The 57,671-nt window shown below is 65.3% G+C and carries 48 protein-coding genes and 2 tRNA genes (2 of these 50 running past the window's edge); 13 read left to right on the top strand and 37 right to left on the bottom strand.

The features are described 5' to 3' along the window. The 13 genes from rpoC to ACQR10_RS12275 all read right to left on the bottom strand — a co-directional run. A protein-coding gene (gene rpoC, locus ACQR10_RS12335; protein ID WP_315800976.1) for a DNA-directed RNA polymerase subunit beta' crosses the window boundary here: on the bottom strand, positions 1-2,888 show its 5' portion. 1,312 nt of this gene lie to the left of the window's left edge; the window shows 2,888 of its 4,200 coding nt (coding positions 1-2,888); it begins with the start codon at positions 2,886-2,888; its stop codon lies off the left edge, out of view. Positions 2,889-3,019: 131 nt separating this feature from the next. Next, entirely contained in the window at positions 3,020-7,138 is a 4,119-nt protein-coding gene (rpoB, locus tag ACQR10_RS12330; protein ID WP_315800977.1) for a DNA-directed RNA polymerase subunit beta, read from the bottom strand. Positions 7,139-7,686: 548 nt separating this feature from the next. Continuing rightward, positions 7,687-8,064 (bottom strand): 50S ribosomal protein L7/L12, encoded by a 378-nt coding sequence (gene rplL, locus ACQR10_RS12325; RefSeq protein WP_172108050.1) that lies wholly within the window; start codon positions 8,062-8,064, stop codon positions 7,687-7,689. A 60-nt stretch (positions 8,065-8,124) separates the two neighbouring features. Beyond that, positions 8,125-8,643 carry a 50S ribosomal protein L10 gene (gene rplJ / locus ACQR10_RS12320; protein ID WP_316216038.1) on the bottom strand — a complete coding sequence of 173 codons (519 nt, stop codon included), beginning with the start codon at positions 8,641-8,643 and terminating at the stop codon, positions 8,125-8,127. A gap of 686 nt (positions 8,644-9,329) precedes the next feature. Further along, the gene (locus ACQR10_RS12315; protein WP_315800978.1) at positions 9,330-9,977 is read right to left on the bottom strand and encodes an Isoquinoline 1-oxidoreductase subunit; all 648 of its coding nucleotides are present in this window, start codon (positions 9,975-9,977) and stop codon (positions 9,330-9,332) included. After that, positions 9,974-12,157, bottom strand: coding sequence for a xanthine dehydrogenase family protein molybdopterin-binding subunit (locus ACQR10_RS12310; protein ID WP_316216037.1), 2,184 nt, complete (start codon positions 12,155-12,157; stop codon positions 9,974-9,976). Before ACQR10_RS12310 ends, ACQR10_RS12315 begins: the two co-directional genes overlap by 4 nt. A 2-nt stretch (positions 12,158-12,159) precedes the next feature. Beyond that, positions 12,160-12,624, bottom strand: coding sequence for a (2Fe-2S)-binding protein (locus tag ACQR10_RS12305; protein WP_172130827.1), 465 nt, complete (start codon positions 12,622-12,624; stop codon positions 12,160-12,162). Positions 12,625-12,838: 214 nt separating this feature from the next. Continuing rightward, positions 12,839-13,789, bottom strand: coding sequence for an NAD(P)-dependent oxidoreductase (locus ACQR10_RS12300; protein ID WP_316216036.1), 951 nt, complete (start codon positions 13,787-13,789; stop codon positions 12,839-12,841). Between the two features lie 76 nt (positions 13,790-13,865). Beyond that, the gene (gene rplA / locus ACQR10_RS12295) at positions 13,866-14,558 is read right to left on the bottom strand and encodes a 50S ribosomal protein L1 (RefSeq protein WP_316216035.1); all 693 of its coding nucleotides are present in this window, start codon (positions 14,556-14,558) and stop codon (positions 13,866-13,868) included. Positions 14,559-14,564: 6 nt separating this feature from the next. Further along, the gene (gene rplK / locus ACQR10_RS12290; RefSeq protein ID WP_012045056.1) at positions 14,565-14,993 is read right to left on the bottom strand and encodes a 50S ribosomal protein L11; all 429 of its coding nucleotides are present in this window, start codon (positions 14,991-14,993) and stop codon (positions 14,565-14,567) included. A gap of 383 nt (positions 14,994-15,376) precedes the next feature. Then, the gene (nusG, locus tag ACQR10_RS12285; RefSeq protein WP_009031827.1) at positions 15,377-15,934 is read right to left on the bottom strand and encodes a transcription termination/antitermination protein NusG; all 558 of its coding nucleotides are present in this window, start codon (positions 15,932-15,934) and stop codon (positions 15,377-15,379) included. Further along, positions 15,934-16,125, bottom strand: coding sequence for a preprotein translocase subunit SecE (secE, locus tag ACQR10_RS12280; protein ID WP_315800982.1), 192 nt, complete (start codon positions 16,123-16,125; stop codon positions 15,934-15,936). The genes nusG and secE overlap by 1 nt, the downstream gene beginning before the upstream one ends. Positions 16,126-16,413: 288 nt before the next feature. Further along, on the bottom strand, positions 16,414-18,279 hold the full coding sequence (locus ACQR10_RS12275) for an invasion associated locus B family protein (RefSeq protein ID WP_316177652.1): 1,866 nt from the start codon (positions 18,277-18,279) through the stop codon (positions 16,414-16,416). Positions 18,280-18,638: 359 nt separating this feature from the next. Between ACQR10_RS12275 and ACQR10_RS12270 the strand changes: the two genes are divergently transcribed. Further along, a complete protein-coding gene (locus ACQR10_RS12270; protein ID WP_316216034.1) occupies positions 18,639-19,859 on the top strand; it encodes an ABC transporter substrate-binding protein in 1,221 nt (406 codons plus the stop codon). Positions 19,860-19,948: 89 nt separating this feature from the next. On the opposite strand, the gene ACQR10_RS12265 is transcribed toward ACQR10_RS12270, so the two are convergent. Next, positions 19,949-20,024 (bottom strand) — tRNA-Trp (locus ACQR10_RS12265). 150 nt (positions 20,025-20,174) lie between these two features. Between ACQR10_RS12265 and ACQR10_RS12260 the strand changes: the two genes are divergently transcribed. After that, positions 20,175-21,410, top strand: coding sequence for a serine hydrolase domain-containing protein (locus ACQR10_RS12260; protein ID WP_316216033.1), 1,236 nt, complete (start codon positions 20,175-20,177; stop codon positions 21,408-21,410). A gap of 294 nt (positions 21,411-21,704) precedes the next feature. On the opposite strand, the gene ACQR10_RS12255 is transcribed toward ACQR10_RS12260, so the two are convergent. Next, positions 21,705-22,472, bottom strand: coding sequence for an SDR family NAD(P)-dependent oxidoreductase (locus tag ACQR10_RS12255; RefSeq protein ID WP_315800985.1), 768 nt, complete (start codon positions 22,470-22,472; stop codon positions 21,705-21,707). A 152-nt stretch (positions 22,473-22,624) separates the two neighbouring features. Continuing rightward, on the bottom strand, positions 22,625-23,332 hold the full coding sequence (locus tag ACQR10_RS12250) for a histidine phosphatase family protein (RefSeq protein WP_316177093.1): 708 nt from the start codon (positions 23,330-23,332) through the stop codon (positions 22,625-22,627). 145 nt (positions 23,333-23,477) lie between these two features. Here ACQR10_RS12250 and ACQR10_RS12245 point away from each other — a divergent pair, with 145 nt between their 5' ends. Continuing rightward, on the top strand, positions 23,478-24,263 hold the full coding sequence (locus ACQR10_RS12245) for an SDR family NAD(P)-dependent oxidoreductase (RefSeq protein ID WP_315800987.1): 786 nt from the start codon (positions 23,478-23,480) through the stop codon (positions 24,261-24,263). Positions 24,264-25,196: 933 nt separating this feature from the next. Then, positions 25,197-25,475, top strand: coding sequence for a hypothetical protein (locus ACQR10_RS12240; protein WP_316216032.1), 279 nt, complete (start codon positions 25,197-25,199; stop codon positions 25,473-25,475). 114 nt (positions 25,476-25,589) lie between these two features. On the opposite strand, the gene ACQR10_RS12235 is transcribed toward ACQR10_RS12240, so the two are convergent. Both ACQR10_RS12235 and ACQR10_RS12230 read right to left on the bottom strand, forming a co-directional pair. After that, positions 25,590-26,648 (bottom strand): phosphotransferase family protein, encoded by a 1,059-nt coding sequence (locus ACQR10_RS12235; protein WP_316177090.1) that lies wholly within the window; start codon positions 26,646-26,648, stop codon positions 25,590-25,592. 307 nt (positions 26,649-26,955) lie between these two features. Continuing rightward, positions 26,956-28,191: an acyl-CoA dehydrogenase family protein gene (locus ACQR10_RS12230; protein WP_316177088.1), complete on the bottom strand. Its 1,236-nt coding sequence runs from the start codon at positions 28,189-28,191 to the stop codon at positions 26,956-26,958. A 226-nt stretch (positions 28,192-28,417) separates the two neighbouring features. Here ACQR10_RS12230 and ACQR10_RS12225 point away from each other — a divergent pair, with 226 nt between their 5' ends. Beyond that, positions 28,418-29,086: a TetR/AcrR family transcriptional regulator gene (locus ACQR10_RS12225; RefSeq protein WP_316216031.1), complete on the top strand. Its 669-nt coding sequence runs from the start codon at positions 28,418-28,420 to the stop codon at positions 29,084-29,086. A 33-nt stretch (positions 29,087-29,119) separates the two neighbouring features. After that, positions 29,120-29,365, top strand: coding sequence for a hypothetical protein (locus ACQR10_RS12220; RefSeq protein ID WP_434911966.1), 246 nt, complete (start codon positions 29,120-29,122; stop codon positions 29,363-29,365). A 164-nt stretch (positions 29,366-29,529) separates the two neighbouring features. Here the strand turns inward: ACQR10_RS12220 and ACQR10_RS12215 are convergent, their stop codons facing one another. Next, positions 29,530-30,756, bottom strand: a complete 1,227-nt coding sequence (locus tag ACQR10_RS12215; RefSeq protein WP_316216030.1) for a CaiB/BaiF CoA transferase family protein — start codon at positions 30,754-30,756, stop codon at positions 29,530-29,532. Positions 30,757-31,126: 370 nt separating this feature from the next. Between ACQR10_RS12215 and ACQR10_RS12210 the strand changes: the two genes are divergently transcribed. Continuing rightward, positions 31,127-31,702 carry a hypothetical protein gene (locus ACQR10_RS12210; RefSeq protein WP_316216029.1) on the top strand — a complete coding sequence of 192 codons (576 nt, stop codon included), beginning with the start codon at positions 31,127-31,129 and terminating at the stop codon, positions 31,700-31,702. A 138-nt stretch (positions 31,703-31,840) separates the two neighbouring features. Here ACQR10_RS12210 and ACQR10_RS12205 read toward each other — a convergent pair whose 3' ends face one another. After that, positions 31,841-32,581, bottom strand: coding sequence for an NUDIX hydrolase (locus tag ACQR10_RS12205; RefSeq protein WP_316216028.1), 741 nt, complete (start codon positions 32,579-32,581; stop codon positions 31,841-31,843). Positions 32,582-32,688: 107 nt separating this feature from the next. Between ACQR10_RS12205 and ACQR10_RS12200 the strand changes: the two genes are divergently transcribed. Next, positions 32,689-33,726, top strand: coding sequence for an SPFH domain-containing protein (locus tag ACQR10_RS12200; RefSeq protein ID WP_315800996.1), 1,038 nt, complete (start codon positions 32,689-32,691; stop codon positions 33,724-33,726). Next, positions 33,713-34,642 (top strand): sugar kinase, encoded by a 930-nt coding sequence (locus ACQR10_RS12195; protein WP_316216027.1) that lies wholly within the window; start codon positions 33,713-33,715, stop codon positions 34,640-34,642. Before ACQR10_RS12200 ends, ACQR10_RS12195 begins: the two co-directional genes overlap by 14 nt. Before the next feature lie 85 nt (positions 34,643-34,727). Here the strand turns inward: ACQR10_RS12195 and ACQR10_RS12190 are convergent, their stop codons facing one another. The 5 genes from ACQR10_RS12190 to ACQR10_RS12170 all read right to left on the bottom strand — a co-directional run bounded on the left by ACQR10_RS12190 (position 34,728) and on the right by ACQR10_RS12170 (position 40,113). Next, positions 34,728-36,683, bottom strand: coding sequence for an alpha amylase C-terminal domain-containing protein (locus ACQR10_RS12190; protein ID WP_316216121.1), 1,956 nt, complete (start codon positions 36,681-36,683; stop codon positions 34,728-34,730). A gap of 20 nt (positions 36,684-36,703) precedes the next feature. After that, a complete protein-coding gene (locus ACQR10_RS12185; protein WP_315800998.1) occupies positions 36,704-37,075 on the bottom strand; it encodes a tRNA-binding protein in 372 nt (123 codons plus the stop codon). A 508-nt stretch (positions 37,076-37,583) separates the two neighbouring features. After that, complete coding sequence (locus ACQR10_RS12180; RefSeq protein WP_316216026.1) at positions 37,584-38,576, bottom strand: AraC family transcriptional regulator; 993 nt, start codon at positions 38,574-38,576, stop codon at positions 37,584-37,586. A gap of 155 nt (positions 38,577-38,731) precedes the next feature. Next, a complete protein-coding gene (locus ACQR10_RS12175) occupies positions 38,732-39,706 on the bottom strand; it encodes an AraC family transcriptional regulator (RefSeq protein ID WP_316216025.1) in 975 nt (324 codons plus the stop codon). A gap of 188 nt (positions 39,707-39,894) precedes the next feature. Beyond that, on the bottom strand, positions 39,895-40,113 hold the full coding sequence (locus ACQR10_RS12170; protein ID WP_316216024.1) for a hypothetical protein: 219 nt from the start codon (positions 40,111-40,113) through the stop codon (positions 39,895-39,897). A gap of 329 nt (positions 40,114-40,442) precedes the next feature. Here ACQR10_RS12170 and ACQR10_RS12165 point away from each other — a divergent pair, with 329 nt between their 5' ends. After that, positions 40,443-40,850, top strand: coding sequence for a hypothetical protein (locus ACQR10_RS12165; protein WP_315801002.1), 408 nt, complete (start codon positions 40,443-40,445; stop codon positions 40,848-40,850). Positions 40,851-41,450: 600 nt separating this feature from the next. On the opposite strand, the gene ACQR10_RS12160 is transcribed toward ACQR10_RS12165, so the two are convergent. The 8 genes from ACQR10_RS12160 to ACQR10_RS12125 form a co-directional block, all read right to left on the bottom strand. Continuing rightward, positions 41,451-42,425: an ABC transporter ATP-binding protein gene (locus ACQR10_RS12160; RefSeq protein WP_316216023.1), complete on the bottom strand. Its 975-nt coding sequence runs from the start codon at positions 42,423-42,425 to the stop codon at positions 41,451-41,453. Then, positions 42,422-43,411, bottom strand: a complete 990-nt coding sequence (locus ACQR10_RS12155; protein ID WP_315801004.1) for an ABC transporter ATP-binding protein — start codon at positions 43,409-43,411, stop codon at positions 42,422-42,424. The genes ACQR10_RS12160 and ACQR10_RS12155 overlap by 4 nt, the downstream gene beginning before the upstream one ends. Positions 43,412-43,694: 283 nt before the next feature. Continuing rightward, a complete protein-coding gene (locus tag ACQR10_RS12150) occupies positions 43,695-44,612 on the bottom strand; it encodes an ABC transporter permease (protein WP_315801005.1) in 918 nt (305 codons plus the stop codon). Next, a complete protein-coding gene (locus ACQR10_RS12145) occupies positions 44,609-45,550 on the bottom strand; it encodes an ABC transporter permease (RefSeq protein WP_315801006.1) in 942 nt (313 codons plus the stop codon). Before ACQR10_RS12145 ends, ACQR10_RS12150 begins: the two co-directional genes overlap by 4 nt. Before the next feature lie 12 nt (positions 45,551-45,562). After that, the gene (locus tag ACQR10_RS12140) at positions 45,563-47,164 is read right to left on the bottom strand and encodes an ABC transporter substrate-binding protein (RefSeq protein ID WP_316216022.1); all 1,602 of its coding nucleotides are present in this window, start codon (positions 47,162-47,164) and stop codon (positions 45,563-45,565) included. A gap of 225 nt (positions 47,165-47,389) precedes the next feature. Beyond that, a complete protein-coding gene (locus tag ACQR10_RS12135) occupies positions 47,390-48,346 on the bottom strand; it encodes an N-carbamoyl-D-amino-acid hydrolase (protein WP_316216020.1) in 957 nt (318 codons plus the stop codon). Positions 48,347-48,421: 75 nt separating this feature from the next. After that, positions 48,422-49,951, bottom strand: a complete 1,530-nt coding sequence (locus tag ACQR10_RS12130) for an aldehyde dehydrogenase family protein (RefSeq protein ID WP_315801009.1) — start codon at positions 49,949-49,951, stop codon at positions 48,422-48,424. 10 nt (positions 49,952-49,961) lie between these two features. Further along, positions 49,962-50,843, bottom strand: a complete 882-nt coding sequence (locus ACQR10_RS12125) for an NAD(P)-dependent oxidoreductase (RefSeq protein WP_316216019.1) — start codon at positions 50,841-50,843, stop codon at positions 49,962-49,964. Positions 50,844-50,950: 107 nt separating this feature from the next. On the opposite strand from ACQR10_RS12125, the gene ACQR10_RS12120 reads away from it, so the two are divergent. Both ACQR10_RS12120 and ACQR10_RS12115 read left to right on the top strand, forming a co-directional pair. Then, positions 50,951-51,907: a LysR family transcriptional regulator gene (locus tag ACQR10_RS12120; protein ID WP_316216018.1), complete on the top strand. Its 957-nt coding sequence runs from the start codon at positions 50,951-50,953 to the stop codon at positions 51,905-51,907. 83 nt (positions 51,908-51,990) lie between these two features. Next, positions 51,991-52,314 (top strand): hypothetical protein, encoded by a 324-nt coding sequence (locus tag ACQR10_RS12115; RefSeq protein ID WP_316216017.1) that lies wholly within the window; start codon positions 51,991-51,993, stop codon positions 52,312-52,314. Between the two features lie 137 nt (positions 52,315-52,451). Here ACQR10_RS12115 and ACQR10_RS12110 read toward each other — a convergent pair. The 3 genes from ACQR10_RS12110 to ACQR10_RS12100 all read right to left on the bottom strand — a co-directional run bounded on the left by ACQR10_RS12110 (position 52,452) and on the right by ACQR10_RS12100 (position 54,527). Next, positions 52,452-52,525, bottom strand: a tRNA-Gly gene (locus ACQR10_RS12110). Positions 52,526-52,949: 424 nt separating this feature from the next. Next, complete coding sequence (locus ACQR10_RS12105; protein ID WP_434846301.1) at positions 52,950-53,561, bottom strand: TMEM175 family protein; 612 nt, start codon at positions 53,559-53,561, stop codon at positions 52,950-52,952. 159 nt (positions 53,562-53,720) lie between these two features. Next, on the bottom strand, positions 53,721-54,527 hold the full coding sequence (locus ACQR10_RS12100; RefSeq protein ID WP_316216016.1) for a hypothetical protein: 807 nt from the start codon (positions 54,525-54,527) through the stop codon (positions 53,721-53,723). Positions 54,528-54,899: 372 nt separating this feature from the next. On the opposite strand from ACQR10_RS12100, the gene ACQR10_RS12095 reads away from it, so the two are divergent. After that, positions 54,900-56,801, top strand: coding sequence for an acyltransferase family protein (locus ACQR10_RS12095; protein ID WP_434885703.1), 1,902 nt, complete (start codon positions 54,900-54,902; stop codon positions 56,799-56,801). Here ACQR10_RS12095 and ACQR10_RS12090 read toward each other — a convergent pair. Then, on the bottom strand, positions 56,798-57,671 hold the 3' end of the coding sequence (locus tag ACQR10_RS12090) for an acyltransferase family protein (protein ID WP_316216014.1). The gene runs 1,025 nt beyond the window's last position; only the last 874 of its 1,899 coding nucleotides appear in the window; the start codon falls outside the window, past its right edge — the gene reads right to left on this strand; its stop codon occupies positions 56,798-56,800. The genes ACQR10_RS12095 and ACQR10_RS12090 overlap by 4 nt on opposite strands.

Below are 57,671 nucleotides of genomic sequence, written 5' to 3'. Positions count from 1 at the left end.
TTGCGGGCGATCGCCTTGTTCTTGATGACCACCTTGCCTTCGAAGTTCGATTCCACGAAGGACTGCTCGTTCAGCTGCGCCGCACCACCGATGTGGAACGTGCGCATCGTCAGCTGGGTGCCGGGCTCACCGATCGACTGCGCGGCGATGACGCCGACGGCCTCACCGTGGTTGACCGGCGTACCGCGCGCCAGATCGCGGCCGTAGCACATCTTGCAGATGCCGTTGACCAGCTCGCAGGTCAGCGCCGAGCGGATCTTCACCTCCTGCACGCCAGCCTGCTGGATGGCGTCGATGTGGCTTTCCTCCATCAAGGTGCCAGCCTTGACCAGCACCGCGTTGGTCGCGGGATCGCGCACGTCGTCGCAGGGCACGCGGCCCAGGATGCGCGAGCCGAGCGAGGCCACGACCGTGCCGGCGTCGACGATGGCGCGCATCTTGATGCCGAGATGGGTGCCGCAATCGTCCTGCGTGATGATGCAGTCCTGCGCCACGTCGACCAGACGGCGGGTCAGGTAGCCCGAGTTCGCGGTCTTCAACGCGGTGTCCGCGAGGCCCTTGCGGGCGCCGTGGGTCGAGTTGAAGTACTCGAGAACCGAGAGACCTTCCTTGAAGTTCGAGATGATCGGCGTCTCGATGATCTCACCCGACGGCTTGGCCATCAGGCCGCGCATGCCGGCGAGCTGACGCATCTGGGCCGGCGAACCGCGGGCACCGGAATGCGACATCATGTAGATCGAGTTGATGTCGGCATCCGCCCCCGTCGCCGTCTTCTTGGTGACGGAGATCTCCTTCATCATCTCCTTGGCGATCTCTTCCGAGGCCTTCGACCAGGCGTCGACGACCTTGTTGTACTTCTCGCCATGGGTGATCAGACCGTCATTGTACTGCTGCTCGAAATCCTTCGCCAGCGTACGGGTGGTGTCGACGATCTTCCACTTGCCCGCCGGCACGACCATGTCGTCCTTGCCGAACGAGATGCCCGCCTTGAAGGCGTTGTAGAAGCCGAGCGCCATGATGCGGTCGCAGAAGATCACCGTCTCCTTCTGGCCGCAGTGACGATAGACCTGATCGATCACGCCCGAGATCTCGCGCTTGGTCATCAGCTTGTTGATGACCTCGAACGTCACGCGCGGATGCTTCGGCAGCAGGTTGCCGAGCATCACGCGGCCCGCGGTGGTCTCGATCCAGCGCTTGGCGATCTTGCCTTCCTCGTTCATCCCCTCCCAGCGGTACTTGATCTTGCTGTGGAGATGGATGGCCTTGGCGTGCAGCGCATGCTCGAGCTCGGCCATGTTGCCGAACGCCATGCCCTGGCCGGGCATGCCTTCGCGCATGATCGAGACATAGTAGAGACCGAGCACGATGTCCTGCGACGGCACGATGATCGGCTGACCATTGGCCGGATGCAGGATGTTGTTGGTCGACATCATCAGGACGCGCGCTTCCAGCTGCGCTTCGAGCGACAGCGGAACGTGCACGGCCATCTGGTCGCCGTCGAAGTCGGCGTTGAACGCCGAGCAGACCAGCGGATGCAGCTGGATCGCCTTGCCCTCGATCAGCACCGGCTCGAACGCCTGGATGCCGAGACGATGCAGGGTCGGGGCGCGGTTCAGCAGCACCGGATGCTCGCGGATGACCTCGTCCAGGATGTCCCAGACCTCGGGGCGCTCCTTCTCGACCAGCTTCTTGGCCTGCTTGACGGTCGTCGAGAGGCCCTTGGCGTCGAGCCGCGAGTAGATGAACGGCTTGAACAGCTCGAGCGCCATCTTCTTCGGCAGGCCGCACTGATGCAGGCGCAGCTCGGGACCGACCACGATGACCGAGCGGCCGGAATAGTCGACGCGCTTGCCGAGCAGGTTCTGACGGAAGCGGCCCTGCTTGCCCTTCAGCATGTCGGCGAGCGACTTCAGCGGACGCTTGTTGGCGCCGGTGATGACGCGGCCGCGGCGGCCGTTGTCGAACAGCGCATCCACCGCCTCCTGAAGCATGCGCTTCTCGTTGCGGATGATGATGTCCGGCGCGCGCAGCTCCATCAGCCGCTTCAGGCGGTTGTTGCGGTTGATGACGCGACGGTAGAGGTCGTTGAGGTCCGAGGTCGCGAAGCGGCCGCCGTCGAGCGGCACCAGCGGCCGCAGATCCGGCGGGATCACCGGAACAACGGTCATGATCATCCATTCCGGCTTGTTGCCGGAGTGGCGGAACGCCTCGACGATCTTCAGGCGCTTGGCGAGCTTCTTGTGCTTGATGTCGGAGTCGGTCTCCTGCATCTCGGCACGCAGCGTCTGCTCGAGCTTCTCGAGCTCGAGGCCGCGCAGCAGCTCACGGATGGCCTCGGCGCCGATCATGGCGGTGAAGCTGTCCTGGCCGTATTCGTCCTGCGCCTTGAGGTACTCGTCCTCCGACAGCAGCTGACGGTCCTTGAGCGCGGTCAGACCCGGCTCGAGGACGACGTAGTATTCGAAGTACAGGATCCGCTCGAGATCCTTCAGCGTCATGTCGAGCAGCAGGCCGATGCGCGACGGCAGCGACTTCAGGAACCAGATGTGCGCGACCGGAGCGGCGAGCTCGATATGGCCCATGCGCTCGCGCCGGACACGCGACAAGGTCACCTCGACCGAGCACTTCTCGCAGATGATGCCCTTGTACTTCATCCGCTTGTACTTGCCGCACAAGCACTCGTAGTCCTTGATCGGCCCGAAGATGCGGGCGCAGAACAGGCCGTCGCGCTCGGGCTTGAAGGTACGGTAGTTGATCGTTTCCGGCTTCTTGATCTCGCCGTAGGACCAGGACAGAATCTTCTCCGGAGACGCAATCGAGATCCGGATCTGGTCGAAGACCTGAGCCGGCGTCGTCGGATTGAAGAGATTCATAATTTCTTGGTTCATCGTATTCTCCTCGCGGGCCGATCGGGGGTCGGCCGCAAATTCGAAAATCTCTCAACGGGCGCCTTGTCCTGACCCGCGGGGGAAGGCGCCGGCACCCGGCCGTCCGAGACGGCCGGGCCTGATCTCTTGACCTACTCGGCGGCTTCCGACGTCGGCGCCGGTCCGAGCTTGGAGTTGTGCAGGTCGACGTTGAGGCCGAGCGAGCGCATTTCCTTGACCAGCACGTTGAACGATTCCGGAATACCGGCCTCGAACGTGTCGTCGCCGCGCACGATCGCCTCGTAGACCTTGGTGCGGCCGGCGACGTCGTCCGACTTCACCGTCAGCATCTCCTGCAGCGTGTAGGCGGCGCCATAGGCTTCGAGCGCCCACACCTCCATTTCGCCGAAACGCTGGCCGCCGAACTGGGCCTTGCCGCCCAGCGGCTGCTGGGTGACCAGCGAGTACGGGCCGATCGAGCGCGCATGGATCTTGTCGTCGACGAGATGGTGCAGCTTCAGCATGTAGATGTAGCCGACCGTCACCTTGCGATCGAATGCATCGCCGGTGCGGCCGTCATAGACCGTCGACTGACCGGATGCGTCGAGGCCGGCGAGCTTCAACATCTCCTCGATGTCGGCCTCCTTGGCGCCGTCGAACACCGGCGTGGCGATCGGCACGCCGCGGCTCAGATTGTGACCAAGCTCGATCAACTCGTTGTCGTTGAGCGACTTGATGGTCTCGTCGTCGCCGTAGATCCGCTTCAAGGTCTCCTTCAGCGGCTTGACGTCCTGCTTCGACAGGTAGGCATCGACCGTCTGGGCGATACGCTTGCCGAGGCCGGCGCAAGCCCAGCCCAGATGGGTCTCGAGGATCTGCCCGACGTTCATGCGCGAGGGCACGCCCAGCGGGTTCAGCACGATGTCCGCATGGGTGCCGTCCTCGAGGAACGGCATGTCCTCGATCGGCACGATCTTGGACACGACGCCCTTGTTGCCGTGACGGCCGGCCATCTTGTCGCCCGGCTGGATCTTGCGCTTCACGGCGACGAAGACCTTGACCATCTTCATCACGCCGGGCGGCAGCTCGTCGCCACGCTGCAGCTTCTCGACCTTGTCGAGGAAGCGCTGTTCCAGCCCCTTCTTCGACTCGTCGTACTGCTTCCGCATGGCCTCGATCTCGGCCATCAGCTTGTCGTTCGGCGATGCGAACAGCCACCACTGCGACTTCGGATACTCGTCGAGCACCGCGCGGGTGATCTTGGTGTCCTTCTTGAAGCCCTTCGGACCGGAAATGCCCTGGCGGCCATCCAGCATGTCGGCGAGACGGCTGTAGACGTTGCGGTCCAGGATCGCCTGCTCGTCGTCGCGGTCCTTGGCCAGACGCTCGATCTCTTCCCGCTCGATCGCCAGCGCACGCTCGTCCTTGTCGACGCCGTGGCGGTTGAACACGCGGACTTCGACGATCGTGCCCTGCACGCCCGGCGGCACCCGCAGCGACGTGTCGCGAACGTCCGAGGCCTTTTCGCCGAAGATGGCGCGCAGCAGCTTCTCTTCCGGCGTCATCGGGCTCTCGCCCTTCGGCGTGATCTTGCCGACCAGGATGTCGCCGGCGCGCACTTCCGCGCCGATGTAGACGATGCCGGCTTCGTCGAGGTTCTTCAGCGCCTCCTCCGACACGTTCGGAATGTCGCGCGTGATTTCCTCCGGACCCAGCTTGGTGTCGCGGGCCATCACCTCGAATTCCTCGATGTGGATCGAGGTGAAGACGTCCTCCTTCACGATCCGCTCGGAGAGCAGGATGGAGTCCTCGAAGTTGTAGCCGTTCCACGGCATGAACGCGACCAGCACGTTGCGGCCGAGCGCGAGCTCGCCGAGATCGGTCGACGGACCGTCAGCGATGATGTCGCCCTTCTTGACGATGTCGCCCACCTTCACCAGCGGGCGCTGGTTGATGCAGGTCGACTGGTTCGAACGCTGGTACTTCATCAGCCGATAGATATCGACGCCCGACTTGGTCGGATCGAGATCCTCGGTGGCGCGGATGACGACGCGGGTGGCGTCGATCTGGTCGATCACGCCCGAGCGGCGCGCCGCGATGGCAGCGCCCGAGTCACGGGCGACCACGCCCTCCATGCCGGTGCCGACGAACGGCGCCTCGGCGCGAACCAGCGGCACCGCCTGGCGCTGCATGTTCGAGCCCATCAGCGCGCGGTTGGCGTCGTCGTTCTCGAGGAACGGGATCAGCGCCGCGGCCACCGAAACGAGCTGCTTCGGCGACACGTCCATGTAGTCGACCTTGTCGGGCGTCATCGGCACGACTTCGCCGGCATGACGGCAGACCACGAGGTCCTCGGTGAAGCGGCCCTTGGCATCGAGCGGCACGTTGGCCTGCGCGACGCGGTAGCGCCCCTCCTCCATGGCGGACAGATACACCACTTCGTCGGTGACGCGGCCGTCCTTGACCTTGCGGTACGGCGTCTCGACGAAGCCATACTTGTTGACGCGGGCGAACGTCGCCAGCGAGTTGATCAGGCCGATGTTCGGACCTTCCGGCGTCTCGATCGGGCAGATGCGGCCGTAATGCGTCGGATGCACGTCGCGCACCTCGAAGCCGGCGCGCTCGCGGGTCAGACCGCCCGGTCCAAGCGCCGACAGGCGGCGCTTGTGGGTGATCTCCGACAGCGGATTGGTCTGGTCCATGAACTGCGACAGCTGCGACGATCCGAAGAACTCGCGCACCGCGGCCGCGGCCGGCTTGGCGTTGATCAGGTCCTGCGGCATCACGGTGTCGATGTCGACGCTCGACATGCGCTCCTTGATGGCGCGCTCCATGCGCAAGAGACCGATGCGGTACTGGTTCTCCATCAGCTCGCCGACCGAGCGGACGCGGCGATTGCCGAGATGGTCGATGTCGTCGATCTCGCCCTTGCCATCGCGCAGGTCGACCAGGGTCTTGATGACCGCCAGGATGTCTTCCTTGCGCAGCGTGCGCTGGGTGTCCGGCGCATCCAGCTCGAGGCGCATGTTCATCTTGACGCGGCCGACCGCGGAGAGGTCGTAGCGCTCGGCATCGAAGAACAGCGACTGGAACATCGCCTGCGCGGAATCGAGCGTCGGCGGCTCACCCGGACGCATCACGCGGTAGATATCGAACAGCGCGTCCTCACGCGTCATGTTCTTGTCCGCCGAGAGCGTGTTGCGGATGTAGGGCCCGACATTGACGTGGTCGATGTCGAGCAGCGGCAGGTCCTTGTAGCCCTGCTCGTTCAGCACCTTGAACAGCTTGTCGGTGATCTCCTCGCCCGCCTCGGCGTAGATTTCGCCGGTCTTCGGGTTGACGAGATCCTCGGCGATGTAGTTGCCGAGCAGCTCCTCGTCCGACATGCGCAGCGCCTTCAGCCCCTTCTCCTGGAGCTGGCGGGCGGCACGGACGGTGAGCTTCTTGCCGGCTTCGAGCACGACCTTGCCGGTGTCGGCGTCGATCAGGTCGTTGACGGTCGAATAGCCGCGGAAGCGGTTGGCGTCGAACGGAACGCGCCAGCCTTCCTTGATGCGCTTGTAGATCAGCTTCTTGTAGAAGGTCGACAGGATGGTCTCGCCGTCGAGGCCGAGCGCGAACATCAGCGACGTCACCGGCAGCTTGCGGCGACGGTCGATGCGCGCGAACACGATGTCCTTGGCGTCGAACTCGATGTCGAGCCAGGAGCCGCGATACGGGATGACGCGCGCGGCGAACAGCAGCTTGCCCGACGAATGGGTCTTGCCCTTGTCGTGGTCGAAGAACACGCCCGGCGAGCGGTGCATCTGCGAGACGATGACGCGCTCGGTGCCGTTGACGATGAAGGTGCCGTTCATGGTCATGAGCGGGATGTCGCCCATGTACACGTCCTGCTCCTTGATGTCCTTGACCGACTTCGCGCCGGTCTCCTCGTCGATATCGAACACGATGAGGCGCAAGGTCACCTTGAGCGGCGCAGCGAAGGTCATGCCACGCTGACGGCACTCGTCGACGTCATATTTCGGCGGCTCGAACTCGTAGCGGACGAACTCCAGCATCGAGGTGCCGGAGAAGTCGGAGATCGGGAACACCGAGCGGAACACCGCCTGCAGGCCCTCATCCGGCCGCCCGCCCGTGGGCTCGTCCACCATCAGGAACTGGTCGTAGGACGCCTTCTGAACCTCGATGAGGTTCGGCATCTCCGCGACTTCCTTGATGTGTCCAAAGAACTTGCGAACGCGTTTGCGACCGGTGAATGTCTGCTGCGCCATCGTGGCCTCTCATTTCGTCGCCCGGAGGGGCGAACCTTCCGAAACAGCGGCTGCCACCGCCCCTTCGGGTTGAATTTCGATCCATTTCGAGGATCTGAGGCTCAAAGCCGGAACGGAAACGTCCCAGATCTGTTCTTCAGACCAGCAAAACGCAAAACGACGCGCGAGGCGCGAGGACGCACCCGCTCGTCACAACCATCTCGTCACGGACTGCAAAAGCCCGAAATTGCCTATCTCCCAGCGGCTTACGGACGGAGACGCCACTCCACCGATCAACCGGCTTTTCGTGCTGCCGACCCAATATGGGTTGACAATAATCGAGATTCGAGAGCGAAGCCCCCAAATCTCCACACTTTTCCGTGTTCAGCCCACAACAGACGGTTCCGTTGCACGCCTTTTGCAGTGATTCCGAGCCGCGCCCAATACCCCTGCAAAACTCCTTGTCCACATGATGACCGGGCGATGTTACCACCCGGCCATCATAATCTCTCGAAAGCCCCGGACCTGCCCATGGCAGCCCGGGGACTTCGTTCGCGTAATCGAAGCGATTACTTGAGCTCGATCTTGGCGCCAGCCTTCTCGAGCTGAGCCTTGATCTTCTCGGCCTCGTCCTTGTTGACGCCTTCCTTGACCGGCTTCGGAGCGCCCTCGACGAGGTCCTTGGCTTCCTTCAGGCCCAGGCCGGTGATGGCGCGGACTTCCTTGATGACCTCGATCTTCTTGTCGCCGGCCGAAGCCAGGACAACGGTGAACTCGGTCTTCTCTTCCGCCGGAGCGGCAGCGGCGCCACCGGCACCCGGAGCAGCGACGGCCACGGCGGCCGCGGCGGACACGCCCCACTTCTCTTCCAGGAGCTTGGCGAGCTCAGCGGCCTCGAGAACGGTGAGGGCCGAGAGGTCGTCGACGATCTTCTGCAGGTCAGCCATTGAAGTAGTTCCTTGATTTGGTTCGGTTCGAAACCAGGTTGTGAGTGTTTGCGAAGGGCGTCAGGCCGCTTCGCCCTTTGAGGCATGAGCCTGAATGACGCGCGCGACCTTGGCCGCGGGTGCATTGGCGAGCTGGGCGAGCTTGGTCGCCGGAGCCTGGATCAGGCCGACGAGCTTGCCGCGCAGTTCGTCCAGCGACGGCAGCGAGGCCAGAGCCTTGACGCTGTCGACATTCAGGACGGTTGAGCCCATCGAGCCGCCGAGGATGACGAACTTTTCGTTCGCCTTGGCGAATTCGATGGCAACCTTGGGCGCCGCGACAGGATCGTTCGAAGTTGCGATCACGGTCGGCCCCTTCAACAGGGAACCGATGCCGACGACGTCCGTGCCTTCAAGAGCAATTTTGGCGAGACGGTTCTTCGAGACCTTCACCGACGCGCCAGCCTGCTTCATCTGCATGCGCAGCTTCTGCATCTGGGCCACGGTGAGGCCGGAATAGTGAGCGACGACGGCAACGCCCGTGGTCTTGAAGACCTCGTGCAGATGCTCGACCGCCTCTTTTTTTGCCGCTCGTTCCACAGCAAGCTCTCTCCGGTTGGCGGCCTTCGCCCGAAAGCGGGACCGCCGGGTTGCACCCGCCGTCCCACCAAACCTGACCTCCGGACGGAAGAACCCGAGGACACGCAAGGCAAAACGGCGATGAATAGCCTGCCCTTCCGAAAGCCCCAGGGATCCCTAGGAGGCTCGCGGAGTGTCGAGGTTCGAACCAAACCTGCATGCCACCACGACGAAGGCAGTGGACATGCCGAAATCCGGTCTTCACCCGTCTATGCAGGCTGGATGATTAAGCCATTGAGGAAATTGGATTCCACGCCGGCGCCTGCAGTCTCGGACAGGATCGGGGTGATCGGCGGACCGACCTCCCCTGCGGCATTTTCGAGAGCAGAAAGATCCTTCTTCCTTCCGAGAAATCCAAACGGATATCCTCAAAAGGAATGCTGGCTCCTCTCAACTTTCGGAATGCGCGCACAGGCGCGCCAGCAACAGCCGGCCCGCCTGGAAGCCGGTTCTTTAACCGCTCGATCGCGACTTGCCAAGACCCCAAGAGCAAAAATCGCACCAGTTGGGCCATGCCGTGGAGCCGGGTAGGAGCCCCGTCGCCCGGATGAGCGACAGCCGGCGCGCTGGACGCGCGTTCGGAGATCCGGATGTCGCTGCGCTCATCAGGGCCACCGGGCATTGCGCGCGCAGGGCGCAATCCCGCCTCAGCCCTTCGGACAGGCCGCTCCGGCGTCGGCCCAGGCCTTGATCAGCTCGCCGAACTGCTTCTGGGTTCCCGGGGCCGGGGTCCGCCCTGCTCCCGGATTCCAGCCCCAGCCGACCAGCTCATCCTCAGCCATATGGTGAATCAGCTGCGCCATGGTCTTGCCGCCGTTGCGATTTGGATCCTTGATCTGTGCGCAGATCTGGCCGAGCGACTTGCCCTGCCAAGCCATCTCGATCGGAGCCAGCTGCCATTTGGGATTACCCGGCACGCGCGCCGCGTCGAAATTGGCCTCGTGGTGGCAGGTCGTGCAGGCGAGCCCGCCGGGCGCACCCATGCCGGCCTCGCCGCGGACCACCAGCGGCTGATGCGGAATCATCCTGTCGGTCTGGGTCGGCCGGTCGCCGGCCGGATGGCAGTTCATGCATCGCGGCGACTGCAGCACCTTTCCGGCCTCTTCGAACAGCGCCACGGCGCGCTCGTCCTTGCTCTTGATCCTGGCGAAGTCCGCCACCGGCTTGAGCCCGCCGGCGACGCGCGTCGCCTCGGGCGCCGCATCGGCGCGCCGCAGTGCCGGCAGGGCTACGATCGCAACCGCAGCCAGGCTGCCAGCGAGCAGCGCCATCGTCGCCGTTCTGAACAGGCTCATGCGGTGTCTCCCGGCCGGATCGGCAGTTGGGTGGGCCGCGGCAGACCTAGCCTGGCCATGGCGTTGGCGACGGCAGGTCCCAGCGGTGGCACGCCGGGCTCGCCGACTCCCGAGGGTTTCTCGGCCGACGGCACGATCGCAACCTCGATCTGCGGCATCTCGTGGATGCGCAGCGAGCGGTAGGTGTCGAAATTGCCCGACACCGGTCGTCCCTCGTCGAGCGGCTGCTGCGCATAGAGGATGTGGCCTAGCGCAAAGCCGATGCCGCCCTCCATCTGGGCGCGGATGATGTCGGGATTGACTGCGACGCCACAGTCGACAGCGCACCAGACCTTATGCACGACCGGTCCGTCGGCGCCCATCGACAGCTCGACCACCTGGGCGACGTAGGTGTTGAAGCTCTCGACCACGGCCACGCCGCGGGCGCGGCCCGCTTCGAGCTTGGCGCCCTTCCAGTCCGCGAGCTCGGCGACCGCCTTGAGCACACCGGCGTGACGCGGCTTGTCGGCCATCATCGCCAGTCGTCCCTCCACAGGATCCTGGCTGGCGGCTTCGAGCAACTGATCGACAAACGCCTCGACGGCGTAGCCGGTATGGGTGTGGCCGACCGAGCGCCACCACAGCACGGGCACGCCGACATCGACCTGATGCAGGTCGCAGCGGAAATTCGGCACCTGGTAAGGGATCTCGTTGGAGCCCTCATAGGCCGTCGAATCGAGGCCGTTCTTCATGGTCATCGCCTCGAACGGCGAGCCCTTCATGATCGACTGCCCGACGATCGTATCCGACCACGCCACGATCTTGCCGTCGCGGACCACACCACGCATCCGGTGCAGGCTGAACGGTCGGTAGTAGCCGCCGCGCATATCATCCTCGCGGGTCCACACCAGCTTGACCGGACGTCCCGGCCCGATCGCCTTGGCGACCTGCGCCAGCTCTGTGGCGACGTGGGTCGACTGCTGCGCCCGCCGGCCGAAGCTGCCGCCAGCGAGAATCGTCTTGAGATCGACCTTGGCGATGTCGAGCCCAAGCACCTGCGCGATCACGGCGTGATCAGGCGTCGGAAACTGGCTGCCATAGCGCGCCGAGGCGGTGTCGCCTTTCCAGTGAATGAAGGCGTTGATCGGCTCCATCGGCGCATGGGCCAGATATGGGAAGACGAACTCGGTCTCGATCAGCTTGCCGCCTTTGGCGATCTCGGCGTCAACGTCGCCCTCCTGCTTCACCAGTGCGCCCTGCTTTTTCGCGCGCGCGCGAAACTCCTCCAGCAGTTGCGCCGTCCCGCGCGTCTCCGCCTTGCTGTCGTCCCAGGAGATCTCGAGCAGGTCGCGCGCGGTCTTGGCCGGCCAAAAGCCCTCGGCATAGACGGCGACGCCATTTGGCACCTCCTTGACGTCGACGACGCCAGGCACGGCCTTCGCTGCTGATGCGTCGAACGAGGCCACCTTGCCGCCGAAGCGCGGCGAGCGCGCCACCAGCACGGTCAAGGTCCCCGGATCCTTGATGTCGAGCGTATACTCGGCCGAGCCGTTCGACTTCGCCACGCTGTCGAGCCGGGTCACGGCGCCTTCCTTGCCGATCAGCTTGAAGGCGGACGGATCCTTGAGCTGCGGGTCCGACGGCACCGGCTGCTGCATCGCCTTGGCGGCCAACGCGCCGAAACCGCTCTGCTTGCCGGAGGAATGTCGGACGATGCCTTTATCGACCGTGATCTCCTCAGCCGGCACCTTCCATTCGTCGGCGGCCGCAGCCACCAGCATCGCGCGCGCGGCGGCGCCGACCTTGCGCATCTGCTCGTAGGAATTGGCGATCGCGCTCGAGCCACCAGTGCCCTGCACCCCGAACAAGAGATTCTTGTAGAGCACCGGATTCGAGGGCGCGTGATCGGCGCGCATCTGCGACCAATCGGCATCGAGCTCCTCGGCCACCAGGGTGGCCATGCCGGTGAACGGGCCCTGTCCGAACTCGATGTGCTTGCAGAGAACGGTGACGGTGTCGTCCTGGCCGATCACCAGAAACGTGTTCGGCGCGATGTTGACGGACTTGGCCGCGGCGCCATCCTGCGCGTAGGCCACACCGTTGCTGGCGACATAGGTGGCGAGCACCAGGCCTGCGCCGGCTTTCAGGAGCGAACGCCGGGACAATGCGGTTGAGGCAGCGGGCTTCACATATGCATTCATCGTCAGCCCTCCAGCGACTTGGCGGCGGAATGGATCGCAGCGCGGATGCGGACATAGGTCGCGCAGCGGCAGATGTTGCCGTTCATCGCCAGGTCGATGTCCTGGTCGGTGGGCTTGGGATTGAGGCCGAGCAGCGCGGCCGCGCTCATGACCTGCCCCGATTGGCAGTAGCCGCATTGCGGCACATCGTGCGCGGCCCAGGCCTTCTGCACGGCGACGGCTTCCTTGGAGGTCAGCCCCTCGATCGTGGTCACCTCGCTCTTTCCGACCGCCGAGACGGGCAACGAGCAGGAGCGGACGGTCTGGCCATCGACATAGACGGTGCAGGCGCCGCACTGCGCGACGCCACAGCCATACTTCGTGCCGGTCAACCCGACATTGTCGCGGATGGCCCAGAGCAAGGGAGTTCCGGGATCGACATCGACCTGATGCTCGCGCCCGTTGATCTTCAATGTGAACGCCGCCATTGCCGCCCTCGCTGTCTTTCGTTCGACAACGCGAGTTAGATGCATTCGAGAATGGCTCGCAATTCACAGAGCCGTGCAGTGCATCAAAATATTTCTGCACCGGCGCGGAACGATCCGGCAGCGACGGAGCGAGATCCGTAGCCCGAATGAGCGGACGGCTGCGCCCGAAAGGGCGAAGGCGAAGCTCATCCGGGCTACGACACGCGTCCTGCGGCTACTTCACCGGATGCGGCATCGGCTCGCCGGCGAGGAACGCGGTAAGATTGGCGACCACGCAGGCCTGCATGGCGACGTGCGCCTCCCTGGTGTTGCCGCCGATATGCGGGGTCACCACCACGTTCGGCAGCATGGTCAGCTCATCCGGCGCATGCGGCTCGGTTTCGAACACGTCGAGGCCGGCGCCGGCGATGGTGCCGTCCTGTAGCGCCGCCAGCAGCGCGCGCTCGTCGATGACGGAGCCGCGCGAGATGTTGACGACATGGCCGTCGGGCCCCAGCCGCTTCAGGAGCCCGGCGTTGACGACGTGAGTGGTCTCGGTGCTGGCACGGACCGCGATCATCAGCACGGTGCACCATTCGGCGAGCGCCTCGAGGCTCGGAAAATATTGATACGGCAGGTCGTCGTAGCGCGTGCGGCTGAAATAGCCGATTTCGGTCTCGAACGCCGCGACCCGGGCCGCGATCTTGCGGCCGATCTCGCCCATGCCGTAGACGCCGACCTTGCAGCCGGCGAGGCTCGGCGGCGGCTTCATCAGCGGCGATGGTTTTGCGGACACCCAGCCGCCGTCGCGGACGTAAGCGTCTGCCACCATCAGCCGCCGCGTGCTCGCCAGCATCAGCATCACAGCGACGTCCGCGACCGCCGCGGCATTGGCGCCCGGGCTGTGTGCGACGGCGATGTTACGGGCCGCGGCCGCCTTCAGGTCGACCCCGTCATAGCCGGTGCCATAGCAGACGATCGCCCCGAGCGCCGGGAGCCTGTCCATGTCGACTGCGCCGAGCGGCGTGCCGCCGGCCGTGATCAGCGCCCGGATCCGCGCGACCTCGTCCGCCGGAAAAACCTCGTGCGCCGGCTTGCCGCCGCTGTCGAGCAGTTCGAAGCGGTCGGCAAAGCGCTGGGTCAGCGACTTCGGCAGGCGGGAATAGATCAGGACCTTGTCGGGCATGGCGGCAGGCACTCCAAATGCGAAGGGCGGGATCGATGAACGATCCCGCCCTTCTAACTAACCTATGCCCGGCCGCTTACGCGAGCACGGTGCCCGGCTCGACCTTGACGCCGGGGCCCATCGTCGAGGACACAGCGACGCGCTGGACGTAGGTGCCCTTGGCGCCGGCCGGCTTGGCCTTCACCACCGCATCCGCCAGCGCCTTGATGTTCTCGACCAGCTTGTCCTCGGCGAACGAGGCCTTGCCGACGCCGGCCTGGATGATGCCGGCCTTCTCGACGCGGAACTCGACCGAGCCGCCCTTGGCGCCCTTGACGGCACCGGCGACGTCCATGGTCACGGTGCCGATCTTCGGGTTCGGCATCATGCCGCGCGGACCGAGCACCTTACCGAGACGGCCGACCAGCGGCATCATGTCGGGGGTGGCGATACAGCGGTCGAAGTCGATATTGCCGTTCTGCACCTTCTCAACCAGGTCCTCCGCGCCGACCACGTCGGCACCGGCGGCCTTGGCTTCCTCGGCCTTGGCGCCGCGGGCGAACACGCCCACGCGCAGCGTACGGCCGGTGCCGTTCGGCAGCATGACGACGCCGCGGACCATCTGGTCGGCGTGGCGCGGATCGACGCCGAGGTTGATCGAGACCTCGATGGTCTCGTCGAACTTCGACACGGCCCGCTCCTTGATCATCTTGATCGCGTCAGCAAGCGGGTAGAGCTTGGTGCGGTCGATGCCCTCGCGGGCCTTCTTCAGACGCTTTCCGATAGCCATGGCCGCTTACCCCGCAACTTCCAGACCCATCGAGCGGGCGGAGCCCTCGACCATCTTCATGGCCGACTCGATCGAGTCGCAATTCAGGTCCTTCATCTTCTTCTCGGCGATCTCGCGCACCTGCGCCTTGGTCACCTTGCCGGCCTTGTCGCGACCCGGGGCCTTGGAGCCCGACTGGATCTTGGCGGCCTGCTTGAGGAAGTAGGACATCGGCGGGGTCTTCATCTCGAAGGTGAAGGACCGGTCCGCATAGATGGTGATGACCACCGGGATCGGGGTGTTCTTCTCTTCCTTCTGGGTCTGCGCGTTGAACGCCTTGCAGAACTCCATGATGTTGAGACCGCGCTGACCGAGCGCGGGGCCGATCGGGGGCGACGGGTTCGCCGCGCCGGCCGGCACCTGAAGCTTCAGGTAACCGGTTACTTTCTTTGCCATTGGGATTCTCCAATGCGCTCGCGATCTTGCCTGAAGCGAACGCAACGCCTTGGGGCGACAAAACCCGTCAGGCGAGGTTTGGGACCGTGGTCCGGCGCGCTTGACCCGGCTGGCAACGCCGGTCACGCCTCCCACGAACGAAATCGCCCCCCGATCGGAGAGCGAAGCGCGCCCGATACACGAGATCGGACGAAAAGGAAAGGGTTGAGGGCAAAGCTCCCTCCTCCCGTCATTCCGGGGCGCCCGCAGGGCGAGCCCGGACTCCATAGCCACAGGGTGCCGCGTGAGGCACGCTGGAGCTGGCACTTCGCCGTCCCATTCCCGATCGAGGCTATGGATTCCGGGCTCAGCTCTGACGGCGGAGAAAGCGTGGATCGCCGGCCTCAGCCGACGACCTTCTCGACCTGGTTGAACTCGAGTTCGACCGGGGTGGCGCGGCCGAAGATCGACACCGCGACCTTGAGGCGCGAGCGGGCCTCATCGATTTCCTCGACCACGCCGGAGAACGAGGCGAACGGGCCGTCGGCGACGCGGACGTTCTCGCCGATCTCGAACGACACCGACGATTTCGGCCGCTCCACGCCTTCCTGCATCTGGTTCAGGATGCGCATCGCCTCGCCTTCGGAAATCGGCATCGGCTTGTTCTCGGCACCGAGGAAGCCGGTCACCTTGGGCGTGTTCTTGATCAGGTGGAACGCCTCGTCGGTCAGCTTCATCTTCACCAGCACGTAGCCGGGGAAGAACTTGCGCTCGGCGTTGATCTTTCGGCCGCGGCGCACCTCGGTGACGTTCTCGATCGGCACCAGCACCTGCTCGAACAGATCCTCGAGATTGCGCTGCTTGGCCTGCTCGCGGATCGACTCCGCGACCTTCTTCTCGAAGTTCGAATAGGCGTGGACGATGTACCAGCGCTTGTCGGAGCTTTGCGTTGCGATTGCCATCAGTGGATGCCCAGCACGAGGGTGATGAGATAACGGATGATCTGATCGGCGGCGAAGAAGAAGATCGAGGCCAGCGCCACCATCACGAACACCATGATCGTGGTGATGGTGACCTCGCGACGGCTCGGCCACGAGACCTTGGCGGTCTCCGAGCGCACTTCCTGCAGGAATTTGAACGGGCTGGTAGCCATCGTCAGGGGTCCTCGTCCGTCATCGGACGATTGAAGAGTTGACTGGGAAAACCGAACAGCCGACCGTGGCCCACCCTCTTGTCGGAGAGATGAGCCGAATCCACGGGCTCGCTTGTTCGGGGAGTGAAAAGCCGCGCCGGATATCCGCGTGTAGCGGGCCGGCTGCAGGTCCTCGATATCTACTGTCGACCCGGCCGAAGGTCAAGGTACCGAGGTGAACGACGCTCCTACGGCCCTCCGGCCCGGTCGGTTGGTGGATCTGCCCCAGGCGCGTGCGGCCGACGCGTTTCACTTCGGCGTCGCAAAATAGAAGTCGACCCGCCCCGGCACCGAGCCATAGGTATACGGCTGCTGCCGGCGTTCGGTCATGTCCATCACGTCGTCGCGCACGTTGTCGAACAGGCGGCGAACCTCGAGACCCGGAACCTGCATGTTCTTGACGAAGGCCGTGGCGAACGGCGAGTTCGCTGTATCGCCGTCGAGAGCGGTCTCGCCATGCTTTGCGGCGAACACGACCAGCGTCCCGGGATCGGGCTCCATCTGCGCCAGACCGCGGCTGACGGACCTGGACGCCACCGTCATGGTTCGCTTCATCTGACTGGCGAAGGGATTGTCGCGACATGCATCCAGCAGCACCAGGCGCAGTTGCTTGGCCCGCTCCGCAGAGTTGAGCACCTGATCGATCGAGACCGCTTCGAGGCTGATGTCGCGATCGCTTGCGATCCTGGCATCGACCGGGATGAGATAGTTGACTCCTGCGACCTCCATGCCATGTCCGGCGTAATAGACGACGGCCCAGTCGGCGGACTCGGCCTGCCGTGCAAACTCGCGCAGCGCACCGACGAGTTGATCTCTGCCCAGGTCGTTCTCCAGCATCACGGTCTGAAAATTCGCCCGGCGTAGCGCGTCCGCCACCAGAGCGGCGTCCCGGCCAGGATTGGGGAGCGCCGGAACGTTCTGATAGGCCGAATTGCCGATCACCAGAGCGATCCGTTTGCCGGGTGAGTGGCCGGAAGCAAGAACGGCACCGAGGGCAGCCGGCTTGGTCTGGGCGGGCGGCGCAGCGTCGGCGCCGATGGCGTCGGCGATGTTGGCCTGCTGCCCCGTCTTGGATCCCTTCGCGCGCTGCGCCAGCTCCTGCTGCAGCTTCTTCTGCTGGGCTTCGAACGCTTTTGGGTCCGTCGGAGGCCCGTCATAGGCCTTGTTGAAGTCACGCAAGGGCAGGCTCATCGAAACCACCTGCCCGGTATTCATCGTGGCCTGAACGTTGATGGTCTGACCGCGGCGCAGGCTGCCCAACAGTTCCGGGGTGAGCTCGTAGTCCGACATACAACCGTTCTTGAAGCAGATGATGAACGGCTTCTGCAGACTCCGCTCGCTGTCGATCATCAACCGGGTGCCTTCGGCGAAATCCATGCCCAACGGCAGCGTGATCCGCAGCAGCCTCTTCGGGTCGGCTTCCGGCTCGATGACCACGGCCGCGAGCAAGGGTTGGCCCGTTTCGATCCGGCCGTCCTTGCCCGTGAAGCAGACCAACTTGGCATCGGCGTCCTTGCCCTTCAGGCAGAACTTGGTCCAGGGCGCCATGACAGAGAGATTCGGTTTCAAAATCGGGAGGCTCTTGTTGTTCCTGATCTTGAACAGAGCCACGAACATCTTTCTTTGCTGCTCGTCGACAGCATTCCAGTTGCCTGCCTTGGCACCGAGCGCCTGGGCCAAATCGGCGAGCGGAAGCGGAAGCGACAGCGGTGCGCCATTCGCATTGATGGCTTGAACGACCAGGCTCTTGCCGTTCTTCAGCATTTCGATCAGCTCAGGCGTCGCATTGTAGTCCGAGACGCAGCCGTCTGCGCCGCAGAACAAATAGGTGCTCTGGATCGGCTTCTCCGCGTCGACGATGATCCGCGTTCCGTGAACGGTTTGCAGACCGAGCGGGAGAACCACCCTTAAGACCTTACGGGCCTCCCCGTCTCTCTCGACGAGCACGGCCACGACAACTCGCTCGTTCTCGGCGGACCGCGCTGTCTTGGTGGTGAAACAGATCTGCTTGCCGTCAACATCTGCTTCGCGCGTACAGGCCTTCGCCCATGGGGAATACGACAGCTTGATCTCCTGCGCGGGCTTGGTCTGCGCTATCGCGGGTGAGGCCAGCACCGACAACAAGCCGAGCGCCAGTGCGATGCCGCTCCCGACCGCCAGCGCAGCAAAACTCCTCATACTCCCAACCTCTTTCGCGCCTTCAATGCAGGGTTGAACGGCAGCCTACCGTGTTGCCGGGTTCGCGGCACGGAAAAAACAGCGCCTGCCCGACCGACATCGAGCATTCGCTCAACGGCCGCGCGGGCCTCGAAGACTGGCCACGGATTACCGCTGCCGACCCTGTCTTTCCGCGCGATGGGAGAACGGCGGAGCACCGCAACGAAATGCCGTGGTTCATGCGCAGCCCGCGCTTGCTCATGATGATTCGGGCCCGCATGCTGCAGCCCATAAGAACAATGATCCGGAGGAAATCCATGATGTCTGCCCCGCGGAAGGGCGTGATGAGCCTTGCGGCCATCGGCCTTGCCACTCTCGTCCTCACCGCCGTCCCCGCCCGCGCCCAGGCGCCGCTCAAGATCGGCGTGCTCAGCGACTTCTCGTCGGTCTATTCGGACATTGGCGGCCAGGGCAATCTCGAGGCGACCAAGCTCGCCATCGAGGAATTCGGCGGCACGATGTTCGGCAAGCCGATCGAGGTGATCAGCGCCGATCCGCAGAACAAGGCCGACATCGCCGCCGCGATCGTGCGCAAATGGTATGAGAACGAGGCCGTCGACATGGTCATCGACATGCCGACCTCGGCCACCGCGCTCGCCGGCATGGAGATGTCGAAGCAGTTCGAGAAGCTGATGATCGTGACGGATGCCGCGAGCTCCGACATCACCGGCAAGTCCTGCTCGCCCTACACCGTGCACTGGACCTACGACACCTACGGCAATGCGCACACGGTCGGCAGCGCCATCGTCAAGAACGGCGGCAACACCTGGTTCTTCATCACCGCCGACTATCTGTTCGGCCATTCGATCGAGCGCGACACCGGCGACGTCGTGCGCGCCGCCGGCGGCACGGTGGTCGGCAGCGCCCGCCATCCCCTCAACAACCAGGACTTTTCGTCCTTCCTGCTGCAGGCCCAGGCCTCCAAGGCCAAGATCATCGGCATGGCCAATGGCGGTGGCGACACCATCAACACCATCAAGCAGGCCGCCGAGTTCGGCATCGTCGCTGGCGGCCAGAACCTCGCCGGCATCGTGATGTTCATCTCCGACATCCACAGCCTCGGCCTGAAGCTCGCACAGGGATTGATCATCACGGAGGCCTATTACTGGGACCTCAACGACCGCACCCGCGCCTTCGGCAAGAAGTTCTTCGACAGGATGAAGCGGATGCCGACCATGAACCAGGCCGCGACCTACAGCGCCACCCTGCACTATCTCAATGCCGTGAAGGCCGCCGGCACCCGCGACACCAGGCCGGTGCTCGCGAAGATGCGCGAGACTCCGGTGCGCGACGCCTTCACCGACAACGGCGTGCTGCGCGAGGACGGCCGCATGGTGCACTCGATGTTCCTGTTCGAGGTGAAGAAGCCGGAGGAATCGAAGGGCCCGTGGGACTATTACAAGGTGCTGGCGGAGGTGCCCGGCGACCAGGTGTTCCGGCCGCTGAAGGACGGCAACTGTCCCTATGTGAAGCAATAAGAGGTCGCCGAAACGCATTCGGGGCTCGCGCATCGCGGGCCCCGGCCTCACCTGTCTCGTCGATTTTTGGCTTAAGTGCTTGATCTCGCTGGCAGGAGTGGAGAGGCTCGAACTCCCAACCCCCGGTTTTGGAGACCGGTGCTCTACCAATTGAGCTACACTCCTAGCGAGCCGGGACAGTGTCGCCGGTTCGCGCGCTTTGAAGCATAGACCTCCCCCCGAATGCAAGGGTGCAATGGGGCAAATCGACTGGTCAGACCACAACTTCCGCGCCAGACTTGATGCAAACCGACAACAGGACTTCAGGGAGAGCCCATGACCCCGCCGACTGCCGCATCCAGCGCGCCCCTTTCCGCGCTCCGCTCGCTGACGCCGCCGCTGCCGGATGACCGCCCCGAGGCGCTGGGCCTGTCCCAGGCTCGGCTGCAGCGGGCCTCCGATGCATTCAAGCGCGAGGCCGACAAGGGAACCATCCCCGGCGCCACCCTGCTGGTCGGCCGCCGCGGCCGGATCGGCTGGTTCGACGCCATCGGCCGGCAAACGCCCGACGCCGACACGCCGATGCGGCCGGATTCGATCTTCCGCATCTTCTCGATGACCAAGCCGATCGTCTCGCTCGGGATCATGATGCTGGTTGAGGACGGCGAGCTGCTGCTGTCCGATCCGGTCGCCAAGTTCATTCCCGAATTCGGCGAGCAGAAAGTGGGCGTCGAGACCGGAGGCAAGCTGGAGCTGGTGCCGGTCGCCCAGCCGATGACGGTCCAGGACCTGCTGCGCCACACCTCGGGCCTGGCGTATGAGCACACCGGCACCGGGCCGGTGCACCAGCTCTACCAGCAGTCGCGGGTGCGCAGCCGCAAAATCACCAATGCCGAGCACGCGACCATCGTCGCCGGCCTGCCGCTGATCTGCCAGCCGGGCGCCGAGTTCAACTACAGCCGCTCGACCGACATCCTCGGGCGCATCATCGAGGTCGTCTCCGGCCAGACGCTCGGCGCCTTCCTCGCCGCGCGCATCCTCAAGCCGCTCGGCATGAACGAGACCGGCTTCTCCACCGCCGAGACCAATGCTGGCCGGCTGGCCGAGCCGTTCGCCAAGGATCCTTGGACCGGCGAGGCGGTCAACCTGTTCAAGATGACCGAGCAGCCGCTGATGGAATCCGGCGGCGGCGGGCTGGTCGCGACCACGATGGACTATGCCCGCTTCTGCGCCATGCTGCTCAACCACGGCAGCCTCGATGGCACCAGGCTGGTCGGCCGCAAGACGCTCGAGCTGATGGCCTCGGACCATCTCGGACCCCACGTGAAGACGCAGGGCACCCTGCTGTCGCCCGGTCACGGTTTCGGTCTCGGCTTCGCCGTGCGCCGCGAGGCCGGCATCGCCCCCTTCCCCGGCTCGCCCGGCACCTTCTTCTGGAGCGGCATCGCCGGCACGTTCTTCTGGATCGATCCGAAGGAGGAGCTGTTCTGCGTGTTCATGGCCCAGGCTCCTGGACAGCGCGACTACCTGCGCACGCTGGTGCGCGACGTGGTGTATGCCGCGGTGGAGTGAGGGGGCGCTTGTAGCCCGGATGAGCGCAGCGACATCCGGGATCTCGCGTACTCTTCGTGTGAACCCGCATGTCGCTTCCGCTCATGCGGGCTACGGGGCATATCACGTTTGCCCGGATGCAGCGACAACCACAACTGTCGTCCCGGCGAACGCCGGGACCCATACCGCGTGATCTGTCGTGGGATGTCACTGCCAGTTGCCTGCCTCATGACGGCCGGTGGTTATGGGTCCCGGCGTTCGCCGGGACGACACTGTTAGGTGAGGCCGCACCGCCGGCCACGCGAATAGTTCCCCTCAACTGATCGTCGCGCCGCCGTCGATCACCATGGTCTGGCCGGTCATGAAGTTGCCGGCGGCCGACCCGAGAAAGACCGCCGCGCCGGCGATCTCGTCGGGGATGCCGATGCGCAGCAGCGGCGAGCGCGCGGTGGAGGCCTTGAGGTTGTCCGGATTGTCCCACAGCGCTTTGGCAAAATCGGTCTTGATCAGGCCGGGCGCGATGCAGTTCACGCGCACATTGTGCGGGCCGTATTCGCAGGCGAGGTTGCGCGCGAGCTGCATGTCGGCAGCCTTGGAGATCGCGTAGGCACCGAGGATGGTCGAGCCCTTCAGGCCGCCGATCGACGACACGATGATGATCGAGCCGTCCTTGCGCGCGATCATCTGCGGCACGACCATGCTGATCAGCCAGTTGTTGGCGACGATGTTGTTGTCGAGGATCTTCCGGAACTGATCGTCGGAGATGCCGGCGAGCGGCCCGTAATAGGGATTGGAGGCGGCGTTGCAGACCAGCACGTCGATCTTGCCGTAGATGCGGTTGGCCTCGTCGACCAGGTTCTGCAGGTTCTCCTTGCTGGAGATATTGGCGGCGACGGCCGCCGCCGTGCCTGCACCGAAGCGGTCATTGAGCTCCTTGGCGACGGCATCGCAGACATCGGCCTTGCGCGACGAGATCACCACCTTGGCGCCATGCTCGGCCATGCGCTCGGCAATGGCGAGCCCGATGCCGCGGGTCGATCCGGTGATGACGGCGACCTTGCCGGTCATGTCGAACAGGGTCATGGGGAGTCCTCCTGGGTTGAGTTGTTATGAGTTGCGGAATGGCAGCCGCGAGCTCGGTCGCGTAGCCCGGATGAGCGCAGCGACATCCGGGGTCTCACGCGCTGCAACGGTGAACCCGGATGTCGCTGCGCTCGTCCGGGCTACGAAGTTCACTACGCCAGCTTGCTCGTCGTCACCTCCGGCCCGGCCGGCTGGTGCATCGCGCGGTGCGCGGCATCGGCGATCCATGGCTGCTGGTTGACCATCGGCAACCGCCAAGTGCTGATGTCGCCAGCCACGATGTGGTCGAGCCGGGTCACCGAGCAGTTGTCGATGTCGAAAGCCAGCCCCTTCTCGACCAGGCCGCCGAGCGCGAGGCCCACCGCAGCCTTGATGGTGCCGCCATGGCCGACGGCGATGACGTCGCGGCCGGCTTCCGAAACGGTGATACGAGCAATCGCCGCGGTGACGCGGGTGTACAGATCCATGTAGCTCTCGCCGCCCGGCGCCGGCTCATCGATGGCGGCGAACCAGTGGCTGCCCGCGGGACGGCTGGCCAGGAACGCGGCGCGGTTCATGCCCTGCCATTGTCCGAGATGCTGCTCGGCAAAAGCGGCCTCCCTGACCATCGCTGCGGGACGCGGGAAGCCGGCGGCCCAGATCGCCTCGGCGGTCTGATGCGTGCGCATCAGATTGCTCGCATACCACGCCGCACTGCGCGGCAGGATTTTTGCGACCGCCTCGAACACCTCGCGATCGGAGGTATCGCAGGCGATGTCGGACTGGCCGTAGATATTGCCGCCGTCGCTGCGCACCGGCGCGTGACGCACCCACCACCAGCGCGTGGTGACGACAGAAGGTTTCGTTGCATCAACCGACATCGCTCAACCCTTCCCTCCGCTCGTCTCTCGCTGTACGTGAAGGCCCAGATCGTCTCAAGCCGCTTGGCGATCTCAGCACGTTTGAAACTGCGTTTGAATTCCGTTGCGCGGCACGCAACTGATCACAATTGAAGCAGGAGGAAACATGGGCCGCCTCGAAGGCAAATCCGTCATCATCACCGGCGCCGGCAGCGGCATCGGCCGCGCCGCATCGCTGATGTTCACCAGGGAAGGCGCGCGGCTGATCGCAGTCGATCGCAGCGAAGGCGTGAAGGAGACGGTCGAGCTCGTCAAGCAGCAGGGCGGCATCGCGGAGGCCGTGATGGCCGACGCCGGTTCGGAAGCCGACGTGAGCGGCTTCATCGATCGCGCCGTTGCCACCTACGGCAAGCTCGACGTCATCTGGGCCAATGCCGGCATCTCCGGCGGCTTGATCCCGATTGCCGAACAGACCGTCGAGCACTGGCAGGAGATCCTGCGCATCAATCTGATCGGCCCGTTCCTCGCGGTGAAATACGCGATGCCGCACATGGTGCGGCAGCAGCGCGGCGCCATCGTCTGCACGGCCTCCGTTGCGGGCCTGAAGTCCGGCGCCTCGGGCCATCCCTATGCGGCGAGCAAGGCGGGCGTCATCAGCCTGGTGCAGACCACGGCCTACTCGCTGTCCGGCACCGGCGTGCGGATCAATGCGGTCTGTCCCGGCCTGATCGAGACCGGCATGACCAAGCCGATCTTCGACGGCGCCAAGGAGCGCGGCACCGAAGGCAAGATCGGCCAGCTCAATCCGTTGAAGCGCGCCGGCCAGCCGCATGAGATCGCCGCCATGGCCCTGTTCCTCGCCAGCGACGAGGCCTCCTACGTCAACGGCCAGGCCTTTCCGGTGGACGGTGGGCTGACCGCGTCGATGCCATATGCGGGCAAGCCGATCTAGGCGAGCTGCCGCGCCCCGCGCCTGCTGCACTGCCCATCCTCTCTCATCCGTCATGGCCGGGCTTGTCCCGGCCATCCACGTCGACCGGCATGCGTGGAGCGACGTGGATGCCCGGGCCTTCGCCGCGCCGAAGCGGCTTCGGCCGCGCAGGCGGGACAAGCCCGGGCATGACGGAGTTTGGGACGACAGCCATCGCGTTCCACGAACTTCGCCTGGCGACCAGTTAGATGTTGCGATGAGAGGCATGACCGCGCGATCCCGCGACGCATCCGCGCCCGAGTGATCCCGAAATTCACCGCCCTCAAACAGAGGGCGCAGGGAAGGCCAGGCGTCGGCTGACGCCTGCGGCCCGCCTGCGAAAGAAATGCAGGCGGCAGGTACCACAGGTGCAGCCGAGAACACCCGGCCTTCCCTGCGCGATGGTCTTAACGCTTATACGCAGTCTCCCTGGTGCGCCGGGCTTGTTGGCCACCATCGCCGCACGGCGCTCAGGCCAACGCGACTTGATACCAGCATCGGGGTATCAGGACCCTGCGACTTCACGTCCGCGAACTGCCGTTCGTCCGCGTAGCAAGCTACGCTGCGACATCTCCGCGGCCACCGCCTCCCCGCCTCGCGTGTCGTGACGATCGCGCGCAACGCCCCTCTCGTTGAGGCGGGATGGCGGCCATCAAATCACAAATTCCGAAAAAGCGAAAGTAAAATCTTTCGCCTGCCCGGGGCTGAACGAGGCGATCGACTTGATCACGCTCGCAAACTTTCTTTGCCGGCGCGACCGCGTCGTGTCGCAGCGGACAGCGGTCCGGTTCAAGCGCAGGCATCGGCGCTCGCTGCGATTTTTTCAGCCCACGTCTTCGAACCGCCTGCTTCGAGCCTCCGTCGAACTTCGCAAGCGGACCATTCCGGCCTCGCCGAAACCGAAGGATGGATCAGATGTCGAGATTGTCGAAACTAGCCCTGCTCACCTTGGGCGCCCTGGCGGCCGGCGCGGCCATGACGGGCGCGAGCGCGCGCGAGACCCAATGGCCGGGCTGTGAGCTGGTCTCCTGGACGGCCTGCGGCACCGATGCACAGGTGCAGCAATCGCAGCGCCGCCAGAGCCGCGATACCTCGCCGATCTACATGAAGCAGACCGATCCGCGCTACAGCAACGCGCTGACCGCGGCCGGTGGTGGCGGCGGAGGTGGTGGTGGCGGCGGCGGTGGGCGCTGAGCCCGCGCCAACGCGGGCCTGATGAGGAGCCCGGATGAGCGAAGCGACATCGGGGTTCAGCACTTCTGCCGGTGAAGAACCCGGATGTCGCTTCCGCTCATCCGGACTGCCAAGCTACGCCGCTCCGGCCTTCTGCGCGTAGGCCCAGGCCTGCTTGGTCATCGGCACCATGCGCTTGACGGACTCGATGGCCTTGTCGTTGGCGGCGGTGCCGTCGCGGATGCGGCCGATGATGCCCTGCAAAATGCCGGCGAGCCGGAACAGATTGTAGGCGAAGTACCAGTTGAGGTCCGGCAGCTCGGTGCCGGTGACGCCGCAATAGATCGCGGCCGCCTCCTCCATGGTCGGGATGTTCAGCGCCTTCAGGTCGACCCCGTCGAGGCCCGGCATGATCCACTGCATCAAGAGATAGGTGAAATCGGCCATGGGATCGCCGAGCGTTGACAGTTCCCAGTCGAGCACCGCGATGACGCGCGGCTCTGATGCGTGGAAGATCATGTTGTCGAGCCGGTAGTCGCCATGCACGATCGAGACGCGCTGCTGCACCGGCAAGGTGCGCGGCAACCACTCGATCAGCTTCTCCATTTCCGGCAGGTGCTCGGTCTCGGAGGCGCGATATTGCTTGGTCCAGCGATCGACCTGGCGGGCGAAGTAGTTGCCCGGCTTGCCGAACTCGGCGAGGCCGATCGCCGCCGGATCATAGCTGTGCAGCTTCGCCAAGGTCTCGATCTTGCTGGTGAAGATCGCGCGCCGCTCGGGCGCTGCGACATGCGGCAGGGTCGGATCCCAGAACACCCGGCCCTCCTCCATCGACATGATGTAGAAGGCCGCGCCGATGACGCTGTCGTCGTTGCACAGCGCATAGGCCTTGGCGACCGGAAAGCCCTGCTTGCCGAGTGCTGCGATGACGCGGAATTCGCGATCGACTGCATGCGCCGACGGCAGCAGCTTGCCGAACGGCTTTCGCCTGAGCACGTAGGAACGCGCCGGCGTGTTCAGGCGATAGGTCGGGTTCGACTGGCCGCCCTTGAACTGGAGCACGGTCAGCGGGCCCTGATAGCCTTCGACATGCTCGGCCATCCAGGCCGCGAGCTTGGCCTCGTCGAAGCGATGCCGCTCCTCGACCGGCTTGGTGCCGGAGAATTCTTCGTCCTTCTTGACGCCGTCGGCCACGACGAACTCCCTTGGTGTTACGTCTCATCCTACGAGCGGCGGCGATTGCCGTCGCTCGTTTTTTTCGTCATTGCGAGCGCAGCGAAGCAATCCAGGGTTCCGCTCACGACTCTGGATTGCTTCGCTACGCTCGCAATGACGGAGGTCGTGATTGCGGGCGTCGCCTGCAATGCCCGTGAGAGGGCTCAGTTACGTAGGGTGGGCAAAGCGAAGCGTGCCCACCATCTTGCTTCGCGCTCGACAATGGTGGGCACGCCTCCGGCTGCGCGCTTTGCGCACAGCCGGAGGCTTTGCCCACCCTACGAGTTCAATGCCGCGGCTCGTTGGCGTATTTCTTCATTTCGAGCCGGGCGATGGCGCGGTTGTGCACCTCGTCGGGGCCGTCGGCAAGACGGAGCGTGCGGATGTTGGCGTAGTCCTTGGCAAGACCCGCATCATCCGACACGCCGGCGCCGCCGAACGCCTGGATGGCGTCGTCGATGATCTTCAGCGCCATGTTGGGGGCGGCGACCTTGATCATCGCGATCTCGCCCTGCGCGGTCTTGTTGCCGACCTTGTCCATCATGTCGGCCGCCTTGAGGCACAACAGCCGGCACATCTCGATATTGGTCCGGGCCTCGCCGATGCGCTGCTCCCACACCGAATGCTCGATGATCTTCTTGCCGAACGCGGTGCGCGTCATCAGCCGGCGCACCATCTTCTCCAGCGACTCCTCGGCCTTGCCGATGGTGCGCATGCAGTGATGGATGCGGCCGGGGCCGAGGCGGCCCTGCGCGATCTCGAAGCCGCGGCCCTCGCCGAGCAGGATGTTCTCCGCGGGCACGCGGACGTTCTCGAGCAGCACCTGGGCGTGGCCGTGCGGCGCGTCGTCGAAGCCGAACACCGGCAGCATCTTCTCGACCTTGATGCCGGGGGTGTCGAGCGGCACCAGGATCTGCGACTGCTGCTGATGCTTGGCGGCCGACGGATCGGTCTTGCCCATCAGGATCGCGATCTTGCAACGGGGGTCGCCGACGCCCGACGACCACCATTTGCGGCCGTTGATGACGTAATGATCGCCGTCACGCACGATCCGCGTCTCGATGTTGGTGGCATCCGACGACGCGACCGCCGGCTCGGTCATCAGGAAGGCCGAGCGGATCTCGCCGTCCATCAGCGGGCGCAGCCATTTGCGCTTCTGCTCCTTGGTGCCGTAGCGGATGAACACCTCCATGTTGCCGGTGTCCGGCGCCGAGCAGTTGAACACCTCGGAGGCCCACGAAATGCGGCCCATCTCCTCGGACAGCAGCGCATATTCGAGATTGGACAGACCGGCGCCGCGGAACTCGTCGTCCTCATGTGGCGACGGCGGCATGAACATGTTCCACAGCCCTTCGGCCTTCGCCTTGGCCTTGAGGTCCTCCAGGATCGGGATCACCTTCCAGCGATCGCCCTCGGCGTCCTGCTGCTTGTAGATCGGCACCGCCGGGCGGACATGCTTGGTCATGAAGCTGCGCACGCGCTCCAGCCATTCCTGCTGCTTCGCCGACATCGTGAAGTCCATGGGACTCTCCTTGGGTGTTTCCTCTGAAATTTTGGCCGCAGTGTCGGCCCGCCCACGGCGTCCGTGCAAGTGTGATCTTGCGCAACACGACCGCGCGAACCGTCGCTGCAGCGCCGAAATGTCGCCCCACGGAAGAACCGTGATTGACATTGCGGCCGTCTCAAACAATAGTTTCATACAATTGTTTGAAACGCAACTCCCCGCTTCATCGTTCGGGAGGACGAGCATGGCGACCGACCAGACCCGGACTGCGATCCTGATCGCCGCCGAGCGGCTCTATGCCGAACGCGGCTTCTCCGACGTAACCTTGCGCGACATCGTGGCGGAGGCGAACGTCAATCTCGCCGCGGTGAACTATCATTTCGGCTCCAAGGACGAGCTGATCGCCGAACTGTTCGTGACGCGCTCGATCGCGCTCAACCGCGAGCGCCTGCGCGAATTGCGTGAAGCCGAGGATGCCGGCGGCGGCCGCGCCGACATCTCCGACATCCTGCGCGCCCTCGTCGGCCCGATCCTGCGCGGCTGCCTTGGCCCTGAGAACCAGCGCTCGGCGGTGGCGCAGTTCATGATCCGCGCCTCGATCGAATCGGTGCCGCCAATTCGCCGCATCAAGACCAAGGAAATCGACCATCTGCGGAAGTTCGCCGGCGCAATGCAGCGCGCCCTGCCCGACAGCTCCGAGGTCGATCTGTTCTGGGGCCTGCATTTTGCGCTCGCCATGGCGCATCACACCATCCGCGAGAGTGAGCGCCTCACCAAGCTCTCCGACGGTCAATGCGACCTCGACGATGTCGAGGATGTGATCGCGCGGGTGGTGCGCGGCGCCGTGCTCGGCTTGACCACGCGCGAGAGCGCGGCAAAGTCGAAGGTCAAGATTGCAGCGCGCAGCCCGTAGCCGGGATCCCACCATCCACCATGGAGTCCACTCGTGACGTACCGACCGCACCTGTTACTCGCCTTCGTCGCGTCCACGCTCGTGATGGTGACCGCCAGCGAGCCGGTGCTGGCCCGCGGCGCCGCCGCCAGCATCATGAACTCGCCGGGCTATCAGCGCCGTCTGCAGGAATCGCGGCAGCAGCTTGGCGCGCCACCGCCCGCCCGGTACGTTGTACAGCCGCGCTATCATGCGCCGCGGCACAAGGCGAAGCGGCACCGTCATCACAGCCACAATTAGGAGCAAACTCTCTCCGCGGGTCGTCCCGGCGAACGCCGGGACCCATACCGCGTGATCCGTCTTGAGGCACGCGGAGAGATATCGAGAGTCAGCACGCCAGCCGGTGGTTATGGGTCCCGGCGTTCGCCGGGACGACACCGGAGAATGACGCGACTAGCGGTGCCCTACACGACGCCCTGCTGCTTCAGCGCCGCGATCTTCGCCTCGTCATAGCCCAGCCCCGACAGCACGTCCTGGGTATGCTCGCCGAGCAGCGGCGGCGCGCGATATTCGGTGATCGGGGTGCCCGAGAAGGTCAGCGCGTTGCGGATCAGGGACAGCTGCGGCTCGAACGGGTGCTCGACCTTCACCTCCATGCCGCGCGAGCGGACATGCGGATCGGCGAACACGTGCGCAAAATCGTTGACCGGCCCGCATGGCACGCCGGCCTTCTCCAGCTCCTCCAGCCAATGCGCCACCGAGTTCTTCAGGAACAGGCCGGCGAAGATCGCCATGATCTCCTTGCCGTTGACGACGCGGTCGTTGTTCCTGACGAATTTCGGATCGGTGGCGAGCTGGGGCGAGCCGAGCACGGCGCAGGTGCGCGCGAATTGCGCGTCGTTGCCGACCACCAGCATCAATTCGCCGTCGGTGCAGCGGAACACGCCGGCCGGCATGCCGCCATTGCCCCAGGTGCCGCGGCGCGGCGGCGACTTGCCGTTGACCAGGAAGATCTGGGCGTAGTGCGACAGCGACGCGATCACGGTATCGAACAGGCAGACGTCGATGTGCTGGCCGCCGCCGTCATTGACGTCGCGGTGATACAGCGCCGAAAGGATGCCGATCGAGGTGTTCATGCCGGTCATGTAGTCGACGATCGAGGGACCGACCTTCATCGGCCCCGCCCCCGGTTCGCCGTCCATGTGGCCGGTCACGCTCATCAGCCCGCCCATGGCCTGGAAGATCGCATCATAGCCGGCGCGCGGTGAATACGGCCCGGTCTGGCCGAAGCCGGTCACCGAACAGTAGATCACGTCGGGATTGATCGCCTTGATGGCCTCGTAGTCGAGGCCGTAGCGCTTGAGATCGCCGACCTTGTAGTTCTCCATGAACACGTCGCAGTCCTTGGCGAGCGCGCGGATGATCTCCTGCCCCTCCGGCGAGGCGATGTTGACCGTGACGGACTTCTTGTTGCGGTTGGCGCAGATGTAGAAGGAATTGTTGTTGTTGGCCTTGCCGTCGGGGTCCCTGAGGTAGGGCGGACCGAACGCGCGCGCGTCGTCGCCGGTGCCGGGCCGCTCGATCTTGATCACCTCGGCGCCGAGATCGGCCAGCATCTGCGCCGACAGCGGTCCGGCCAGGACGCGGGTCAGATCGAGAATCTTGATGCCAGAAAGCGGCAGGGCCGACATGGAGTTCCTCCGGGAGTTCTTATTCCTTGGCGCGGACATGCCCTAGCGAGGGCCCCGCCCGTCACTCGCCGATACACCATTTCGCGACTCGGAGCACTGCGCTGGCGGCATGCCGCCTTGCCCGGCACAGGACGTCACCCCGAGCACCGCGCCCCGGGCGACCCAAATCCTGGGCGGTGGAAACTCGTCGCCGCTCCAAGACGGCCGCTCCGGCGCGGACATTGCCGGATTCGCGACGGCCGGCCACTTTCTTGCTTCATTTTGTGTGCGACCGGAGTCCAGACACATCCGGACACAGGGAACAAGGAGCCGTTAAGCGTTACAGCCACAGCTGGAGGCAGGTTTGATGTCTTACCCTCTGGAGCACGCCATGACGTCGATCTCTGCCTCCTCGATGAGCGGCTTTTCCCCGCTCGACCTGCTCAAGCAGGAGCTCACCAAGGAAGTCTCGGCCGGCAAGGTCAGCTCGACCGACCAGACCGCCTTGTCGTCGGCGCTCGACGACATCGATTCCGCGTTGAAGAGCGGCAGCAGCAGCTCGTCCTCGTCATCGACCTCCAGCACACCGCCCTCGCCCAAGGAGATGCAGTCGAAGATCGACGATCTCATCCAGAGCGAGGTCGACAGCGGCAAGCTGACGTCGGACCAGGCAAGCGAGCTGAAGAACGTGTTCGCCAACGCCTTCTCCGGCGGCCCGGGCGGCGCGGGTGGTGCCGGTGGCCCGCCACCCGGTCCGCCGCCGAGCGACGACAGCAGCAGCGACACCACCTCAAGCACCTCGTCCTCGTCGTCGTCATCGTCCTCGTCCCAGGTCGAGGAGCTCCTGAAGAAGCTGCTCGAGGCGCTGCAGAGCTCGAACAGCAGCACGACCTCGTCCTACGGCGCCAGCGGCACCAGTTCGTCGAGCTCGACCAGCAAGTCGCTGGTGGTGGACTTCTCGGCGTGACCGAACGAAGACGCGCCGCGTAGTCCGCACGGCCTCGTGGCGCACCGTCTTCTCATCCTGGTCATTGCGAGGCAGCCGGGTTCTCCCAGCCAGCGCGTGAGCCCCGCATGTCGCTACGCTCATGCGGGCTACGGGGCTTCACTCCGGCGCGTTGAATGTCCGCGCAAAATACACCGGCGCGGCCGCCGCCTTGAGGCGGTAGAGCTGGGCCGGCCGGTTCGGTCCCTTGCGCATCTTGGCGACCGGCTCGATCAGGTCGGCCGAGAGCATGCGGGTGCGGAAGGCGCTCTTCTCCAGCGGACGATCGAGCACGATCTCGTAGGTCCGCTGCAGCTCGGGCAGAGTGAACTCCTCCGGCATCAGATAGGCCGGCAGCGAGGTGTACTCGACCTTGTTGCGCAGCCGCCGCACGGCGGCCTGCAGGATCTCGGCATGATCGAAGGCGAGCTTCGGCTTCACGCTCATGCCCGCGAGCGGAAACCATTGCGCGTCGGCCGCGAGCGCGGCCTCCGCTGCTGACGCCGGGATCAGCGCGAAATAGGCGTGCGTCGCCGACCAGCCGCGCGGGTCACGGTGCGCGCTGCCCCAGCTGCCGAGCTGCTCCAGATAGGGACTGAGGACGCCGGTCTTCTCGGCGAGCTTCCGCCCCGCGCAAGCTTCGAGATCATCGTCCTTGGCCACGTCGACGAAGCCGCCTGGTAATGCAAAGGCGTCCGGGAACGGCTCCCCCTCGCCGTGGCCGCGCCGCACCAGCAGCACGTGCAGCGCCTCCAGCCGGATCGTGAAGATGACGATGTCCACCGTGGTCAGCGGCCGCGGAAAATCCAGTCCGCCCGCTCTCGCGGCCGCTCCGCCGCCCTGCCCCTGCCGTGTTGCCATACCGCCCGCCCCCGAATTCGTCCCTTGACACTAGCATACTTAGTTGTACTGTCCAACTTACTAAGTTGGCGTGACACACTTACGCCAGTCAACGTCAGGAGGCCGCCATGTTCGGCTTACGCTTCATCAAGGCCCAACCCACCACCTATCTCCTCAAGTACCGCGCCGGCAGCGTGGTCGAGGAAGGCGCCGGGCTCTCCACCTTCTATTATGGGCCCGCGACCTCGCTGGTCGCGATCCCGATCGGCAGCCGCGATGCCGCCTTCATCTTCCAGCAGATCGCCCGCGACTTTCAGACGCTGACGATCCAGGGCCAGGTGACCTACCGCATCGGCGAGCCGAGGAAGGCGGCCGCGATGCTGAACTTCACGCTCAAGCGCGACGGCAAGACCTACGAGTCCGATGACCCGGAGGAGCTGCCGCAGCGCGTGCTCGGCGCGGTCGAGGTGCTGGCGCAGCAGGCGGTCAAGGACATGACCCTGAAGGAAGCGCTGCGCGCCTCCGACCGCATCGCCGAGGCGATCGCGGCCGGATTGAAGCGCCGCGCCGACATCGATGCGCTGGGCCTGGACATCCTCGGCGTCGCCGTGCGCGCGGTGAAGCCGACGCCGGAGACCGCCAAGGCGCTGGAGGCCGAAGCGCGCGAGGCGATCCTGAAGACCGCTGACGAAGCCATCTTCGCGCGGCGCAATTTCGCCGTCGAGCGCGAGCGGGCGATCCGCGAGAGCGAGCTCGACACGGAGATCGCGGTCGAGCAGAAGAAGCGCTCGATCCGCGAGACGCAGATGGATGCCGAGGCCAGCGTCGCCGCAAAAAAGAACGAGCTGCGCGAGGCCGGCATGGTCGCCGATATCGGGCTCGAGGCCAAGCGCAAGGATTTTGTGTCGCTGAATGCGGCGAACACCCGCACTTTGGCGGATGCCGAAGCCTATCGCGTCGGCGCGCTGATGAAGATCTTCGAGGGCGTCGACACCCGCGTGATCCAGGCGCTGGCCGCGACCGGCATGCAGCCGGGCCAGTTGATCGCGCAGGCGTTCTCGGGCCTCGCCGAAAAGGCCGAGAAGATCGGGCAGCTCAACGTCTCGCCGGAGCTGCTGAACAGCCTGATGCAGAAGCCCGCGGAGGCGCCCCGTGTCCGGCAATGACCGCAAGGTGGTCTTGGTCGTCAGGAGAACGCGGCTCGAGGAGCTGATCGCAAGGTTCCTCACCGCGGACCAGGCCCGCTTCTATGTCGAGCATCTCGGCGCCGATTTCTCCGACTACGAGCGCGAGCACGCGGCCTATCAGGCCGCGCGCGCCACGGCGACGCAGACGCTGGAGCGCTGGGGCCGCTACCAGATCGTCGACCGCGGCTTCCTGCCGAACTTCATCTTCGGCCCCGCCGACATCGTCGCGGCGCTCGGCCCCGACGGGCTCGTCGCCAACACCATGAAATATCTCGACGGCCAGCCGCTGCTCGGACTGAACCCCGACGCTCAGCGCCATGACGGCGTGCTGCTGCCGTTCGCGCCGACCGATCTCGCGAGCCTGCTGCCCGAGGTCGCCGCCGACAAGCGCGCCGCCAAGGCCGTGACCATGGCGCGCGCGAGTCTCGCCGACGGCCAGGTGCTCCATGCGGTCAACGACCTCTTCATCGGCGCGCGTACCCACGTTTCCGCCCGCTATGAGATCGCAACGCGCGACGGTCGGGAACGGCAGTCGTCGAGCGGACTGATCGTCGCCACCGGGCTCGGCTCGACCGCCTGGTTCAAGAGCATCGTCACCGGCGCGCTGGCCATAGCCGGCCGTTACGGCAGCCACGGCGATGGCGACTACACCGCCCTGCCCTGGGACGCCCGGAGCTTGCGCTTCGCCGTGCGCGAGCCGTTTCCGAGCAGGACGTCGCAGACCTCCCTGGTCTGCGGCGGGCTGAACGGCGCCGAAACCTTGCGCCTGCGCTCGCTGATGCCCGAGAACGGCGTGATCTTCTCCGACGGCATCGAGGCGGACAATCTCGATTTCAATGCCGGAACGGAAGCGGTGATCGGGATTGCGGAGCGGCAGGGACGGCTGATCGTGTGAACCGATACCGAACGCCGCTGCAGTTCGCTGCTGGATGGTGGGCACGCCGCCGCCTTCGGCGGCCGCATTGCCCACCCTACGATCCTCATTTCCTCGCGAACACGAGCACGCCGTTCGCCGGGATCGTCACATCAGCCGAGCTCGGCTGGCCGTGCAGCGGCGGGCCGCCGGCGGTGACGGAGCCATTGTTGCCGACGACGCCCGGGTTGACCCAGTTGTCGTAGACGTCGCTGTTGAACACCTCGAGCCAGGTGCCGCCTGCCGGAAAACCGATGGCGTAGTCGCGCCATGGCGTCTCGCTCAGGCTCACGATCACCATGACGTCGTCGCCCTGGCCGTCCCAGCGGTGGAAGGCGAGCACGCGGTTGCCGTCATGGACGTGGACGATGGCGCAGCCCTCCGCGGTCAGCGCCGGATGGGTGCGGCGGATCGCGATCAGCTCTGACGTGAAGCGCATCGCATCCGCGGTGATCTTGTCCTCGCCGTCGAGCAGCGACCACTGGATCGTGGTGTCCAGGCTCGGCGTGTCGCTCCATGGTCTGTCCTCGAACAGTTCCTGGCCCATGAACAGCATCGGGATGCCCGGCGCGGTCAGCAACAGGCCGGTGGCGACGCGGCTGCGGCTGCGCGCATACCAGCAGCGACTGTCGACGGGATCAGCGAGGCGCGGAATGCGCGGCTCGCGGCCGGCATAGACAATGTCGTGGTTCTCGATCGAGTTGACCGCGCGCCAGCGCTTGTCGAGGCTGAGATCGGCGATCGCCGCGGCGATCGGCTGCATCGGGACGACAGCGCCCGCGCCGCCGGCCGCGCTCGCGACGGCGCCGCGCACCGACAACCGCAAGCCGTCGCTCCAGGTCGCATCGAACCCGGCGCCGCCCTGCGCGATGTCCCTCACCACCCACGGGTTGACAGGCCAGTATTCGGCGATCTGGATCGCATCCGGCTTCTCCGCGCGCAGCGCCTCGGTGAGCTGCTGGCAGGTCGCCCAGCCGCCGAAGCGGTCCATCACGCTGACCTCGTCGAAGCGCAGGCCGTCGGCGTGGTACTCGCGGTACAGCATGATGGCGTTGTCGACGAGGTATTGCCGCACGTCGGCGTTCCAATAGGCGAAAACCTGACCGCCCGCCCAGCCCTGGTCGGTGAAATACAGGCTGCGGTTGGGGTCGCCATAGGCCTGACGGTCGAAGAACCAGATGCTGCTCTCGTCGAACCCGCCGCCGGCGTGGTTGTAGACGACATCGAACAGCACGGCGATGCCATGGACATGGCAGACGTCGATCAGCGCGCGCAGCTGGTCGTCGCAATGCCTGACCACGCTGACATCGGCGTAAGGCATGGCGCCCGCCGCCGAGAGGATCTCGTTGGTTCGCTTGAAGTAGGCCGCGAGATGCGCCTGCTCGTGCTCGCCATATTCGGTTTCCGGGCTGAACAGGTCGGTGCCGTTGTAGCCCATGCTGAACATGGTCGGGAATTCCTGCACCGGCAGCAGCTCGATGGCGTTGACGCCGAGCTTCGCCAGATGCGGCACGCGCTCGATGACGTCGAAGAAGCAGCCGTCGGGATTGCCCGCCTTCATGTCGAAGGTGCCGACATGGAGCTGATAGATCACGAGCTCGTTGTTGGGCGGCGGCGTGAAGTCGGTGTCGTGCCAGGGAAACGCGCCGGGATTGCGCAGCACCGAATGCGCCTGCGGAAACGGCGGATCCACGGTGAGCAGCCGCGCATGCGGATCGCGCTTGTAGCCGGACGAGCCCTCACCCTCGACGAAATACATGTAGGCGTCGCCGTCCTTGAGCGACGGCACGAAGATCGCCCAATGGCCGTTGCCGATCGGCGCGAGACGGCAGCTCGCATCCTGCGCCCAGTCGTTGAACGGGCCGGAGACGTAGACCGCCTTGGCATGCGGCGCGAACACGCGGAAGGTGGCGCCGCCGGTCACCAGGGTGCCACCCATCGGAGCCTGGAGAAGATGCATTTGCCTGAGCGATATCCGTAGGCCTTCGGGAAACGGCGGCAGCGTAACAGGTTCGAGCAGCATATCCACGGCCGGCCCTCCGCTCAGAACAGCCGCGCGCCGTTCGGCACGGCCTTGTCGGGCTGGAACAGCACGACGTTGCCCTGCTCATCGGGAAAGCCGAGCGTCAGGACCTCGGACATGAACTTGCCGATCTGACGCGGCGGGAAGTTGACGACGCCGGCGACCTGGCGGCCGACCAGGGTGGCCGGATCATACAGCGCCGCGATCTGCGCGCTGGAGCGCTTCGTGCCGATACCGGGCCCGAAATCGATCGTCAGCTTCAGCGACGGCTTCTTCGCCTCCGGATAGGGCTCGGCCGCGACGATGGTGCCGACGCGGATGTCGACGGCCAGGAACTGGTCAAAGCCGATCCCTGCTGCCGCCGGTGCTGTCGGATCGTGGGAGAGATGCATGGCGGCCTCATCAAACGCGGGACCGCGCGGGAAGGCTTGCGATCCCGACGCGGTTTGGGCCGGAATCTTTAATGGCCATACGGGCTCCTGACAATGCACCCGCCCGGCGACGGCACGGCATATGGACGATTGGCTGCGTTGGTGTGGCGGGCCGGTCGCAGGCTGAGAAGCCTCCAATCTCTGGCGAGCAAGCGGGGTACCGGCTTTCTGCATCGCCGAGCGGAGTTCCGTGAATCGCCATGGCGTGCTGCTACCCGCCACATCGTCGCATGCGCGCGTTTCCCCGCCCTGCAGCATGCCCGCCGCCGAGCGCAATGACCCTGACACGTCACCTGTAATGTCGCAGTTCGTTCGCTTTTGCCTCCAGACGCAGCACGGAGGCTTAGCCTGTCCGCGAATAGCGGACATCGTCAGACCCGTCGCCAGGCACAACCTGCCTGCCGCGCGTTGCTGCCTCACTGCTCTTGCGCTCTTGGGATGGTCCTGGCCGGCGCTTCTGACAGGCGAGCTAGGCGGCGCGCCGCCCGCGCGACAGAGTTTCGGATGGAAGCTCACCGAACATGTCGCGATAGTCTCTTGCGAAGTGTCCGAGATTTCCGAAGCCGCAATTGAAGGCGACTGCAGAGACGGAGGTACGCTGATTAGGCCCCTCGAGCATCTGCTTTGCCTGTCGCAATCGCACCGTTTTCGCAAACGCCATCGGCGAATATCCGCGGCTCTTCTTGAACGCAGCATAGAGCGCGCGGACGCTGACGCCCGTCTGCGAAGCCAGCCCCTCGATCGTGATGGCGCGGTCCCAAGAGGCCTCGATATATTCCTCGGCCAGCCGAACGATCCGCGGCACGACGTCCTTTTCGGCTCTCTCCAACAGCTCGCTGAAATTGTGGCGGTGAGCCGACAGGAAGGAAACGATGAGAGCCTGCTCCAGTTCGACGAGGACCGCGCGTGGCAGCTCTGTCGCCGTCGCATCCAACTGATGAGCGAGGAACATCGCCAGATCGCGCAGGACCAGAGCGTTCGGCTGCAACGCCGCGGCGATCGGATCAAACTTGAGAACACCGGCCGGCTTTGCACCGAGCAGCGTCGTCAGTGTCTGCTCCAACGCCCTCGCGCTTATTCGAAGAATGAGCTGCTCATAACCTGGCTCGAACACAATCCTGTTGGCTTCGCCCGGCGCAACTATGCAGGACTGCCGCTCGGTTATCGCGACCGCCGTGCGATTTAGAATGGTCAAAGCGCTGCCTTTGAGGCCAATTTGCAGGCGCGCGAAGTCGCTCTCCGGGAACTTTACGACCGACCTTCCCCCGCCATATGCACAGAAGCCAAGGCCGATATTCGCAAGCTGAAGGTAGTTTCCTACCCCTTGGAATTCATTTGCGTTGGTGACTGCGAAGCCAGTTGCCCCATAGACCGTACGCAACGCGTGCTCCATCGCCTCCGGATCGTCTGTACGAATGACGGGAGCGCGGCTCAGCAGGCTTACGGATCGGTCAAGGTTCATCCAAAGATAGTATCTCAGATTGACCGAACTCAAACCTGGGAAAAACCCGGTCAGCGGCGCGGTGTCGCAGCTCGATCTTCGTGAAGGCCGATATAGCTTTTGAGGCCACCCCAGCGCTCTTGAGAATGGTGTCGCCGACGCGTCTGTCAGGCGAGCTAGGCGGCGCGCCGCGCGCGTGACAGAGTTTCGGATGGGAGCTCACCGAACATGTCGCGATAGTCTCTTGCGAAGTGTCCGAGATTTCCGAAGCCGCAATTGAAGGCGACTGCAGAGACGGAGGTACGCTGATTGGGCCCCTCGAGCATCTGTTTTGCCCGACGCAATCGCACCGTCTTCGCAAACGCCATCGGCGAATATCCGCGGCTCTTCCTGAACGCAGCATAGAGCGCGCGGACGCTGACGCCTGTCTGCGAAGCCAGCTCCTCGATCGTGATGGCGCGGTCCCAAGAGGCCTCGATATATTCCTCGGCCAGTCGAACGGTCCGCGGGGTGACATCTCTTTCGCCTCTCTTCAACAGCTCGCTGAAATTGTGGCGGTGAGCCGACAGGAAGGAAACGATGAGAGCCTGCTCCAGTTCGACGAGCACCGTGCGTGGCAGCTCTGTCGCCGCCGCATCCAACTGATGAGCGAGGAACATCGCCAGATCGCGCAAGACCAGAGCGTTCGGCTGAACCGCTGCGGCAATGGGATCAAACTTGAGAACACCGGCTGGCTTTGCACCGAGCAGCATCGTCAATGTCTGCTCCAACGCCCTCGCGCTTATTCGAAGAATGAGCTGCTCATAACCTGGCTCGAACACAATCCTGTTGGCTTCGCCCGGCGCAACTATGCAGGACTGCCGCTCGTTTATTGCGATCGCCGTGCGATTTAGAACGGTCAAAGCGCTGCCTTTGAGGCCGATTTGCAGGCGCGCGAAGTCGCTCTCCGGGAACTCGACGAGCGACCTTGCCCCGCTATATGCACAAAAGCCGAGACCGATGCTCCCGAGCTGAAGATAGTTGCCAACCCCCTGGAATTCATCTGCGTTGGTGACTGCGAATCCGGTTGCCCCGTAGACCGTCCGCAACGCGTGCTCCATCGCCTCCGGATCGTCTGTACGAATGACGGGAGCGCGGCTCAGCGGGCTCACGGATCGCTCCAAGTCCATCGAAGGATCAGTCCTCGCTTATAAGGCTCGTGTCAAAATACTGGAGCGCAAGTCTTCCGGACTGATCCAAGTCAACATCGGAAAAGCTCCCGTCGGGCGGCCGGCGGCCGGGCGCAACAGTTCGATCACGTCCCCGATTTATCGCATGTTATTTTGAAGGCGGTAATTGGCTAATGATGCAGCAAATCCTGAGCGATGTTTGCAGAGTTTGGACTTGAGAATGACTTCAGAATCGCCGCGCGACGCGCTTCAATCTCGTTGAGAGGGGCAAGGCGGCCGTCTCTCCAGAATGCGGCGGCAACCGAGGAGGCGAACGTGGCGGCAAAGGCCGAGCAGAACTCCACCATGAAGTCAAAGCTCGCTGCGCGCATCCTGGCAGCGGCAGCCAAGGGTGCACGTGACCCGAACAAGCTGAGAACCGCGGCACTTTTGGGAGACGATGATGTTCGGAACACTGACACACTTCCCATGGGACACAGTCCTCATGATTGGCTCTCAAGCTCAAGCCGGTCTCGCTCGCCACCTGCTCGACGGCTTTGAGGCGCAATGGGATCAGCAGAGCAAGACAAGCGCCACCCAACCGTCGACGCTGGGCGCTTGAGATACCCGATCTTGCGAAGCAGGTCACCGAGACGATGGACTTATGACTTCGTCACAACGCGAACCTGGCAACGTCCACACGCCTGTCGATATGAGTCGGTATGGAGTGAGTTCTGTCATGCTTATCAAGACGGTCACGTTGCATTCTATCACTTATCTTGTAGGCATTACCAGTTCAGTGGCAGTACACCATGCCATCCCCTCGCCGGGCACAGCGACCATCTTCCAATCTGGCACCACTGCAATACGTTATCAGCAGATCGCCAATCGCTCGACCAAAGGCGATAAGTTGCCGATCTGGCAAGCAACGCGTCAACTCAACAACAAAGCACCCGTACAGAGGCCAGCATACACCGTGCCAATTTCCAAATTCGGAAACGACTGTAAACCGCCAATTGATGTCCCTGGCCGCTGCTTTGCAGACGCCGGAGGGTACCGCAAGGTTGCGTCGTCCGCTCCCGCCCCAATTCGCGGCATACCGATTGCATCGAACCAAATCGGTCCTGCCGCGGCGGATCTGGTGTAGTCGTGGTGCAAAGATGACCAATATTCGAGGCGGCGACCTGTCCAATCCTGCAGTATTGAAATCGCTAAGTAGAATCCGCACAGCAAAGCTGCGCCTCGATCGGCCGACGTCGTGCCAGTCCCTAGAGGCCGACCTGTTGTCGCAGATCGCGCTTTGCGACGTTCTGTTGGACGAGATTCAATCGGTCGCTTGCAGCCTAAAGCTGGCGAGAGCCGTACCCGGTGAGCCGATGCCTGGTCGCAACCGGGCGCGGCTGCGATACCGTTCCTCAAAACATGATGGGCAGCGACGGCGCGCGGCGCAGCGATGTTGCGTGCCATCGAAGTTTCGTTCAGTCGCCACGTAGCGCGGATGGGCGCAGCGACATCCCGGTTCACCGACACGACACGTGAGGCCCCGCACGTCGGCTGGCGCCGACGTGTCCCACGCGCCGGCTGTCGCTCATGCGGGCTACGCGCCGCACCGAGATCCGCATGAGAAACGCACCGTCTCTCCTCCGTGATTGGCGCGGCGGTCGCGCATCAAGCTGTCATTGCACCTGCTTAGTGAGCACGCCGCCGCCTTCGGCGGCCGCTTTGCCAATCCTGCGCAAGGACGTAACTACACATTCTCCAAATGGCACGCCACCCACTGGTCCTCGCCTTTCAGCCGCAGCTCGGGAGCCTCTACGCGGCAGCGGTCGAAGGCCAGGGGGCAGCGGGTGTTGAAGCGGCAGCCTTTGGGCGGGTTGACCGGGCTCGGAACGTCGCCCTTGAGGATGATCGGTGAGCGCTCGGCGCCAGGTTCGGGAATGGGCACGGCTGACAGCAGCGCCTTGGTGTAGGGATGACCCGGTGTGGCAAAGATCTGCCGCCTTGGCGCCATCTCGACGATCTTGCCGAGATACATCACCGCGACGCGGTGCGTCATGTGCTCGACGATCGCGAGGTCGTGGCTGATGAACAGCAGCGCCAGGCCGAACTCGCGCTGCAGATCCTGCAGCAGGTTGACGATCTGCGCCTTGACGGAGACGTCGAGCGCGGAGACCGCCTCGTCGCAGACGATCAGGTCCGGCTTGGCGGCGAGCGCGCGGGCGATGCCGATGCGCTGGCGCTGGCCGCCGGAGAATTCGTGCGGCCGGCGATTCACCGCGTCGCGCGGCAGCCGCACGATCTCCATCAGCTCGGCGATGCGCGCGTCGCGCTCCGCGGCGGTCTTCGCGAGGCCGAAATTGTTGATCGGCTCGGCCAGGATGTCGCGGATCCGCATCCGCGGATTGAGGCTGGAGAACGGATCCTGGAAAACGACCTGGACGCGGCGGCGCATCTGGCGCAGGCTGCCAGGGGGAAGATCGTCGATGCGCTGGCCGTCGAGCACGATCTGGCCGGCGGTGACGTCGAACAGCCGCAGGATGGCGCGGCCGACCGTCGACTTGCCGCAGCCGGATTCGCCGACCAGGGAGAGCGTCTCGCCGCGCGCGATCTCGAATGACACGCCGTCGACCGCATGCACCTTGCTCTTGCTGCGGCCGAACAGCCCGCTGGAGATCGGGAAGTGCTTCTTGAGGTCGTTGACCTGGAGCAGCGGCATGGTCATGCGGCAGCCTGCTCCTTGGCGGCGAAATGACAGGCGGCGATGTGGTGCGCGGCCTTCTGCTCCAGCCCCGGCGCATATTGACGGCACAGGTCGGTCGCGAGCGCGCAGCGGCCGGCGAACACGCAGCCTTCGATGCGCTGCTTCAAATCCGGCACTTGGCCAGGAATCTCGGCGAGGCGTTTCGTCTCGCCCGACAGCGACGAGCCGAGCTTGGGCAGCGCGCCGAGCAGGCCCTGCGTGTAGGGGTGGCGGGGGGTGCGGAACAGCTCTTTCACCGGCGCCTCCTCGACCTTGCGCCCGGCATACATCACCATCACGCGCTCGGCGACCTCGGCGACGACGCCGAGATCATGGGTGATCAGGATGATGGCTGCGCCGACGCGCTGCTTCAGCTCCAGCATCAGCTTGAGGATCTGCGCCTGGATGGTGACGTCGAGCGCGGTGGTCGGCTCATCCGCGATCAGGAGCTTTGGATTGCAGGCCAGCGCCATCGCGATCATCACGCGCTGGCGCATGCCGCCGGACAGCTGGTGCGGATATTCGCGCACGCGCCGTGCCGGCTCAGGGATTCCGACCAGCGTCAGCATCTCCACCGCGCGCGCCTCGGCCTGCGCCTGGTCGAGCCCCTGGTGCAGCCGCAGAGTCTCGCCGATCTGGCGGCCGACGGTCAGCACCGGGTTGAGGCTGGTCATCGGCTCCTGGAAGATCATCGAGATGTCGTTGCCGCGGAGCTGACGCATCTCGCGGTCGGACAGCGTCAGGATGTCCCGGCCCTCGAGCAGAATCGAGCCCGCGATCTTGCCCGGCGGCTCCGGAATCAGCCGCATCATCGACATCGAGGTGACGGACTTGCCGCAGCCGGATTCGCCGACGATGGCGAGCGTCTCGCCCGGGTTGACGTGGAAGGAGACGCCGTCGACGGCACGGTTGATGCCGGTCGGCGTACGGAAATGGACCTGGAGGTTCTCGACCTCGAGCAGCGGCATCAGATCGGCCCCCGGCCGCGGTTTGGGGCCTCATGCGGAGACATAGGGGCCTCATGGTTCGAGACGCGTCGCGCATTGCGACTGCCGAATATCACGACCAACTCGGCGCGGCGCTCCTCACCATGAGGCGTTAGCGCCGAGGCCGGTGCTGCACATCGGCGATGAGCAGCGTCGCCATGTGAAATGCTCCCAACCCTCACCCTGAGGAGCCCGCCGAAGGCGGGTGTCTCGAAGGGCCAGGCCCCTGCTCGGACCTCGTGGCTCGCCCGCCTCACTCCGCTGCTCATGGTGATTTGGCCATGCGCGGATCGAGCGCGTCGCGCAGGCCGTCGCCAACGAGGTTGACGGCGAGCACGGTCACCGACAGGAACGCGGCCGGGAAGAACACGATGTAGGGCTTGACCTGCCACAGCGCGCGGCCCTCGGCCATGATGTTGCCCCAGGACGGGATGGTGGGCGGCGTGCCGGCGCCGATGAAGGACAGGATCGCCTCGGTGATCATCGCGCTGGCGCAGATGTAGGTCGCCTGCACCAGCATCGGCGCCATGGTGTTCGGCAGGATGTGGCGCAGGATGACCATCGGCGTGCGCGTGCCCGACGCGACCGCGCCGTCGACATAGGGCTGCTCGCGCAGGGACAACACGACGCCGCGCACGAGTCGTGCGACGCGCGGAATCTCGGCGATGGTGATGGCGAGGATGACATTGCCGACGCTGCCTCGCGTGAGCGCCATCAGCGCTACCGCGAGCAGGATCGGCGGGATCGACATCAACCCGTCCATGCAGCGCATCAGCACGCCGTCGGCCCAGCGCAGGAAGCCGGCGACGAGACCGATCGAAAGGCCGATCAGCGATGCCGCCAGCGCCACCGACAGCCCGACCGTGAGCGAGACGCGCGTGCCATAGAGCACGCGCGAATAGACGTCGCGTCCCAGCGCGTCAGTGCCGAACCAGAAATCCGCCGACGGCAGCCGCGTGCGCTTGGCCGGCGCGATCGCGGTCGGATCGACGGTGAACAGGAACGGCGCGAACACGCCGATGATGACGAGCAGCAACAGCAGCGCGCCGCCGATCGCGACCGTCGGATGGTTGCGCAGGAAGCCGATGGCGCCGCGCCGGATCTTTGGCGCGACCATCAGGTCCGGCAGAACAGGCGCGAGGACGAGGCCCGGCGGCGGCGATGTTGATGTCGTGACGGTCAATAGCGGATCCTCGGGTCGACCAGGGTGTAGGTGATGTCGATCAGGAGATTGACGAGCACGTAGACGAAGCTGAACAAGAGCACGATGCCCTGGATCACCGGATAGTCACGGCGCAGGATGGCATCGATGGTGAGCCGGCCGAGGCCGGGAATGGCGAACACGCTCTCGGTGACGACGGCGCCGCCGATCAGGAGCGCGATGCCGATGCCGACCACGGTGACGATCGGCACAGCGGCGTTCTTCAGCGCGTGGATGAACAGGATGCCGCCCTGCCCCAGCCCCTTGGCGCGGGCGGTGCGGATGTAGTCCTGCTGCAGCACTTCGAGCATCGCGGCGCGGGTGATGCGCGCGATCAGCGCAATGTAGACGCAGCCGAGCGCGACCGCCGGCAGGATCAGGTTCTGCAGCCACGGCCAGAATCCTTGGGACAGCGGCGTGTAGCCCTGCACCGGCAGCCAATCGAACTTCAGCGCAAAGACATAGGCGAGGATGTAGCCGACCACGAACACCGGCACCGAGAAGCCGAACACGGCGAACGCCATGATGATCCGGTCGATCCAGGTGCCGGCCTTCCACGCGGCGATGACGCCGAGCGGCACGGCGATGATGATGGTGAGACACAGCGTCACCATCATCAGCGACAAGGTCGGCTCGATGCGCTGGGCGATCATCGAAGCCACCGGGAGATTGGTGAAGATCGAGGTGCCCAGATCAAAGTGCAGCAGGCGCCACACCCAGCTTCCGAACTGGACCAGGAAAGGCTGGTCCAGCCCGAGATTGGCGCGGATGCGCTCGACATCGGCCGGGCTCGCCTGGTCGCCCGCGATCACCACGGCCGGATCGCCCGGCGCGATGTAGAGCAGGCTGAAGACGAACAGCGCGACGATCGCCATCACCGGCAAGGTCGACAGCACGCGTCGGAGCGCATAAGCGAGCATGGATGTCAGTGCCTATGCGGTCTTCGACACGCCCCAGAACAGCGGGATCGGCCCCTTGGTCACGCCGGAGACGGTCTTGCGCCACGCGGTGTAGCCGAGGAAGAAGCCGGTCGGCGCGAACACGACGTCGTCGATCGCGGCCTTGTTGATGCGCGCGGCGACGGTCTTCTCCTCGTCCAGCGACTTGGCGTTGAACCAGTTGGTGATCTCCTTCTCCACCGGCTCGCTGTTCGGCCAGCCGAACCAGGCCTTGTCGCCGTTGGCGCGCAGCGCGTTGTAGGCAGCCGGATTGATGCAGTCGGCGCCGGCGTGCCAGGTGTGGAACATGTGCCAGCCGCCCTGCGCCGGCGGCGTTTTCAAGGCGCGGCGGGCACCGACCGTGCCCCAGTCGGTCGCGACGAAATCGACGTTCATGCCGAGCTTCTTCAGCAGATCCGCGGTGACGTCGCCGAACGCCTTGGTGATCGGCTGATCCTGCGCGACGAGGCAGGTGATCGGCTCGCCCTTGTAGCCGGCTTCCTCCAGCAGCTTCTTGGCTTTGGCCAGGTCGCGCTTGCCCTTCAGGATATCGCCGCCTTCCTCGGTATAGAGCGGCGTGCCGGGTGTGAACACGCCCGGCAGCGGCTTCCACAGCGCGTTGTCGTCCCCGACCAGCGCGCGCATGTAGTCCTCCTGGCTCATCGCCATCAGGATGGCCTGGCGCGCCTTCACATTGTTGAAGGGCGGATACAGATGATTGATGCGGAACGCACCGACATTGCCGAGGGGATCGCCGATGTCGACGCCGATGTTCTTGTTGCCCTTCAGCACCGGCACGAGATCGGTGATCGGGTTCTCCCACCAGTCGACCTCGCCGTTCTGCAGCGCCGCAGCCGCGGTCGCGGGGTCCGGCATGATCACCCATTCGACGCGGTCGACCAGCACCTGCTTGCCGCCGGCGAGCCACAGCGGCTTCTCCTGGCGCGGCAGGTAGTCGGCGAACTTCTCGAACACGGCTTTCGCACCCGGCACCCACTCGCCCTTGGCAAATTTGAACGGGCCGGAGCCGATATATTCGGACATCTGCTTGAACGGATCGGTCTGCGCGATGCGCTCGGGCATGATGAAGGCGCACGGCGCGTTGCCCTTGCCGAGCGCGAACAGCATCTTCGGATAAGGCTGCTTCAGCACCCATTTGAAGGTCTTGTCGTCGACCGCCGTGAGCTCGTTCTGGATCGCCTTGAGCATCAGGCCCATCGGATCGCGCGCCGACCAGCGCGTGAGGCTGGCGACGACGTCCTTGGCGAGCACCGGCTCGCCGTCGTGGAATTTGAGGCCGGGACGCAGCTTGAAGGTCCAGGTCAGGCCGTCGGAGGACACCTCCTCCGATTCCACCATCTGGCGCTGCGGCACGAACTGATCGTCGATGCCGTACAGCGTATCCCACACCATCGCGGCTGCGTTGCGCACGACATATTGGGTGCCCCAGATCGGATCGAAATTGGCGAGATTGGCCTGTGGCACAAAACGCAAGGTGCGTGCGGCAGCGCCTTGGGCGATCGCCGGCGCCGCAAATCCCGTCAGCGCCAGACCACCCGCGCCCGCCAATCCCTTCAATACCGTTCTGCGATCCATGTTCTCTCCTGATGCAACATGCCCAAGTTCAATTGCCGAAATTGTAAGCAAGGCCCATGCCACGCGTGTGGAGCGCGTTCATTTGAACGCAAATGAGGCATGGGGCGCAAGCCTATCGAAGCCCGGGCGAGCGCAGCGACCCCGGGTTCTCCGAGACTCCTCGTGTGAACCCGCATGTCGCTGCGCTCATGCGGGCTACGGACTTGCGCGCGATTGCCGAACGCATCATGCCTTCCGCACCGGCGAGCCGTCCGCCATCAGCGTCTCGCCCTTGCGCTCGACGATCATGCCGTAAGCGTGCGGCTGGCGATGGACGTCGAAGTTGAAGATCGTCTGCTTGTAGGATCTGCACAAATCGAGGTCACAGCGTGCCAGCGCGATCTCGTCGCCCTTGGTGGCGCAGGCCGCGACGATCTCGCCTGAAGGGGCGATGATGCAGCTGCCGGCGATGTGGTCGATGCCCTCCTCGACGCCGCCCTTGGCGACGCCAATCACCCAGGTGCCGTTCTGATAGGCACCCGACTGCATCACGAGGCGGTTGTGAAACAGCGAAAGGTCGTCATGCTCCGGCGCCGGCGGATTATGCACCGGCGTGTTGTAGCCGATCAGCACCATCTCGACGCCCTGCAGGCCCATCACGCGATAGGTCTCGGGCCAGCGGCGGTCGTTGCAGATCGCCATGCCGATGACGCCGCCAAAGGCGCTGGCGACGCCAAAGCTCTTGCCCGGTTCGAAATAGCGCTTTTCCAGATGCTGGAACTTGCGCCACGGTTCGTGCTCGGCATGTCCCGGCAGATGCACCTTGCGGTATTTCGAGACGACGGTGCCCGTCTTGTCGACAAGAATGGCGGTGTTGTAGCGGTGCACGATGCCGTCCTCGACCGCGAGCTCGGCATAGCCTAAGCAGAAGCCGATGCGCAGATCCTTCGCGAGCGCGAACAAGACTTGCGTCTCCGGCCCCGGCATCTCGCGCTCGAAATATTGATCGATCTCGGCCTGATCGGCCATGTACCAGCGCGGGAAGAACGTCGTCAGCGCGAGCTCGGGATAGACGATCAGGTCGCAGCCATTGGCGTGCGCCTGCCGCATCAACGCCATCAGTCGCGCAACCACCGCGGTCCGTGTTTCGCTCTTGGCAATCGGGCCGAGCTGACCAATGGCGACGTTGACGAAGCGCGGCATGTTTCCGTTCCTTATTTCGGAACTAAGTGGTCGTTCCGTGGCGCGCAGCTCTTGCACCGATCATGCCATGCTTGCTCAGTCGCGCAAGCCCGGCGCGTAGCCGAACGCCACCGCCGGCTCGGCCGCGGTCTCGACCCACACGCTCTTCACCTGCGTGTATTCGTACAGCGCCTCGATGCCGGAGGAGCGGCCATGGCCGCTGTTGTTGTAGCCGCCGAACGGCGAAGCGACGTTGATGGTCTTGTACGCATTGATCCAGAACGTGCCGGCCTTGACCTGTGCTGCGACGCGATGCGCGCGCGCGACGTCCCTGGTCCACACCGCGCCCGCGAGGCCGAACTCGCTGTCATTGGCGATCGCGATCGCCTCCGCCTCGGTATCGAAACGGATCGCGGCGACGACGGGTCCGAACACCTCCTTGCGCGCGATGCCCATGGCGTTGGTGACGTTCTTGAGCACGGTCGGCCTGACGAAATATCCGCCCTCGCCCACGCCGCCGCTCGCGCCGGTGACGATCTCCGCGCCCTCGGCGGCGCCCTCGCGGATCAGCGACAGCACGTGGTCATATTGCCTGGCGTTGTTGATCGGCCCGATCTCGGTCTCCGCCGACAGCGGATCGCCGCATCTGATCTTCGTAGCACCTTGCGCGACCAGATCGACGAAGCGGTCATAGACCGCGCTCTGCACCAGCAGCCTGGAGCCGGCGACGCAGCTCTGGCCGGCACCGCCGAAGATCGCGGCCTGCGCGCCGATGGCGGCGCGTTCGAGGTCCGCATCGGCGAACACGATGTTGGCCGACTTGCCGCCGAGCTCGAGCACCGACGGCAGCAGCCTGCGCGCCGCGGCCTCGCCGATCAGCCGCCCCGTCGGCACCGAGCCGACGAACACGACCTTCTTCACGGCGGGCTGCGCCAGCGCCGCCTGCCCCGTGGTGTGGCCGAGACCCGCGAGCACGTTGACGACGCCCTTCGGCAATCCGGCGCGTTCGGCGATCCCCGCCAGCGCCAGCGAGGTCAGCGGCGTCAGCTCCGACGGCTTCAGCAGCACGGCGTTGCCCATGCTGATCGCCGGTGCGATCTGCCAACCCGCGGTGAAGACCGGCGCGTTCCACGGCGTGATCTGCAGCACCACGCCCATCGGCTCACGGCGCGTGTAGTTGAGATGGCTCGACGGCACCGGGATGACGTCGCCGTGGAATTTGTCGGCCCAGCCGGCATAGTACTCGAACATCTCCGCGACCTTGGCGACTTCGCCTTTGGTATCGCGGATCGGCTTGCCGGCGGACAGCGCTTCCAGATGCGCCAGCGGCTCGGCCGCGGCGAGGATCGCCCGCGCCACCGCCTGCATCACGCGGCCGCGGCCCGCGGCGGTCAGCTTCGCCCACTCCGCCTGCCCCGCCGCGGCAGCAGAAGCCGCCTTGGCCGCGACGTCGGCGCCGGCATCGGCATAGGTGAACAGCAATCGGCCGGTGGCGGGATCGTTGACCGAGACCGTCGCGCCTTCGCCGACGATGACGTCGCCGCCGACATGGGAGCCGACGGCTTTCAGATCCGGCCAGAACGGCAGCGCTGCGGCGCGCAGGCGGGGATCGATGAAATGGGTCATGGCGGTACGCTCACGGCTTCGGCATCGGGCCGAGCTGCAGCTCGACGATGCGGTTGAAATCATCGGCGTCGGCGATGCTCGCGGCGCTGTCGGCCCAGATGCGCGCGGTATCGCTTGCGATCGGCAGCGACAGTCCGAGCTCACCGATGAACTGCGCCGCGAGCCTGACGTCCTTGCGCATCAACTGCATGGTGAAGCCGGAATCGAAGGCGCCGTTGAGAATCCAATTGGGCACGTTGACGAGCGTGACGCCGGAGCGGCCGGAGCCGGCATTCAGGCCTTCGAGCAGCCGCCCGGCATCGACACCCGCCGCATCAGCGATGCGCAGTGCCTCCGCGGCGGTCAGCAGATGGGCGGCGCAGAGCAGATTGTTGACGATCTTGGCAACGTTGCCGGCGCCGACGCCGCCGACATGGACGCGCTTGGCGCTCATCCGCTCCAGCACCGGCAGCACACGCGCGAGGTCGTCCTCATCGGCCCCGATCACCATGGTCATGGTGCCCGTCGCCGCCCCCTTTGGGCCACCGCTGACGGGCGCATCGACGAAGCCCATGCCGCGCGCCTTGAGAACGGCCGCAAGCCGGCGCGAGGTCTCGGGATGCGAGGTCGAGGTATCGACGATGACGACGCCGGCCCTGGCATGCGCGAGGATGCCGCCGGGGCCTTCCACGGCATCGGCGACGATCCCGGCGGTCGGCAGCGACAGGATCACGATGTCGGCTGCGGCGATCACGCCGCCGATGCCGTCGGCAACAGCGATGCCCTCGGCCGCCAGCGCTGCGCGCGTCGCGGCGAGCGCGTCGTAGCCGGTGACGGCAAAGCCGGCGCTCTTCAGCGTCAGCGCCATGCCGCGCCCCATCCTGCCAAGTCCGATGATGCCAACAGCGGTCACGAAGCCTCCTGCCCGATTTGCCCCGCCAGCGTAACCGCGCGATTCCGGGGCAGACATCAGCGCCCTCCACCGCTAGTGTTGACCTCTAGTCAACGCTGTCGGAAGCCATGTCCGCCCTGCTCGATCACCACCGCCTGCACTATCTGCACGAGACGATCCGCCTCGGCTCGGTGCGCGCCGCCGCCGAAGCGCTCGACGTCAACGCGTCGGTGATCAGCCGGCAGATCGCGCTGCTGGAGAACGAGCTCGGCCTCACTTTGCTCGAGCGCCTCAGCCGCGGCATCCGCGCCACCGCGGCCGGCGCGCTGCTGGTCGAGCGCTTCCGGCAATGGCAGGCCGACCAGGCCGACACCGTCGCCAAGCTGCGCGAATTGCAGGGGCTCAAGCGCGGCCATGTCGACATCGTGCTCGGCGAGGGTTTCGTCAGCGATCTCATGTCCGGCCCGCTCAGCCGGTTCTGGCAGCGCCATCCCGACCTCACGATGTCGTTCGACCTCGCCGGCACCAACGAGGTCGTCAATGCCGTTGCCGAGGATCGCCATCACATCGGCCTGGTGTTCAATCCATCAGCCGATCCGCGCATCCGGATCGCCACCGCGAGCCGCCAACCGCTCTGCGCGATCATGCCGCCGGACCACGCGCTGGCGCGGCTCGGCCGTCCCCTGCGCCTGCGCGAGCTCGCCGACCATCCGCTCGGCCTGATGCATGCGAGCTACGGCACGCGTCAGATCGTGGCGATGGCGGAGGCCGCCGAGCGCATCGCTCTGTCGCCGAAGCTCACCACCAGCTCGATCAACGTGCTCCGCCACTTCGTCAAGGGCGGCCTCGGCCTGACGCTCCTGCCCGCCTTCGCGATCGCCGCCGATCTTGCCGACGGCTCGCTCGCCGCGGTGCCGGTCGACAACCGCCTGCTGTCGTCGAGCGAAGCCTGCGTCATCACCCGGCGCGGCCGCGAGCTGCCGCATGCCGCCAGCCATCTGCTGCGCTTTCTCAGCGGCCAGATGCGGGCGTTCCGGGTCGGCGGAGCCGCCGGCAAGACCAGGACACGCGGCGCCGGACGTTGATCCGCGCCGATCATCACGGATCGTTTCCGGTTGCGCTGGCACAGGGGTTGAGATTGGATGTTGCAATTTCGGGAGTCGATCTCATGCGCCACGTTCTCGCGATCGCTTTCGGCCTGTGGGCGGCGACAGCAGCTCAGGCCGAGACCTGCCAGCTCATCGGCAACCAGATCCTGTGCGACGACGGGACGTCGGGGCAGCGGATCGGCAACAATACCTATTGGAACGACGGCTCCTCGTCGCAGCAGATCGGGCGCTTCACCTACAACAACGACGGCAGCAGCTCGCAGCAGATCGGCAATCACACCTACTACAGCGATGGCACGTCGGCGCATACGATCGGAAACACGACCTATTTCAGCGACGGCAGGACGTGCCGGCGGATGGGCAATCGCGTCGCTTGCGACTGATCGGCCGGACCGGCTGGGGAGTCTGCACCGACGACCAGGGAAACCGACGTCCCCAGAAGATTGGGACTGCGACATCGCGTGAGCGCCCCATGACGAGGATCGCTTCTGGTCGGATGACGGAGTGGCCGCGGAAGCCTTGGAGCGGGTGAAGGGAATCGAACCCTCGTATTCAGCTTGGAAGGCTGCTGCTCTACCATTGAGCTACACCCGCATCGGGGCGTTCCCTAACATGGTCCGCGGCGGCTCTCAACCTCTTCGCCACGGGGTCTGGAGGCGGATGCATCGGGATCCGCGGTTGGAACGGCCGGAATCGAGCGGAATCCGCGACCCGAGCCGCAGCGCAGCACGACGGCGGCGGCTGGTGGGTTCCGTAATCGGCCCCCCCTACCCTCGCGGCCCGGACCATCCTATATTCCGGTCACCATCAACAACGAAAGGAGGTGATCCAGTGTCTTTCACCAAGCGCTGTCACCTCGCTGGGATCGCCCGCTGAGCGGCTCTTCATGAGCGACGTGTGAGCGCATGATTCGTCAGCGTTTCAGCGCCATCGCGGCTCGGCAACGGGGCGGTCTCGGCCCTGGACCAGCGAGTTCAAGAACGGAAGCGCGGCGGGTCTCACGGCCCGCCGCGTTTTTTTACGGCAGCTCCGCCTGCTCGCCGGCCAGCGCCGCCGGCGGGCTGCGGACGAACCGCCGCGCCAGGAAGCCGCCGAAGCCGAGCATCCAGAAATACTGCACGTACTCCGGGGCAATCGCCGCGATGACGATGCCCGGCACGAACACGATCACGGGAAAGATCGCGCCGGCGATTTCGGCATGGCGGCCGCTGGGAAGCGCGAGCCACCACAGCGCGGCGTTCAGCGACGCAATGATCGTCAGATGCAGGCCATAGAGGACGGCCACCGCGCTGCTCAGCCTGTAGCCGCCGTAGAGCCCGTTGGTCACCGGCAGCAGCACGATCGACAACAGGAAGAACAGATTCAGGATGACCACGGGCCGGCCCGCGAACGGCTGCCGGGCCAGCCGCCGGTGGTGGCTGATCCAGAACACGCCGGCGATGATGAAGCTGAGGACCAGCCCGGCGAGCCGCCCGGAATAGGTGTGCACCAGGTCGATCCAACCGGGCATATGCGCGAAATTGGGCTTCGGCAGGTCGTAGGCGAGAAGCGTCATCGCAACACCGAAGATGGTGTTGGAGAGCGATTCCAGCCGGCGCATCTCGAACAGGTCGGACTGAGGCTCTGCCATGTCGAATCGGAAGCAACCGCGGCGAGGGACGGAGATGAGGACTCCGGTTCTATAGCAGCTCCGGCGCCGCGCTGCTCGACTTCGCTGCCGCCCTTGGGCGGCAGGCCGTCACGTCACTCGCCGCCGGCCTCCAGACCACCGGCCCTCGAGCGTCAGCGCTCACCGGCAGGCATAGGTGTGGCCATCGAAGCCGCGATAGCTGTGCGTCGCCGGATTGTAGCTGCGGAATTGGACGCAGGCCGGCAGTCCCGCGGTGCGCAGTCGCGGCCTGCCCTCCGCCTGCAGCCGGGCCGAGGCCGGGGTTGCGGTGGCAGGCCTTGCCATCACGATCATCGGCCGGCTGGCGACCATGCGCGATGTCCTGCCGGCATCCTTGGCCGCTGCATCCCTGGCGGCGACCACAACGGCCTGCGCCTGGGCCGCCTTGCCGGATGACGGTTTGCCCGATGGGGCGCCGGCTGGGGATGGCGTCGTCGCAGGCGGATTGGCCGCGACCATCTTGGGAGAGGACGGCTTGGCAGAGGACGACTTGGCAGAGGACGGCCTGGTCGCTGGCGCCGCCATCGATGGCGATTTCACGGACGGCTTGGTCAGGGAAGGCTTGCCGGCGACTGGCTCTGCCGCGGCAGCTTTCTGAACCGCATCCTGCTTGTCCGTAACTGCGGCCTGCTTCGGCTCAGCCGACGCGGTGGGTATCGTCGCAACCGCTTCCGCAGCCGCGGCAGGCTTGACCTCGGGACCGGCCGGAATGTCGGCGCTGGCCGCCTGGCTCGGAACGGATGGCGCGGGATCGACCGACGCGGTCTTGTCGTCGGCTGGGGTCTTGTCCTCGGCGACGGGCGCCTCGACCGGCTTCTTGATCAGCTTCTTGCAGTCCAGCGGGAACACCAGCTCGCCCGATGCCGTCAACCCGATCGGCTCGCATCCGCCGAACGGCCCGCTCTCCTTGCCCTGATCCTTGGCCACCTCGCCTGCGGGTGGTGAGGAGCCGCCGGGCTCGGCGCTTCGCGCAAGCGAAACGCCAACCACAACCTGAAATAGAACAACGCCGCACAACAATCCGGCCCGGCCGGCCTTCTGCCCCAATGTACGCATGACACGCTCGCTCGACGCATGAACTCCGGCAAGGCCATCACGCCATTGAGGCAAGTCTGTGAAGGCAAGCCGCGGATTCCCGCTGCGATCTCAATTCGATGGCATTGTGTCCTGTTTGCACGACCAACGGTGCCGCAGGAATCCCTCAATGCGGTTGCAATCGGAGCCTACCAGGGTCGCCTGCGTGCAGTGACCGTCGGGAATTGACGGCCGCCGCCAGATGCGAGCGTCCGGACAGAACCCTTGAGCGCAACCGGCTATCGTCCCGACATCGACTGCCTGCGCGGCTTCGCAGTGATCTCGGTGATCGCGTTCCACTACGACATCTCGCCGTTTCGCAGCGGCTATGTCGGCGTCGACATATTCTTCGTCATCTCGGGCTTCCTGATCACGCGGATCATTCATGCGGAGGTGCAGACCGGAACGTTCTCGTTCGCGGCGTTCTACCGGCGCCGCGCCCGGCGCATCCTGCCGGCGGCCCTGGCGATGCTGTGCGTGACCCTGCTCGCCGCCAGCGTGATCCTGTTGCCTGGGGACGCGGTGGCGGTGGCGCAGCAGGCGCTGGCCGTGCTCGTCTTCTGCTCCAACATCCTGCTGTGGTCACAGCAGGGCTATTTCGACGCCGCCGCCATCACCAAGCCGCTGCTGCACACCTGGTCGCTCGGGGTCGAGGAGCAGTACTATCTGCTGTTTCCCATGCTGGCGCTCGCCGCCTTCGCGCTGCGGCGGCCGCTGATGCTTGCGAGCTTCGCCGGGCTTTGCGCGACCTCGTTCCTGCTCTGCTTGATCCAGACCCGGCTGCAGCCCGCCGCCGCGTTCTTTCTGTTGCCGGCCCGGGTCTGGGAGCTCGCGCTGGGCGCGCTGCTGGCCGTGGAAGCCCTGCCGGCGCCGCACAGCCAGTGGCTCAGGATCACTGTGGCCGCACTGGGCTGGATCGCGCTCGGCGCCGCCGTCAACCTGTTCTCGCCGCACACGCCCTATCCCGGCACGGCCGCGCTGCTGCCGTGCCTCGGCGCCGCCGCCGTGATCTGGGCCAACCCGTCCCCGAGCAAGGCCGTGCTGACCGCGGTCAAACCGATGATCGCGGTCGGGCTGTGGTCCTACTCGCTCTATCTCTGGCACTGGCCCGTCGTCTCGCTGGCGACGGCGGTCTGGGGTCCGCCGAGCTCTATTCAGCACAAGCTGGCGCTGCTCGGCGCCTGCACCGCGATGGCGCTGACGAGCTTCTATCTGATCGAGCAGCCGGCGAGGCAGGCGCAGTCGCCGGTCACGGCGCGCGCGCTGGTCGCGAGCGCATCGGTCGTGCTGCTGGCCTCACTCGCGATCATCGGGCTTGCCGGATTTCCCGCCCGCTTCTCGCCGCAGGAGCGGATGCTGGCGGAATTCATCAGCTACGATCATCAGTCCGCCTATGAGAGCGGCACCTGCTTCCTCGATCCGGGCCAGACCTTCGAGGCGTTGCAGCCGTCGTGCCTTGCCAAAGGCCCGCGCCCGCGCATCCTGGTGTGGGGCGACAGCCACGCCGCTCACCTCATCCCTGGCCTGAAGCGAGCCCTGCCCCAGGCCTCGCTGCTGCGCGCCAGCCTCGCGCAATGCGTTCCTCACGCCGAAGCAGGCCAGTCCGCCGCCTGTGCGGATTTCAACCGCCGGCTGCCACTTCTGGTGCGCGAGCTCACACCCGACATCGTCGTTCTCTCGGGCAATTGGACGCGCACCGCGATGACGCCGGCCGCACAGGCGAGCCTGCTCGCCACGATCAAGGCGATCACGGACAACGGCAGCAAGGTGGTGGTGGTCGGGCCGAGCCCGCAGTTCGACCGCCCACTGCCGCATCTGCTGATTGCCGCGAAGCGCTTCGGCGTCTCGACCGACGGGCACATGCTGGATGGTCTCGGCGAGGTCGACGGCTTCATGCGTGTTCTGCTGAAGGATTCAGCGCGGACCGACTACGTCTCGCTGCTCGCGCTGCTGTGCCCGGCCGGAGATTGCGCGCTCCAGACCCCAGACGGCGCGCCGCTCGCCTGGGACGGTGGCCATCTTACGGCGCAGGGTTCGGAGCTCGCAGGGCCACGGATCGTCGCGGCGTCGCGGGCATTGGCCGCGGCCGCAAGCGCGCCGCAACTGACGGCGAACAGCGCCAACTAGTCGTCCGACAGGAACCTCGCGAACACCGGCGCGGCGCGCTCGCCCATGCGCTGGGCCCCGGCCACGGTGAAATGGCCGGCATCCTGGAACAGCCACACGCCATGCTCGACGACCGGGCAATCCTGGTCGCAATAGACCTCCGAGGGCCTGAGCAGCGTCACCTTGGCGAGCGGCCTGATCGCCTCCGACAGGACGGCGTCGATGACGCGGTTGGTCGCGATTGCCTCGCTCTTCGGCACGGCATCGCACGGCTTGGCGGGCGCGTGCCAGCGCGGCCCCGGCAGCATGCGCAACTGATCGAAGGCGCAATTCACCGGACGGACCTGGCCGCCGACGACGAGGAAATGCCGGCCGGGCCGGTCGAGCAGACGGATAGTCTCGGCGAGATGACCGGCGACCGCGGCGTTGCGGGTCCGCGCCGCCGGCCCATCACCGAGATCGAGATAGTGCTGCCATGCCTGCCCGATCACGACGAAATCGGCCGGCGACTGCCGGATCCGCGGCAGCTCGCTGTCGCGCAGCTCGGCGCAGACCTGGGCGCGAGGTCCCTCGGCGGTGAGCCCCGCGAGGGTGGGACATCCGCTCATGGTGGAGACGTGCCCGATCATGCCGCGCGCCTTCAGCGTCGCATCGAGCGCGGCGACATATTGCTGGACGTAGGAATCGCCGAGCAGCTCGACGCCGCGCGTGCCCTCGAGATCGCCGAACGCGCACAGCCGGCCGACGGCGCGGCCGCATTTGTTGAGGCCGAAGCCCTGCAGCTGGAACAGCGCGAGCTGATCGTCGGGCAGCCGCGACACGACGCCGTTGGCGCGGAAAGTGACGTGGGTGAGCGCGGCACCGACGATAAGCACCGTTGCAAAGCTCGCC

The organism is Bradyrhizobium sp. HKCCYLRH2060 (genome assembly GCF_051168135.1).
Lineage (GTDB): Bacteria > Pseudomonadota > Alphaproteobacteria > Rhizobiales > Xanthobacteraceae > Bradyrhizobium.
The sequence above is the reverse complement of the archived record's forward strand: the minus strand, read 5'-3'. Positions and strand labels throughout refer to the sequence as shown.

Excerpts from the sequence above, each read along its gene's own strand:
- rpoB (WP_315800977.1), bottom strand. The coding sequence starts at position 7,138 with ATGGCGCAGCAGACATTCACCGGTCGCAAACGCGTTCGCAAGTTCTTT.
- rplL (WP_172108050.1), bottom strand. The coding sequence starts at position 8,064 with ATGGCTGACCTGCAGAAGATCGTCGACGACCTCTCGGCCCTCACCGTT.
- ACQR10_RS12315 (WP_315800978.1), bottom strand. The coding sequence starts at position 9,977 with ATGAGCCTGTTCAGAACGGCGACGATGGCGCTGCTCGCTGGCAGCCTG.
- ACQR10_RS12310 (WP_316216037.1), bottom strand. The coding sequence starts at position 12,157 with ATGAATGCATATGTGAAGCCCGCTGCCTCAACCGCATTGTCCCGGCGT.
- ACQR10_RS12305 (WP_172130827.1), bottom strand. The coding sequence starts at position 12,624 with ATGGCGGCGTTCACATTGAAGATCAACGGGCGCGAGCATCAGGTCGAT.
- ACQR10_RS12300 (WP_316216036.1), bottom strand. The coding sequence starts at position 13,789 with ATGCCCGACAAGGTCCTGATCTATTCCCGCCTGCCGAAGTCGCTGACC.
- rplA (WP_316216035.1), bottom strand. The coding sequence starts at position 14,558 with ATGGCTATCGGAAAGCGTCTGAAGAAGGCCCGCGAGGGCATCGACCGC.
- rplK (WP_012045056.1), bottom strand. The coding sequence starts at position 14,993 with ATGGCAAAGAAAGTAACCGGTTACCTGAAGCTTCAGGTGCCGGCCGGC.
- nusG (WP_009031827.1), bottom strand. The coding sequence starts at position 15,934 with ATGGCAATCGCAACGCAAAGCTCCGACAAGCGCTGGTACATCGTCCAC.
- secE (WP_315800982.1), bottom strand. The coding sequence starts at position 16,125 with ATGGCTACCAGCCCGTTCAAATTCCTGCAGGAAGTGCGCTCGGAGACC.
- ACQR10_RS12270 (WP_316216034.1), top strand. The coding sequence starts at position 18,639 with ATGATGTCTGCCCCGCGGAAGGGCGTGATGAGCCTTGCGGCCATCGGC.
- ACQR10_RS12260 (WP_316216033.1), top strand. The coding sequence starts at position 20,175 with ATGACCCCGCCGACTGCCGCATCCAGCGCGCCCCTTTCCGCGCTCCGC.
- ACQR10_RS12255 (WP_315800985.1), bottom strand. The coding sequence starts at position 22,472 with ATGACCCTGTTCGACATGACCGGCAAGGTCGCCGTCATCACCGGATCG.
- ACQR10_RS12250 (WP_316177093.1), bottom strand. The coding sequence starts at position 23,332 with ATGTCGGTTGATGCAACGAAACCTTCTGTCGTCACCACGCGCTGGTGG.
- ACQR10_RS12245 (WP_315800987.1), top strand. The coding sequence starts at position 23,478 with ATGGGCCGCCTCGAAGGCAAATCCGTCATCATCACCGGCGCCGGCAGC.
- ACQR10_RS12240 (WP_316216032.1), top strand. The coding sequence starts at position 25,197 with ATGTCGAGATTGTCGAAACTAGCCCTGCTCACCTTGGGCGCCCTGGCG.
- ACQR10_RS12230 (WP_316177088.1), bottom strand. The coding sequence starts at position 28,191 with ATGGACTTCACGATGTCGGCGAAGCAGCAGGAATGGCTGGAGCGCGTG.
- ACQR10_RS12225 (WP_316216031.1), top strand. The coding sequence starts at position 28,418 with ATGGCGACCGACCAGACCCGGACTGCGATCCTGATCGCCGCCGAGCGG.
- ACQR10_RS12215 (WP_316216030.1), bottom strand. The coding sequence starts at position 30,756 with ATGTCGGCCCTGCCGCTTTCTGGCATCAAGATTCTCGATCTGACCCGC.
- ACQR10_RS12210 (WP_316216029.1), top strand. The coding sequence starts at position 31,127 with ATGACGTCGATCTCTGCCTCCTCGATGAGCGGCTTTTCCCCGCTCGAC.
- ACQR10_RS12205 (WP_316216028.1), bottom strand. The coding sequence starts at position 32,581 with ATGGCAACACGGCAGGGGCAGGGCGGCGGAGCGGCCGCGAGAGCGGGC.
- ACQR10_RS12200 (WP_315800996.1), top strand. The coding sequence starts at position 32,689 with ATGTTCGGCTTACGCTTCATCAAGGCCCAACCCACCACCTATCTCCTC.
- ACQR10_RS12190 (WP_316216121.1), bottom strand. The coding sequence starts at position 36,683 with ATGCTGCTCGAACCTGTTACGCTGCCGCCGTTTCCCGAAGGCCTACGG.
- ACQR10_RS12185 (WP_315800998.1), bottom strand. The coding sequence starts at position 37,075 with ATGCATCTCTCCCACGATCCGACAGCACCGGCGGCAGCAGGGATCGGC.
- ACQR10_RS12180 (WP_316216026.1), bottom strand. The coding sequence starts at position 38,576 with ATGAACCTTGACCGATCCGTAAGCCTGCTGAGCCGCGCTCCCGTCATT.
- ACQR10_RS12165 (WP_315801002.1), top strand. The coding sequence starts at position 40,443 with ATGCTTATCAAGACGGTCACGTTGCATTCTATCACTTATCTTGTAGGC.
- ACQR10_RS12160 (WP_316216023.1), bottom strand. The coding sequence starts at position 42,425 with ATGACCATGCCGCTGCTCCAGGTCAACGACCTCAAGAAGCACTTCCCG.
- ACQR10_RS12155 (WP_315801004.1), bottom strand. The coding sequence starts at position 43,411 with ATGCCGCTGCTCGAGGTCGAGAACCTCCAGGTCCATTTCCGTACGCCG.
- ACQR10_RS12145 (WP_315801006.1), bottom strand. The coding sequence starts at position 45,550 with ATGCTCGCTTATGCGCTCCGACGCGTGCTGTCGACCTTGCCGGTGATG.
- ACQR10_RS12140 (WP_316216022.1), bottom strand. The coding sequence starts at position 47,164 with ATGGATCGCAGAACGGTATTGAAGGGATTGGCGGGCGCGGGTGGTCTG.
- ACQR10_RS12135 (WP_316216020.1), bottom strand. The coding sequence starts at position 48,346 with ATGCCGCGCTTCGTCAACGTCGCCATTGGTCAGCTCGGCCCGATTGCC.
- ACQR10_RS12130 (WP_315801009.1), bottom strand. The coding sequence starts at position 49,951 with ATGACCCATTTCATCGATCCCCGCCTGCGCGCCGCAGCGCTGCCGTTC.
- ACQR10_RS12120 (WP_316216018.1), top strand. The coding sequence starts at position 50,951 with ATGTCCGCCCTGCTCGATCACCACCGCCTGCACTATCTGCACGAGACG.
- ACQR10_RS12115 (WP_316216017.1), top strand. The coding sequence starts at position 51,991 with ATGCGCCACGTTCTCGCGATCGCTTTCGGCCTGTGGGCGGCGACAGCA.
- ACQR10_RS12105 (WP_434846301.1), bottom strand. The coding sequence starts at position 53,561 with ATGGCAGAGCCTCAGTCCGACCTGTTCGAGATGCGCCGGCTGGAATCG.